Source organism: Pseudomonas sp. IT-P44 (assembly GCF_949768225.1).
In the GTDB taxonomy this organism is placed as follows: domain Bacteria; phylum Pseudomonadota; class Gammaproteobacteria; order Pseudomonadales; family Pseudomonadaceae; genus Aquipseudomonas; species Aquipseudomonas migulae.
Map to the genome: position 1 here is coordinate 111,684 of NZ_CATKQM010000090.1, position 57,671 is coordinate 169,354.

The 57,671-nt window shown below is 59.3% G+C and carries 46 protein-coding genes (1 of these 46 only partly in view); 29 read left to right on the forward strand and 17 right to left on the reverse strand.

Features of this window, described 5'->3' with window-relative positions; all coding sequences use genetic code 11:
- Positions 1 to 50 precede the first annotated feature (50 nt).
- From gatC to ACM6IO_RS28525, 6 genes are all read left to right on the forward strand, one after another.
- Positions 51 to 338, forward strand: a complete 288-nt coding sequence (gene gatC / locus ACM6IO_RS28500) for an Asp-tRNA(Asn)/Glu-tRNA(Gln) amidotransferase subunit GatC (RefSeq protein WP_008026876.1) — start codon at positions 51 to 53, stop codon at positions 336 to 338.
- Positions 339 to 354: 16 nt separating this feature from the next.
- Complete coding sequence (gatA, locus tag ACM6IO_RS28505; protein ID WP_008026874.1) at positions 355 to 1,806, forward strand: Asp-tRNA(Asn)/Glu-tRNA(Gln) amidotransferase subunit GatA; 1,452 nt, start codon at positions 355 to 357, stop codon at positions 1,804 to 1,806.
- Between the two features lie 10 nt (positions 1,807 to 1,816).
- Positions 1,817 to 3,262, forward strand: a complete 1,446-nt coding sequence (gatB, locus tag ACM6IO_RS28510) for an Asp-tRNA(Asn)/Glu-tRNA(Gln) amidotransferase subunit GatB (protein ID WP_008026871.1) — start codon at positions 1,817 to 1,819, stop codon at positions 3,260 to 3,262.
- Between the two features lie 149 nt (positions 3,263 to 3,411).
- Positions 3,412 to 3,783: a septal ring lytic transglycosylase RlpA family protein gene (locus tag ACM6IO_RS28515; RefSeq protein ID WP_008037420.1), complete on the forward strand. Its 372-nt coding sequence runs from the start codon at positions 3,412 to 3,414 to the stop codon at positions 3,781 to 3,783.
- A gap of 101 nt (positions 3,784 to 3,884) precedes the next feature.
- Positions 3,885 to 4,895 carry a calcium/sodium antiporter gene (locus ACM6IO_RS28520; RefSeq protein WP_414912647.1) on the forward strand — a complete coding sequence of 337 codons (1,011 nt, stop codon included), beginning with the start codon at positions 3,885 to 3,887 and terminating at the stop codon, positions 4,893 to 4,895.
- Entirely contained in the window at positions 4,892 to 5,272 is a 381-nt protein-coding gene (locus ACM6IO_RS28525) for a carboxymuconolactone decarboxylase family protein (protein ID WP_008037429.1), read from the forward strand. The genes ACM6IO_RS28520 and ACM6IO_RS28525 overlap by 4 nt, the downstream gene beginning before the upstream one ends.
- Before the next feature lie 108 nt (positions 5,273 to 5,380).
- On the opposite strand, the gene ACM6IO_RS28530 is transcribed toward ACM6IO_RS28525, so the two are convergent.
- The 5 genes from ACM6IO_RS28530 to kdgD all read right to left on the reverse strand — a co-directional run bounded on the left by ACM6IO_RS28530 (position 5,381) and on the right by kdgD (position 11,995).
- A complete protein-coding gene (locus ACM6IO_RS28530) occupies positions 5,381 to 6,322 on the reverse strand; it encodes an AEC family transporter (protein WP_192227725.1) in 942 nt (313 codons plus the stop codon).
- A 174-nt stretch (positions 6,323 to 6,496) separates the two neighbouring features.
- Positions 6,497 to 8,050, reverse strand: a complete 1,554-nt coding sequence (gene garD / locus ACM6IO_RS28535) for a galactarate dehydratase (protein ID WP_008037432.1) — start codon at positions 8,048 to 8,050, stop codon at positions 6,497 to 6,499.
- A gap of 11 nt (positions 8,051 to 8,061) precedes the next feature.
- On the reverse strand, positions 8,062 to 9,429 hold the full coding sequence (locus ACM6IO_RS28540) for an MFS transporter (protein WP_008026859.1): 1,368 nt from the start codon (positions 9,427 to 9,429) through the stop codon (positions 8,062 to 8,064).
- 149 nt (positions 9,430 to 9,578) lie between these two features.
- Entirely contained in the window at positions 9,579 to 11,024 is a 1,446-nt protein-coding gene (locus tag ACM6IO_RS28545) for an aldehyde dehydrogenase family protein (RefSeq protein ID WP_008026857.1), read from the reverse strand.
- Positions 11,025 to 11,083: 59 nt separating this feature from the next.
- On the reverse strand, positions 11,084 to 11,995 hold the full coding sequence (gene kdgD / locus ACM6IO_RS28550) for a 5-dehydro-4-deoxyglucarate dehydratase (RefSeq protein WP_008026855.1): 912 nt from the start codon (positions 11,993 to 11,995) through the stop codon (positions 11,084 to 11,086).
- Positions 11,996 to 12,240: 245 nt separating this feature from the next.
- Between kdgD and ACM6IO_RS28555 the strand changes: the two genes are divergently transcribed.
- Both ACM6IO_RS28555 and ACM6IO_RS28560 read left to right on the forward strand, forming a co-directional pair.
- Entirely contained in the window at positions 12,241 to 13,545 is a 1,305-nt protein-coding gene (locus tag ACM6IO_RS28555) for a phospholipase (protein ID WP_414912648.1), read from the forward strand.
- A gap of 14 nt (positions 13,546 to 13,559) precedes the next feature.
- On the forward strand, positions 13,560 to 13,751 hold the full coding sequence (locus ACM6IO_RS28560) for a hypothetical protein (protein WP_414912649.1): 192 nt from the start codon (positions 13,560 to 13,562) through the stop codon (positions 13,749 to 13,751).
- A gap of 154 nt (positions 13,752 to 13,905) precedes the next feature.
- On the opposite strand, the gene ACM6IO_RS28565 is transcribed toward ACM6IO_RS28560, so the two are convergent.
- From ACM6IO_RS28565 to ACM6IO_RS28580, 4 genes are all read right to left on the reverse strand, one after another.
- Positions 13,906 to 14,655: a FadR/GntR family transcriptional regulator gene (locus tag ACM6IO_RS28565; RefSeq protein ID WP_031318393.1), complete on the reverse strand. Its 750-nt coding sequence runs from the start codon at positions 14,653 to 14,655 to the stop codon at positions 13,906 to 13,908.
- Between the two features lie 210 nt (positions 14,656 to 14,865).
- The gene (locus ACM6IO_RS28570) at positions 14,866 to 16,593 is read right to left on the reverse strand and encodes an ABC transporter ATP-binding protein/permease (RefSeq protein ID WP_008037437.1); all 1,728 of its coding nucleotides are present in this window, start codon (positions 16,591 to 16,593) and stop codon (positions 14,866 to 14,868) included.
- 97 nt (positions 16,594 to 16,690) lie between these two features.
- Positions 16,691 to 17,251: a response regulator transcription factor gene (locus ACM6IO_RS28575; protein ID WP_008026845.1), complete on the reverse strand. Its 561-nt coding sequence runs from the start codon at positions 17,249 to 17,251 to the stop codon at positions 16,691 to 16,693.
- Positions 17,244 to 18,506, reverse strand: a complete 1,263-nt coding sequence (locus ACM6IO_RS28580; RefSeq protein ID WP_008037438.1) for an ATP-binding protein — start codon at positions 18,504 to 18,506, stop codon at positions 17,244 to 17,246. The genes ACM6IO_RS28575 and ACM6IO_RS28580 overlap by 8 nt, the downstream gene beginning before the upstream one ends.
- Before the next feature lie 341 nt (positions 18,507 to 18,847).
- Here ACM6IO_RS28580 and ACM6IO_RS28585 point away from each other — a divergent pair, with 341 nt between their 5' ends.
- The 10 genes from ACM6IO_RS28585 to ACM6IO_RS28630 all read left to right on the forward strand — a co-directional run bounded on the left by ACM6IO_RS28585 (position 18,848) and on the right by ACM6IO_RS28630 (position 33,313).
- Positions 18,848 to 19,564, forward strand: coding sequence for an SIMPL domain-containing protein (locus tag ACM6IO_RS28585; RefSeq protein WP_008037440.1), 717 nt, complete (start codon positions 18,848 to 18,850; stop codon positions 19,562 to 19,564).
- 1,111 nt (positions 19,565 to 20,675) lie between these two features.
- Positions 20,676 to 22,277: an ABC transporter substrate-binding protein gene (locus tag ACM6IO_RS28590; RefSeq protein ID WP_223434788.1), complete on the forward strand. Its 1,602-nt coding sequence runs from the start codon at positions 20,676 to 20,678 to the stop codon at positions 22,275 to 22,277.
- Positions 22,278 to 22,535: 258 nt separating this feature from the next.
- Positions 22,536 to 24,161: an ABC transporter substrate-binding protein gene (locus ACM6IO_RS28595; RefSeq protein WP_008036270.1), complete on the forward strand. Its 1,626-nt coding sequence runs from the start codon at positions 22,536 to 22,538 to the stop codon at positions 24,159 to 24,161.
- A 308-nt stretch (positions 24,162 to 24,469) separates the two neighbouring features.
- Positions 24,470 to 26,071, forward strand: a complete 1,602-nt coding sequence (locus ACM6IO_RS28600; RefSeq protein WP_414912650.1) for an ABC transporter substrate-binding protein — start codon at positions 24,470 to 24,472, stop codon at positions 26,069 to 26,071.
- A gap of 172 nt (positions 26,072 to 26,243) precedes the next feature.
- Positions 26,244 to 27,662, forward strand: coding sequence for an OprD family porin (locus ACM6IO_RS28605; RefSeq protein WP_008036267.1), 1,419 nt, complete (start codon positions 26,244 to 26,246; stop codon positions 27,660 to 27,662).
- 77 nt (positions 27,663 to 27,739) lie between these two features.
- Positions 27,740 to 29,335, forward strand: coding sequence for an ABC transporter substrate-binding protein (locus ACM6IO_RS28610; RefSeq protein ID WP_414912651.1), 1,596 nt, complete (start codon positions 27,740 to 27,742; stop codon positions 29,333 to 29,335).
- Between the two features lie 74 nt (positions 29,336 to 29,409).
- On the forward strand, positions 29,410 to 30,420 hold the full coding sequence (locus ACM6IO_RS28615) for an ABC transporter permease subunit (protein WP_008024401.1): 1,011 nt from the start codon (positions 29,410 to 29,412) through the stop codon (positions 30,418 to 30,420).
- A 10-nt stretch (positions 30,421 to 30,430) separates the two neighbouring features.
- Complete coding sequence (locus tag ACM6IO_RS28620) at positions 30,431 to 31,354, forward strand: ABC transporter permease subunit (protein WP_192227718.1); 924 nt, start codon at positions 30,431 to 30,433, stop codon at positions 31,352 to 31,354.
- A 10-nt stretch (positions 31,355 to 31,364) separates the two neighbouring features.
- The gene (locus ACM6IO_RS28625) at positions 31,365 to 32,333 is read left to right on the forward strand and encodes an ABC transporter ATP-binding protein (RefSeq protein WP_223481018.1); all 969 of its coding nucleotides are present in this window, start codon (positions 31,365 to 31,367) and stop codon (positions 32,331 to 32,333) included.
- On the forward strand, positions 32,333 to 33,313 hold the full coding sequence (locus ACM6IO_RS28630; RefSeq protein ID WP_008024408.1) for a peptide ABC transporter ATP-binding protein: 981 nt from the start codon (positions 32,333 to 32,335) through the stop codon (positions 33,311 to 33,313). The genes ACM6IO_RS28625 and ACM6IO_RS28630 overlap by 1 nt, the downstream gene beginning before the upstream one ends.
- A 183-nt stretch (positions 33,314 to 33,496) precedes the next feature.
- Here ACM6IO_RS28630 and ACM6IO_RS28635 read toward each other — a convergent pair whose 3' ends face one another.
- Positions 33,497 to 33,742 (reverse strand): hypothetical protein, encoded by a 246-nt coding sequence (locus tag ACM6IO_RS28635; protein ID WP_414912652.1) that lies wholly within the window; start codon positions 33,740 to 33,742, stop codon positions 33,497 to 33,499.
- Between the two features lie 352 nt (positions 33,743 to 34,094).
- Positions 34,095 to 35,678: a peptide chain release factor 3 gene (locus tag ACM6IO_RS28640; protein ID WP_008024413.1), complete on the reverse strand. Its 1,584-nt coding sequence runs from the start codon at positions 35,676 to 35,678 to the stop codon at positions 34,095 to 34,097.
- Positions 35,679 to 36,144: 466 nt separating this feature from the next.
- Here ACM6IO_RS28640 and ACM6IO_RS28645 point away from each other — a divergent pair, with 466 nt between their 5' ends.
- The 5 genes from ACM6IO_RS28645 (at position 36,145) to ACM6IO_RS28665 (ending at position 41,669) form a co-directional block, all read left to right on the forward strand.
- A complete protein-coding gene (locus ACM6IO_RS28645; protein WP_192227715.1) occupies positions 36,145 to 36,861 on the forward strand; it encodes an ABC transporter permease in 717 nt (238 codons plus the stop codon).
- Positions 36,862 to 36,881: 20 nt separating this feature from the next.
- Positions 36,882 to 37,775: a glycine betaine ABC transporter substrate-binding protein gene (locus ACM6IO_RS28650; protein ID WP_192227714.1), complete on the forward strand. Its 894-nt coding sequence runs from the start codon at positions 36,882 to 36,884 to the stop codon at positions 37,773 to 37,775.
- A 12-nt stretch (positions 37,776 to 37,787) separates the two neighbouring features.
- Positions 37,788 to 38,441: an ABC transporter permease gene (locus ACM6IO_RS28655; RefSeq protein ID WP_192417401.1), complete on the forward strand. Its 654-nt coding sequence runs from the start codon at positions 37,788 to 37,790 to the stop codon at positions 38,439 to 38,441.
- A complete protein-coding gene (locus tag ACM6IO_RS28660; protein WP_008036261.1) occupies positions 38,438 to 39,592 on the forward strand; it encodes a betaine/proline/choline family ABC transporter ATP-binding protein in 1,155 nt (384 codons plus the stop codon). Before ACM6IO_RS28655 ends, ACM6IO_RS28660 begins: the two co-directional genes overlap by 4 nt.
- 913 nt (positions 39,593 to 40,505) lie before the next feature.
- Positions 40,506 to 41,669: a type III PLP-dependent enzyme gene (locus tag ACM6IO_RS28665; RefSeq protein ID WP_008024420.1), complete on the forward strand. Its 1,164-nt coding sequence runs from the start codon at positions 40,506 to 40,508 to the stop codon at positions 41,667 to 41,669.
- Between the two features lie 50 nt (positions 41,670 to 41,719).
- On the opposite strand, the gene ACM6IO_RS28670 is transcribed toward ACM6IO_RS28665, so the two are convergent.
- The 4 genes from ACM6IO_RS28670 to ACM6IO_RS28685 form a co-directional block, all read right to left on the reverse strand.
- Positions 41,720 to 42,619, reverse strand: a complete 900-nt coding sequence (locus tag ACM6IO_RS28670; RefSeq protein ID WP_414912653.1) for a hypothetical protein — start codon at positions 42,617 to 42,619, stop codon at positions 41,720 to 41,722.
- A gap of 116 nt (positions 42,620 to 42,735) precedes the next feature.
- A complete protein-coding gene (locus ACM6IO_RS28675) occupies positions 42,736 to 44,994 on the reverse strand; it encodes an alpha-xenorhabdolysin family binary toxin subunit A (RefSeq protein ID WP_414912654.1) in 2,259 nt (752 codons plus the stop codon).
- A 204-nt stretch (positions 44,995 to 45,198) separates the two neighbouring features.
- Positions 45,199 to 45,957: a tetratricopeptide repeat protein gene (locus ACM6IO_RS28680; protein WP_414912655.1), complete on the reverse strand. Its 759-nt coding sequence runs from the start codon at positions 45,955 to 45,957 to the stop codon at positions 45,199 to 45,201.
- Positions 45,954 to 46,634, reverse strand: a complete 681-nt coding sequence (locus ACM6IO_RS28685) for a Fe2+-dependent dioxygenase (protein ID WP_008036255.1) — start codon at positions 46,632 to 46,634, stop codon at positions 45,954 to 45,956. Before ACM6IO_RS28685 ends, ACM6IO_RS28680 begins: the two co-directional genes overlap by 4 nt.
- A gap of 205 nt (positions 46,635 to 46,839) precedes the next feature.
- Between ACM6IO_RS28685 and ACM6IO_RS28690 the strand changes: the two genes are divergently transcribed.
- Together ACM6IO_RS28690 and ACM6IO_RS28695 are read left to right on the forward strand one after the other, a co-directional pair.
- On the forward strand, positions 46,840 to 49,098 hold the full coding sequence (locus ACM6IO_RS28690; protein WP_414912656.1) for a TonB-dependent receptor: 2,259 nt from the start codon (positions 46,840 to 46,842) through the stop codon (positions 49,096 to 49,098).
- A gap of 250 nt (positions 49,099 to 49,348) precedes the next feature.
- Positions 49,349 to 51,874 carry a PepSY domain-containing protein gene (locus tag ACM6IO_RS28695; protein WP_414912657.1) on the forward strand — a complete coding sequence of 842 codons (2,526 nt, stop codon included), beginning with the start codon at positions 49,349 to 49,351 and terminating at the stop codon, positions 51,872 to 51,874.
- Between the two features lie 130 nt (positions 51,875 to 52,004).
- Here ACM6IO_RS28695 and ACM6IO_RS28700 read toward each other — a convergent pair whose 3' ends face one another.
- Complete coding sequence (locus ACM6IO_RS28700; RefSeq protein WP_414912658.1) at positions 52,005 to 53,546, reverse strand: alkaline phosphatase D family protein; 1,542 nt, start codon at positions 53,544 to 53,546, stop codon at positions 52,005 to 52,007.
- A gap of 514 nt (positions 53,547 to 54,060) precedes the next feature.
- Here ACM6IO_RS28700 and ACM6IO_RS28705 point away from each other — a divergent pair.
- The 4 genes from ACM6IO_RS28705 to ACM6IO_RS28720 all read left to right on the forward strand — a co-directional run bounded on the left by ACM6IO_RS28705 (position 54,061) and on the right by ACM6IO_RS28720 (position 56,517).
- Entirely contained in the window at positions 54,061 to 54,360 is a 300-nt protein-coding gene (locus ACM6IO_RS28705) for a hypothetical protein (protein ID WP_192227707.1), read from the forward strand.
- Positions 54,361 to 54,647: 287 nt separating this feature from the next.
- Positions 54,648 to 55,982, forward strand: a complete 1,335-nt coding sequence (locus ACM6IO_RS28710; RefSeq protein ID WP_414912659.1) for an S-type pyocin domain-containing protein — start codon at positions 54,648 to 54,650, stop codon at positions 55,980 to 55,982.
- The gene (locus ACM6IO_RS28715; RefSeq protein ID WP_414912660.1) at positions 55,979 to 56,230 is read left to right on the forward strand and encodes a bacteriocin immunity protein; all 252 of its coding nucleotides are present in this window, start codon (positions 55,979 to 55,981) and stop codon (positions 56,228 to 56,230) included. The genes ACM6IO_RS28710 and ACM6IO_RS28715 overlap by 4 nt, the downstream gene beginning before the upstream one ends.
- On the forward strand, positions 56,227 to 56,517 hold the full coding sequence (locus ACM6IO_RS28720; RefSeq protein ID WP_414912661.1) for a bacteriocin immunity protein: 291 nt from the start codon (positions 56,227 to 56,229) through the stop codon (positions 56,515 to 56,517). Before ACM6IO_RS28715 ends, ACM6IO_RS28720 begins: the two co-directional genes overlap by 4 nt.
- Positions 56,518 to 56,747: 230 nt before the next feature.
- Here ACM6IO_RS28720 and ACM6IO_RS28725 read toward each other — a convergent pair whose 3' ends face one another.
- Positions 56,748 to 57,671 carry the 3' portion of a PTS fructose-like transporter subunit IIB gene (locus tag ACM6IO_RS28725; RefSeq protein WP_414912662.1) on the reverse strand. Its footprint extends 816 nt past the window's final position, so 924 of the gene's 1,740 nt are visible here — the last part of the coding sequence; its start codon lies beyond the right edge, outside the window — the gene reads right to left on this strand; it ends in the stop codon at positions 56,748 to 56,750.

Sequence of the window (57,671 nt, forward strand, 5' to 3'; positions counted from 1 at the left end):
TCTAACACACGGATAGCATCCGTTCTGTTTTCCTTCCACTGGAGAATCCCATGACGCTTGAACGCTCCGACGTGGAAAAAATCGCTCATTTGGCCTGTCTGGGCCTCAATGATGCCGATCTTCCACACATCACTTCGGCCCTGAACAGCATTCTGGGACTGGTCGACGAAATGCAGGCGGTCAATACCGACGGTATCGAACCGCTCGCCCACCCACTGGAAGCCAGCCAGCGCCTGCGTGCAGACGTCGTGACCGAGACCAATCATCGCGAGGCCTATCAGTCCATCGCACCAGCGGTCGAAAACGGCCTGTACCTGGTTCCGAAAGTCATCGACTAAAGGGAAAGAGCCTGCAATGCATCAATTGACTCTGGCCGAGATCGCCCGCGGACTCGCCGATAAAAAGTTTTCTTCCGAAGAGCTGACCAAAGTCCTGCTGGCGCGCATCGCCCAGCTCGATCCACAGCTCAACAGCTTCATCAGCCTCACCGAAGACCTGGCGCTCCAGCAGGCGAAAGCCGCTGACGCACGCCGTGCCAATGGTGAGAGCGGCGCCCTGCTCGGCGCGCCGATCGCCCATAAAGACCTGTTCTGCACCCAGGGCGTGCGCACCAGCTGCGGCTCGAAGATGCTCGACAACTTCAAGGCACCGTACGACGCCACCGTCGTCGCCAAACTGGCAGCCGCCGGCGCGGTGACCCTGGGCAAGACCAACATGGACGAATTCGCCATGGGTTCGGCCAACGAGTCGAGCTACTACGGCGCGGTGAAAAACCCGTGGAACCTGGAACACGTGCCGGGCGGTTCGTCCGGTGGTTCGGCGGCGGCCGTTGCCGCTCGTCTGTTGCCAGCCGCGACCGCCACCGACACCGGCGGCTCGATCCGCCAGCCGGCCGCGTTCACCAACCTCACCGGCCTGAAACCGACCTACGGTCGCGTTTCGCGCTGGGGCATGATCGCTTACGCGTCCAGCCTCGATCAGGGCGGCCCGCTGGCGCGCACTGCCGAAGACTGCGCGATCCTGCTGCAAGGCATGGCCGGTTTCGACAGCAATGACTCCACCAGCATCGACGAGCCCGTGCCGGATTACAGCGCCAGCCTCAACGATTCGCTGAAAGGCCTGCGCATCGGTGTGCCGAAGGAATACTTCAGCGCCGGTCTCGACCCGCGTATCGCCGAGTTGATCCAGAACAGCATCAAGGAGCTGGAAAAGCTCGGTGCCGTGATCAAGGAAATCAGCCTGCCGAACATGCAGCACGCGATTCCTGCGTACTACGTGATCGCCCCGGCAGAAGCGTCTTCCAACCTGTCGCGTTTCGACGGCGTGCGTTTCGGCTATCGCTGCGAAGACCCGAAAAACCTGGAAGACCTGTACAAGCGTTCCCGTGGTGAAGGTTTCGGTGCAGAAGTGCAGCGCCGGATCATGGTCGGCGCCTACGCGCTGTCCGCCGGCTACTACGACGCCTACTACCTGAAGGCGCAGAAGATTCGTCGTTTGGTGAAAAACGACTTCATGGCGGCTTTCAATGAAGTCGACATCATCCTCGGCCCAACCACGCCGAACCCGGCCTGGAAGCTTGGCGCCAAGAGCAGCGACCCGGTCGCTGCCTATCTGGAAGACGTCTACACCATCACCGCCAACCTCGCCGGCCTGCCGGGCTTGTCCATGCCCGCCGGTTTCGTCGATGGCCTGCCGGTCGGCGTGCAACTGCTCGCCCCGTATTTCCAGGAAGGTCGCCTGTTGAACGTTGCCCATCAGTATCAGTTGAACACTGACTGGCACACCCGCACCCCAACCGGCTTCTGAGGAGAAACACATGCAATGGGAAGTCGTGATCGGGCTGGAGATTCATACCCAGCTCACCACCCGGTCGAAAATCTTTTCCGGTAGCTCCACCACTTTCGGTTCCGAGCCGAACACCCAGGCCAGCCTGGTTGACCTCGGCATGCCTGGCGTCTTGCCAGTGCTGAACCAGGAAGCGGTGCGCATGGCCGTGATGTTCGGCCTCGCTATCGATGCCGAGATCGGCCAGCACAACGTGTTCGCCCGTAAAAACTATTTCTACCCGGACCTGCCCAAGGGCTACCAGATCAGCCAGATGGAATTGCCGATTGTCGGCAAGGGCCACCTGGACATCGCCCTTGAAGACGGTACGGTCAAACGCGTTGGCATCACCCGCGCGCACCTGGAAGAAGACGCCGGTAAAAGCCTGCACGAAGAGTTCAACGGTGCCACCGGCATCGACCTGAACCGCGCCGGCACGCCGCTGCTGGAAATCGTTTCCGAGCCGGACATGCGCAGCGCCAAGGAAGCCGTGGCTTACGTCAAGGCTGTCCACGCGCTGGTGCGCTACCTGGGCATCTGCGACGGCAACATGGCCGAAGGTTCGCTGCGTTGCGACTGCAACGTGTCGATCCGTCCGAAAGGCCAGGCTGAGTTCGGCACGCGTTGCGAGATCAAGAACGTCAACTCGTTCCGCTTCATCGAGAAGGCGATCAACACCGAAGTGCAGCGTCAGATCGAACTGATCGAAGACGGCGGCAAGGTGATCCAGCAGACTCGCCTGTACGACCCGAACAAGGACGAAACCCGTCCGATGCGCAGCAAAGAGGAAGCCAACGACTACCGTTACTTCCCCGATCCGGACCTGCTGCCGGTGGTCATCGAGAACTCGTTCCTCGACGACGTGCGCGCCACCCTGCCGGAATTGCCACCGCAGAAACGCGAGCGCTTCCAGGAGCAGTTCGGTCTGTCGGTCTACGACGCCAGCGTCCTGGCCACCAGCCGCGAGCAAGCCGATTACTTCGAGAAAGTCGCGAGCATTGGCGGCGACGCCAAACTGGCGGCCAACTGGGTCATGGTTGAACTGGGCAGCCTGTTGAACAAACAAGGCCTGGACATCGATCAGTCGCCGGTTTCGGCCGAGCAACTGGGCGGCATGCTGTTGCGCATCAAGGACAACACCATCTCCGGCAAGATCGCTAAAGTGGTGTTTGAAGCGATGGCCAACGGCGAAGGCAGCGCAGACGAGATCATCGACAAGCGCGGCTTGAAGCAAGTGACCGACACCGGCGCGATCTCGGCGGTGCTGGACGAAATGCTCGCGGCCAACGCCGAGCAGGTCGAACAATACCGCGCGGCAGACGAAGCCAAACGCGGCAAGATGTTCGGCTTCTTCGTCGGCCAGGCCATGAAAGCCTCCAAAGGCAAGGCCAACCCGCAACAGGTCAACGAACTGCTGAAAAGCAAGCTCGAAGGCTGATGAGCATGGAGCCAGTATTCAAGCCTGGCTCTACCCCCTGTGGGAGCGGGCTTGCTCGCGAAAGCGGTAAAACAGTCAACATCGATGTTGAATGTGATACCGCTTTCGCGAGCAAGCCCGCTCCCACATTTGTATGTGGATACCTTTGAATGAAACGTCTACTGGGGGCCTGCGCCCTGTTGTCTTTACTGGCCGGTTGCGCCAGCACCGATGTCGTCGATCCTCACGGTTACGACCAGACAGGCGTGGCGTCCTACTACGGCGCCAAACACCAGGGCAAACGCACCGCCAGCGGTGAACGTTTCGACAAAAATTCCATGACCGCTGCCCACCGCCAACTACCCTTTGGTACGCGGGTGAAGGTCACCAATCTGAAAAACGACAAATCCTGCGTGGTCCGCATCAATGATCGCGGGCCGCACACTCGCGGGCGCCTGATCGACTTGTCTCACGAAGCCGCCGAGCAACTGGGCATGATCAAAAGCGGCACCGCACGGGTTCGCGTGCAAGCCCTCGACTGACTCACGGAGCCCCGACCATTTTCGGACTTGCCGACTTACCCCTGCTCAGCGTAATTGAACTGCTCAGCGGCCTGGTTCTACTGATCGCCGGTGCCGAACTGATGGTGCGCGCCGCCGTGCGCGTGGCTGCGCGACTGCACGTTCGACCGCTGATCATCGGCCTGACCATCGTCGCCCTCGGCAGCAGCGCACCGCAGATGGCCGTCAGCCTGCAAGCCACGCTGGCGCAGAACGCCGATATCGCCGTCGGCAGCGTGATCGGCAGCAGCATCTTCAACATCCTCGTCACCCTCGGGCTTTCGGCGCTGATCATCCCGCTGCGGGTCTCGCGGCAACTGGTGCGCCTGGATATTCCACTGATGATCGGCGCCAGCCTGCTGGTGTTCGTCCTGGCATGGAATGAAGAACTGACCCGGGTCGACGGCGTCCTGCTATTGGCGGCGCTGATGGTGTATCTGGGCCTGCTGCTGCGCCAGTCGCGGCATTCGGCGCGCCCACAAACGAGCCCGCATGAAGGCCCTGAAGTTCCGTGGTTCAGCAGCCTGCTGATGATCGTCGCGGGCCTGGCGATGCTGATCTACGCCGGGCATTTGCTGCTGGGCGCCGCGGTGTCGGTCGCCACGGACCTGGGGCTGTCGGAACGGATCATCGGCCTGACCATCGTCGCCGTCAGCACCTCCCTGCCGGAGCTCGCCACCTCGTTGATCGCGGCATTGCGTGGCCAGCGCGACATCGCCGTAGGCAACGTGATCGGCAGCAACCTGTTCAACCTGTTGGGCGTGCTGGGCGTTACCGCACTGATCGCGCCGTCGCCGCTGTCGGTCTCGCCCAACGCGCTGGATTTCGATTTGCCGGTGATGCTCGGCGTCGCGGCGCTGTGCCTGCCGGTGTTCTATTCCGGCTACCGGGTGACCCGCGCCGAAGGCCTGCTGTTTTTGGGTTTGTACCTGGCTTACGGCCTGCACGTGGTGTCGTTCACCACCGGTATGCCGCTGGCCGGCAAGCTTGAACACCTGATGCTGTTTTTCGTCCTGCCGGCGCTGTTGGCGTTTTTGCTGTTCACGTCGCTGCGCGCCTGGCGTCGCCAACACCACAAGAAGGAATTGCCATGACCGACAATAAAAAAACCGGCGTTGAAGTCCGCCGCCAAGTGATGGGTGACGCGTTCGTCGATCGCGCATTGGGCAATGCCACCGAGTTCACCCAGCCGTTGCAGGATTTCGTCAATGAACACGCCTGGGGCAGCGTGTGGAGTCGCGAAGGGTTGCCACTGAAAACCCGCAGCCTGATCACCCTCGCCGCGCTGACCGCGTTGAAGTGCCCACAGGAATTGAAAGGCCACGTGCGCGGCGCGCTGAACAACGGTTGCACCGTGGAAGAGATTCGCGAGGCACTGCTGCATTGCGCGGTGTATGCCGGTGTGCCGGCGGCGATCGATGCGTTTCGGGCGGCGCAGGAAGTGATCGATACCTACCAGAAGCCGGAGTAAGCAGGTCCGCCGCTTTCGCGGGCAAGCCTCGCTCCTACACGTTCGATGACCTTCTGTAGGAGCGAGGCTCGCCCGCGAATGGATCTAAAGCGCACAGAGAATCTGAAGCTAGATCCACCCACCCCACTGCAACAAAAAGATCCCGATATTGGTGGTCACCGCCGCCATCAGCGTGGTGATCACAATGATCGCCGCCGCCAGTTCATGATTGCCATCGGCCTGACGCGCCATGACAAAACTGGCCGCCGCGGTCGGGCTGCCGAAGTACAGGAACAGAATCCCCAACTCCGCCCCGCGAAACCCCCAGAGCCATGCCCCCAGCGTCGCCAGCACCGGCAGGCCGATCATCTTCACCAGGCTGGAGCTGAGCGCCATGTGGCCGCTTTTGCGCATCGCCGCCAGCGACAGCGTGCCGCCGATGCAGATCAACGCCAAGGGCAACGTGGTTTGCGCCAGGTACTGCCCGGACTTCTCCAGCCAGCCCGGCAAGGCAATATTGAAATACGCAAACGGCGCCGCCGCAAACACGCTGATGATCAACGGGTTGTTCATCACGCTTTTGCAGATACTCCACGGGTCGGACTTGATCACCGGGCTGTACACCGCCAGCACAATGGTCGACAGCGTGTTGTAAAACAGGATCACCAGTGCCGCGAGAATCGCGCCGAGGGAAATTCCGTAATCGCCGTACATGCTCGCTGCCAGCGCGAGGCCGATAACGCCGTTGTTGCCGCGAAACGCACCCTGGGTGTAAATCCCGCGGTCTTCACGCGGGCACTTCCAGATCGCCCAGCCCCAGGCGATGGCGAAGCTGACCAGCGTGGCAATCGAAAAATAGATCAGCAGCGACGGTTGCAGCGCGGCGTGCAAGTCGGCATGCAGGATGCCCAGAAACAGCAACGCCGGCATGGTGACGTTGAACACCAGAGCCGACGCAGTATGGATGAAATTGTCGTTGATCCAGTTGATACGCTTTAGCAGCACGCCCAGAAACAGCATGGCAAACACCGGCGCGGTGATGTTCAGGGTTTCGAGGAAGATAGCCAGCATGCCGGGAGTCACCTTGGGTGGGCGTCGTTAGGGGGCTAATGATAAGCCACCCAGGGCGTTGGCGTCTGGTGGAAAGCCTTCGCGGGCAAGCCTCGCTCCTACAGGTTCGGTGATCTTCTGTAGGAGCGAGCGGTGCGGCGACCCGACTTGCCCGCGAAGAACGATGACGCGGTCTTACGTGATCGGCGCCGGGTTGAACAGGGTAATGTCGTTATGCAGCTTGTGCCGCTCCGACCACGTCTGCTTCTTCCCGCTGGCCACGTCCAGGTAGTAGTGAAACAACTCCCACCCGAGATCCTCTATCGACGCTCGTCCAGTCGCAATCCGCCCGGCATCGATGTCGATCAGGTCCGGCCAGCGCTGCGCCAGTTCGGTCCGGGTCGATACCTTCACCACCGGCGCCATCGCCAGACCATACGGCGTGCCACGTCCGGTGGTGAACACGTGCAGGTTCATCCCGGCCGCCAGTTGCAACGTCCCGCAGACAAAATCGCTGGCCGGGGTCGCACAGAAAATCAGGCCTTTGCGCTTGAAGCGCTCGCCAGGGCCCAGCACGCCGTTGATCGCGCTGCTGCCGGATTTGACGATCGACCCAAGGGATTTCTCGACAATGTTCGACAACCCGCCCTTCTTGTTGCCAGGCGTGGTGTTGGCGCTGCGATCCGCTTCGCCCTTGGCCAGGTAACGGTCGTACCAGTCCATTTCCCGCACCAGTTCCTGAGCGACCTCCTCGGTTTCGGCGCGGGACGTCAGCAGGTAAATCGCGTCGCGCACTTCGGTGACTTCGGAAAACATCACCGTCGCACCGGCACGCAGCAACAGGTCAGAGGCGTAACCCAGCGCCGGGTTGGCGGTGATGCCGGAGAACGCATCGCTGCCACCACACTGCATGCCGAGAATCAGCTCGGACGCCGGCACGGTTTCCCGGCGACGTTGATCGAGCTTCTTCAAACGGGTCTCGGCCAGGGCCATGATCTGCTCGATCATTTCGGTGAAACCGTGACTCGAATCCTGCAAGCGATACAGCCACGGATCGCTCAAATCCACCGAACTGTCGTTCTCGTGCATCACCTGCCCAGCCTGCAATTTCTCGCAGCCCAGACTGATCACCAGCGCTTCGCCGCCCAGGTTCGGATTGCGCGCCAGGTTACGCACGGTGCGGATCGGGATGTACGCGTCGGTGGCGGTAATTGCCACGCCGCAGCCGTAGCTGTGAGTCAACGCGACCACGTCATCGACGTTCGGGTACTTGGGCAGCAACTCGTCCTTGATGCGCTTGACCGCATGATCCAGAACGCCGGTGACACACTGCACCGTGGTGGTAATCCCGAGAATGTTGCGCGTGCCGACGGTGCCGTCGGCGTTGCGATAACCCTCGAACGTAAAGCCTTCCAGCGGTGCCTGCGCCGCCGGCACCTCGGTGGACAGCGGCAAGCTGTCCAGCGGTGGCGCGGTGGGCATGCGCAGTTGATCTTCCTTGACCCAACTGCCGCGCGGAATCGGCTGCAACGCGTAGCCAATGGTCTGGCCGTAACGAATCACCTGGCCGCCCTCGGGAATGTCCTCGAGGGTGACCTTGTGGCTCTGCGGCACGAAGTCCACGGTGACCAGGCCATCGGGAAACTCGGTGCCCGCCGGCACGCCCTGATCGTTGACCACGATCACGACGTTGTCTCGCTCGTGCAGACGGATGTAGCGCGGCGAGTCGGAATGTTCAATCAACTGCATGACGCCGCTCCTCAGGAATGCGCTTGTGACAATTTGTTGTTTGTTTCAGGGCCGCTGACCGGTGGCTCTTTGAGCACCACACGTTTGATCGGGCCAACGATCACCAGGTAGCTGAACACTGCAACCAGTGCGTTGCAACCGACAAACACCAGCGCCCACTTGAACGAACCGGTGGAGCTGATGATGTAGCCGATGACGATCGGCGTGGTGATCGACGCGATGTTGCCGAAGGTGTTGAACAGGCCACCGCTGAGACCGGCGATCTGTTTTGGCGAGGTGTCGGACACGACCGCCCAACCCAACGCACCCACACCTTTGCCGAAGAAAGCCAAGGCCATGAAGCCGACGACCATCCATTCAACATCGACATAGTTGCAAGCCACGATGCTGCTGGAGACCAGCAGGCCCGCGATGATCGGCGCCTTGCGAGCGAAGGTCAGTGAATGGCCCTTGCGCAGCAGGTAGTCGGAAATCACCCCGCCGAGCACACCACCGATGAAGCCGCAGATCGCCGGCAACGAGGCGATGAAACCAGCCTTGAGGATGGTCATGCCGCGTTCTTGCACCAGGTATACCGGGAACCAGGTCAGGAAGAAGTAGGTGATGCCGTTGATGCAGTATTGGCCCAGGTACACGCCGAGCATCATGCGGTTGGTCAGCAACTGGCGGATGTAATCCCACTTCGGACCGTCGCTTTTTTTGCCTTTGCCTTTGTCCTGGTCCATATCGACCATGCCGCCGTTGTCGGCGATGTGTTTGAACTCGGCGTCGTTGATCATCGGGTGCTGGCGCGGGCTGTAGATCACCTTCAGCCAGATGCCCGAGAAGATGATGCCGATCACGCCCATCACGATGAACACGTGCTGCCAGCCGAAGCTGTAGACGATCCAGCCCATCAGCGGCGCGAACAACACGGTGGCAAAGTACTGCGCCGAGTTGAAGATCGCCGAGGCGGTGCCGCGTTCAGCGGTCGGGAACCAGGCGGCCACGATGCGTGCGTTACCGGGGAAGGATGGCGCTTCGGCCAGGCCCACCAGGAAGCGCAGCATGAACAGCGCAACCACTGCCGTGGACATGCCGAACTCGCCGACATAGCCCTGCAGCACGGTGAACAATGACCAGGTGAAAATGCTCAGCGCGTAGATTTTTTTCGAGCCGAAACGGTCCAGCAGCCAGCCACCGGGAATTTGCCCGGCCACGTAGGCCCAACCGAATGCGGAGAAGATGTAACCGAGGGTGACCGCGTCGATGCCGAGGTCTTTTTGCAGGCTGGAGCCGGCGATTGCGATGGTTGCCCGGTCGGCGTAGTTGATCGTGGTCACCAGAAAAAGCATGAGCAAAATCAAATAGCGGACGTGGGTCGGCTTGGTCGCTTGCATGTAGATGTACTCCCACTGATTATTTTTATGCGGGTAATAACGATGTTCTGTAGGAGCCGGCTTGCTGGCGATGCAGGCACCTCGGTGTGTCATTTACACCGTGGTGATGCGATCGCCAGCAAGCCGGCTCCTACAGGTTATTGCGTGAATCAGGAACCGATGTAGGAGGTCTTCACAACCGTGTAGAACTCTTGCGCGTAGCGACCTTGCTCGCGGGAACCATAGGATGAACCTTTACGCCCACCGAATGGAACGTGGTAATCCACGCCCGCCGTCGGCAGGTTGACCATCACCATCCCGGCCTGGGAGTGGCGTTTGAAGTGGTTGGCGTACTTCAGCGACGTGGTGGCGATGCCCGCCGACAGACCGAATTCGGTGTCGTTGGCCATGGCCAGTGCAGCGTCGTAATCCGCCACGCGAACGATGTTGGCCACCGGGCCGAAGATCTCTTCGCGGCTGATGCGCATCGCCGCTTCGCTGTCGGCAAACAGCGTAGGCGCGAGGTAGTAGCCTTCGGTGTCGCAGGTCACCAGACCGCCGCCGCTGACCAGACGTGCACCTTCGGACTGGCCGATGTCGATGTACTTCATGTCCTGTTCAAGTTGAGCTTGCGAGACCACCGGACCGATGTCGGTGCCGGTTTTCAGCGCGTGGCCGACCTTGATCGACTTCATGCGCTCGGCCATCGCTTCAACGAACTTGTCGTGGATGCCGGCAGTGACGATGAAGCGGCTGGAAGCGGTGCAACGCTGGCCGGTGGAGTAGAACGCGCTCTGTACCGACAGTTCGACCGCTTGCTTGAGGTCGGCGTCGTCGAGAATGATCTGCGGGTTCTTGCCGCCCATTTCCAGCTGAACCTTGGCCTGGCGCGACACGCAGCTGACGGCGATCTGACGACCGACACCAACGGAACCGGTGAAGCTGATGCCATCGACTTTCGGGCTCTGAACCATTGCATCGCCAACCACGCGACCGCTGCCCATCACCAGGTTGAACACGCCGGCCGGGAAGCCTGCGCGGGAGATGATTTCAGCCAGCGCCCAGGCGCAACCCGGCACCAGATCCGCCGGTTTCAGCACGACGCAGTTGCCGTAGGCCAGGGCCGGGGCGATTTTCCACGCAGGGATGGCGATCGGGAAGTTCCACGGGGTGATCAGGCCAACCACGCCCAAGGCTTCGCGAGTGACTTCGACATTGACGCCCGGACGTACCGACGGCAAGTAGTCGCCGGACAGACGCAGGGTTTCACCGGCGAAGAACTTGAAGATGTTACCGGCGCGGGTCACTTCGCCGATGGCTTCAGGCAGGGTCTTGCCCTCTTCCCGAGCCAGCAAGGTGCCGAGCTCTTCGCGGCGAGCGAGGATTTCAGTACCGACTTTATCCAGCGAGTCGTGGCGGGCCTGAATGCCCGAGGTCGACCAGGCCGGGAACGCAGCGCGAGCGGCGTCGATGGCGGCGTGGACCTGGGCCAGATCAGCCTTGGCGTATTCACCGATGGTGTCGGTCAGTTCGGACGGGTTGATGTTGGCGCAGTATTCACTGCCGGCAACCCATTCACCGTTGATGTAGTTATCGAAACGCTTTGTATCAGCCACAACAATCTCCTCACGCAAAAGGCCGCTGATTGCTCAGCGGCCTTGTTTAATCGGGTGTGTTACTGCGCACCTTGCTTGTCGATCAGCGCGGCGAGCATTTCGTACTCTTCGCCGGTCAGATCGGTCAGCGGCGCACGCACAGGACCTGCGTCATAGCCGGCAATTTTCGCACCCGCCTTGACGATGCTCACTGCGTAACCGGATTTGCGGTTACGGATGTCCAGGTACGGCAGGAAGAAGTCGTCGATGATCTTGCCAACGGTGGCGTGATCTTCGCGAGCGATGGCGTGGTAGAAATCCATCGCGGTTTTCGGGATGAAGTTGAACACCGCCGAGGAGTAAACCGGTACGCCCAAGGCCTTGTAGGCAGCGGCGTAGACTTCGGCGGTCGGCAAACCACCCAGGTAGCTGAAGCGATCGCCGAGGCGACGACGGATCGACACCATCAACTCGATATCGCCCAGGCCATCCTTGTAGCCGATCAGGTTCGGGCAGCGCTCGGCCAGGCGTTCCAGCAGCGGCGCGGTCAGGCGGCAGACGTTACGGTTGTAAACCACCACGCCGATCTTCACCGATTTGCACACGGCTTCAACGTGGGCGGCAACGCCGTCCTGGCTGGCTTCGGTCAGGTAGTGCGGCAGCAGCAACAGGCCTTTGGCGCCCAGACGTTCGGCTTCCTGTGCGTATTCGATGGCTTGACGGGTCGAACCGCCAACGCCGGCCAGAATCGGCACGCTGGTTTCGCAGGTGTCGACGGCAGTCTTGATGATTTCCGAATATTCGCTGGCCGCCAGGGAGAAGAACTCACCGGTGCCGCCTGCGGCGAACAAAGCCGAGGCGCCGTATGGGGCCAGCCATTCGAGACGCTTGATGTAGCCCGCGCGATTGAAGTCGCCCTGAGCATTGAAATCGGTAACCGGGAAAGACAGCAGACCGGAAGAGAGGATGGACTTCAGTTCTTGTGGATTCATTATTCGAACACCCTGGATAGCAACGTTTGTTTGTGTGTGTGAGAAAACCGTTCAGCCTGCGCCGAAGTTGTAGGTCATCGTACAACTTAAAAAACAACCGTCAACTGCATTTCATCGCCGCACCCAAAATTTATGCGTCGGAAAAGTATTTTCTTGACGTAGGAAAGATCTCCTCTATGCTCTGAACAACTGTATATGCATACAGTTATCTTGAAACATACCGACGACATATCAAGGAGATAGAAATGTCAGGTCTACACACAAAAACTCAGGAAAAACCAAAACAGGTCATTGCCGGGCTGGATGATCTGTTCACCGAGAAGGGCATCGCCATTACGGGTAATGACCATCTGGTCCTGCGCCTCGACGAGCACCGGACCGACCCCCATCAGCCGTCCGCCCCTGCATCCGGCAACGCCTTGAAAGGCAAGCCACAGCTGAGGTTCGAGGGTGGTGAACACACCGCCATCGGCGACAACACGCTGCTGCGTTTCGCCAAGGATGCACCGGCGATAACGGCCTCGCAGGTCGAGTTGCATCTGCCTAACGGCCTGGCCCTGACGTATGGGCAGGTTGTTGCACTGGGCGGTGATTTCTATGGAATCCCGGACAAACCGGTCAGCGAAGGCGCAACCGCTGCCGACCGGATCCAGCGCTTTACCGAGGCCTTCAATTCCCTGGCGGTGCTGCCGGCGTCAAATGCCGAAGCGAAGCTGATCCTCGGAGTCATGCAGAAGGAAATCGCCGCGGTTAAACAGGCGATAAAGGACGGCAAACAGCCCCACGAGGCGTATGACGCATTGGGTGATACGTTGTCGGAAGAGTGGAACAAGATCACCGGCGGCGGCAGTTTCGTCTCGGCCCTGTATCCATTGGGCCGCTACCTGAAACTGGCCGCCAACAACGCTGACCACTTCGCCGAGTGGGCACTGTTGGCCTACATCGCCGGGCATACGGCGGCATTGCAACAAGCGGTGGTCGCCCACAACAGTGGCGATGACGCGTCGCTGGAACTGGCTTACGCGATGAACGCTTTCGCCGATCACTACCTGACCGACCTGTTTTCCGCCGGCCACCTGCGGGTGCCGCGCAAACAGTTGGCAGCGGTGGTCACGCCGAGTGACCTGGGCTCGTTGATTACCCGCTTCATGCACGACGAAGACAGCAAGTTCGGCCTCAATGTGCGCAACGGTGACGGCGTTCAATGGCACGCTTATGGCGACAAGCGCTACTTCGATGCAATCGACAGCGCCAATCGCGTCCAGGTCAATCTAGCGGTCCAGGTGTCGGCGGATGAAATTTTCGCGACGTACCTCAGCGGCATCGCCCCGTCGCCCGGCAGTTTCGCGGCATTGAAAAAACTGCCTGACCTGCAAGCGGTACTGAACCCGACGGGCAATTTCTCGCCGCTGTTCAAGGTCGAGGGCAACAAGGTGTTGCGGCGCAAGGACGTCAATAACCTGAATGACACCGCCACCGTCGATGACTGGTGGGGCTGGAGCACTTACCTGCTGCTCAAGGACTACAACCCGACTGGCAACGTGGCCTGATAAGGAGATCGATGATGACTATCAAACTGAAACTGGAATTGGCTTCGGGCGATTCGCTGAAAGGTGCGCCGCTGGAATTGCTGGCTGATGGCAAGGCCATCGCCAAAGCGGTGGTGGGCAAGCATGGGGATGTGGTGTTCGATGCCAAGCCCGGTGCAAGTCGGTTGGCGGTGAGGGTGGATCGTTCGATTCTTCGTGCTGGCTGACGCTGTGGTGTAACGGCCGCAGGACTCATCGCCAGCAAGCCGGCTCCTACAGGATTGTCGTCGTACACAAAATTTGCGTACGACACAGTTCCTGTAGGAGCCGGCTTGCCGGCGATGGCGGTCTGTCAGGCGACAGATCAACCCAATTGGAAACCTACCCCCGCTGCGCCTCAGCCTCTTCATGCGCATGACGCAACCGCTCGCGGCTGTTCGTCAGATGCAAGCGCATCGCCGCCCGCGCCGCATCGGAATCCTGACGTGCAATCGCATCGTAAATCTCTTCGTGCTCACGGCTCAGGCGACTCATGTAATGCTGTTGGTCGTCATGGGCCAGGCGTGCCGAGTTCAGGCGCGTACGCGGAATGATGCTGGTGCCCAGGTGGGTCATGATGTCGGTGAAGTAGCGGTTGCCGGTCGACAGCGCGATTTGCAGGTGGAACTGGAAGTCCGAGGCCACCGCATCGCTGGCGTGGGCCGCGCTTTCGTTCAAGGCGTCCAGAGCGGCGCGCATCAACGCCAACTGCTCAGGGCTGCGACGTTGCGCAGCAAGCCCCGCGGATTCCACTTCGAGGCTGATACGCAGCTCCAGAATCGCCAGCACATCACGCAGCGTCACCACCGTCGCCGGGTCGATACGGAAACCGCTCGGGCTCGGTGTATCGAGCACGAAGGTGCCGATGCCGTGGCGGGTTTCCACCTGCCCGGCCGCCTGCAAACGGGAAATCGCCTCGCGCACCACGGTGCGGCTGACGCCATGGGCATCCATGATCGCCGACTCGGTGGGCAATTTGTCGCCGCGCTTGAGGTGACCATCGCGGATCTGCTCGGACAGCACCGTCACCAATTCCTGTGCGAGGCTGCGGCGCTTGCGAGGGAGGCGTGGTGCGTCGATCGGGTTTTCCATGGTGAACGTCTGTCTCGAAAAATTCGGCTGAAACCGCATCATAGCTCAACGCGGTTGTACGATCACCATCACCCCTTTGTAGGAGCGAGCGGTGCGGCGATCCGACTTGCCCGCGAAGGCCGTTACGCGGATTGTAATTAAGACCGCGTCATCGTTCTTCGCGGGCAAGTCGGATCGCCGCACCGCTCGCTCCTACAGGGATTGTGGTGGTTATGCGGTTACGGTCTGATCCACCAGATGGCCGTTGTCGATGCGCACATGCCGTGGATGGAAGCGTTTCAGGCTGCTGCGATGCCCGACGCTGACGATGCTGAGCCCCGGAATCTCATCGATCAACGCCTGATACAGCGAAGCTTCATCCTCTTCATCCATCGCCGAAGTCGCTTCGTCCATGTACAGCCATTGCGGCGCATAAAGCAGCGCACGGGCAAAGGCCAGACGTTGCTGTTCGCCCGGCGAAAGCATGCGTTGCCAGTGATTCGCTTCATCCAGGCGCGAAACCAGGTGTGGCAAACGACAGGTTTCCAGCACGTGAACGTAGCGTTCCTGCGGATAGGTCTCGCCAGGCTGTGGATAACTCAACACCTCGCGCAGCGTGCCAATCGGCAGATAAGGCTTTTGCGGCAGGAACAAATAGCGCGCCGCCGGCAGACGAATGCTGCCATGGCCTGTTGGCCACAAATGCCCCATCGCTCGCAGCAACGTGGACTTGCCACTGCCGGAACGGCCGCTGAGCATCACGCGCTCGCCCTCCTCCACGGTCATGTCGGCATTGGTCAGCAGATGCCGACCGTCCGCCAGATCGAGGCCCAGGTTGTGAATCTTCAACCCATTACCCTGATTCTGTACGTCGATGGCTGGCGCGCGCTCTTCGTTGTCGGTCATGGCCTGACGGAAACTCAGCAGACGATCACAAGTGGCACGCCATGAGGCGAGGTTCTGGTACGCACTGATAAACCAGCTGAAACTCTCCTGCACATTGCCGAACGCCGAACTGATTTGCATCAGATCACCGAGTTCGATCTTGCCAGCGAAATAACGTGGGGCAGCGACCATGAACGGAAAGATGATGGCGGCCTGTTGGTAACCTGCGGTAAAGAACGTCAGACGCTTGGACACCTTCATGATGTCCCAGAAGTTGTGCCAGACCAGCCCGAAGCGGTGGCTCAAGCGACGATTCTCATTGGGTTCGCCGTTGTACAGCGCAATGGTCTCGGCATTTTCGCGAACCCGTACCATGGAGAAACGCAGGTCGGCTTCAAAGCGTTGTTGTTGGTTGTTCAGGCCGATCAGGCGACGACCGATCAGATGCGTCAGCCAGCTACCGATCACGGCATACACCAGCACACACCAGAACATGTAGCCGGGGATGGTGAAACCGAACACTTCGATACTGCCCGACACGCCCCACAGAATGATCGAGAACGACACCAGGCTGACAATGTTGCGCAGCAAACCGATGCCCAGCTCCAGGGTATTGGAGGTGAAGTTGTTGAGGTCTTCGGAAATCCGCTGGTCCGGGTTATCGGTGTAACCGCCCTGCTCCAGCTGGTAGTAATTCTTGTTGCCGAGCCAACGGGCGAAATGCTTTTCCGTGAGCCAGGCACGCCAGCGAATGGTCAGCATCTGCGTCAGATAGAGCCGGTACACGGCACCGATGATCGCCACCGCCGCAATCCCGCAGAAATACAGAATCAGCTGCCAGAACGCGGCTTCGTCCTTCTTCTGCAGAGCGTTGTAGAAGTCCTTGTACCAGGTGTTGAACCACACCGAGAGCCCCACGCTGATCAACGACAACGCGATCACCGCGATCAGTAGTGTCCAGGCCTTGACCTTCTCTTCGCTTTGCCAATAAGGCGTGATCATCGCCCAGACTTTGCGAAAAAACTGCCCGCGCACGGCATCGTTGACCGCGGAATATTCAGCGTTCTGATTCATGGAAAAGGCTCGATAAAGAAAAGAACACGCACGAACCGATCATAGATGATCGGCTCGGTTTGTCGCGAGGCGCGGCCGGCATTTGTTCAGCGCAGGTTCAGCGACGAACGGGACGCTTTTGCAGTTTGCGCTGCAGCGTACGGCGGTGCATGCCCAAGGCGCGGGCAGTGGCGGAGATGTTGCCTTCGTGTTCGGTCAACACGCGCTGGATGTGTTCCCACTGCAAACGGTCCACCGACATCGGGTTTTCCGGCACCAGGCTGTCGAGATCGGCGTGTTCAGACAACAACGCGGCCAGCACGTCATCGGCATCCGCCGGTTTGCACAGGTAGTTGCAGGCACCGCGCTTGATCGCTTCGACAGCGGTGGCAATGCTCGAGTAACCGGTGAGGATCACCACGCGCATCTCCGGGTCGAGTTCGAGCAGTTTTGGCAGCAACACCAGGCCGGAATCGCCGTCCATTTTCAGGTCCAGCGCGGCGTAATCCGGGATATCGGCCTGGGCGATGGTCAGGCCTTCTTCGGCGGAGCCGGCGGTGCTGACGCGAAAACCACGGCGAGCCATGGCGCGCGCCATCACGCGGGTGAACGTGGCGTCGTCATCTACCAGCAGCAAATGCGGCAGTTCTTCGCCTTCGACTTGGATCTCTTCACTCATGTTCGTCTCCTCGGGCGACACGGGGCAGGCGCAGCTCGGTGAGCGTACCGCCTTCCTCATGACTGTAGAGTTTCACTGAGCCGCCGGCGCGTGTCACGCTGGCCTTGCTCAAAAACAGGCCCAGGCCGAAACCTTTGCCCTTGGTGGTAAAAAACGGTTTGCCGATCTGTTCGGCAATGGCCAGCGGCACACCGGCGCCGTGGTCGCGAATGCTGATGGTCAAGTCCTCGGCATTCCAGTCCAGCGTCACTTGCAGCCCTTCGGGGCATGCGTCAGCGGCGTTGTTCAACAAATTCAGCAGCGCCTGGGTCAGGTCCGGCGGCGGCGCCATGCGTGGCACGGTGCCTTGGCCCAGGCGCTGGAAGCGGTAACTGGCTTCCGGGCGCATCAAGTGCCAGCGGTTCAGCGCTTCGTCGAGCCAATCAGTGACGTCCTGCATCTCCACCGCCAAGCGGCGATTGGCCTCGGCGGCGCGCACCAGTTGCTGCAAGGTTTCTTTGCAGAGTTTGACCTGATCCTGCAGCACGCTGAGGTCGTCCTGCAACATCGGATCGTGATGGTCCCGGCGCATTTCCTTGAGCAACACGCTCATGGTCGCCAGCGGCGTGCCCAGTTCATGGGCGGCACCGGCGGCTTCGGTCGCGACGGCCAGCAATTGCTGATCACGCAGGCCTTCTTCGCGACGGATGGCGCGCAGCTCTTCCTGCCGGCGCAGCTCTTCGGCCATGCGCGCGGCGAAGAAGGTAATCACCGCAGCAGCCAGGGCGAAGCTCAGCCACATCCCGTAGACCTGCAGGTTTTCCCGGGCAATCGGGAAGGTTTGCAACGGATAGAAACCCGCCAGCAACAAGGTGTACATCGCCAGGGCGATGCCCGACAGAATCACCGAGTAACGCCATGGCAACGTCACGGCGGCGATGGTCAGCGGCACCAGGTAATAAGAGACGAAGGGGTTGGTCGAGCCGCCGGAGAAATACAGCAAGGCGCTGTGGATAAACAGGTCGCAGGCCAGTTGCACGGCGTATTCGAGCTCGGTAACCGGCCAGGAGGTACGCAGCCGAATCGCCGTGAACGCGCACAGCAACATCGAGCAACCGAGGGTCGCTGCCAATTGGAACCAAGGCAGCGGCAGCAAGTCGAGCCAGTAGGCCAGGCCCACGGAACCGGCCTGAGCGGCCAACACCAATGTGCGGATGAACGTCAGCCGCCAGAGATTCTGACGAGTTGCGGAAGTGATTTGAACGGGGGCGAGCATGAGCTCTCCTGATGAGCGCTCCAGGCAGATCGCACGGAGTATAACCAAGCACGGGGGCTGACAGGCAAAAGTGCGGCAAACGGCCACATGGCAGGAATATCAGCTGCGTCTATAAGGCCGCCTTCGCGGGCAAGCCTCGCTCCTACAAGTCCAAAGGTTGCCGCGCACTACCCAGAGCTGTAGGAGCGAGCGGGCGGCGATCCGACTTGCCCGCGAAGGCCGCGACGCGGTCAACCATCTGTATAGAAGTTGTAACTGTGCGAACCGGATCATTAAAGCTAGAGTCTGATGGTTTCACGCAGGCTCGGACCTAACCCCTGCGCACCGTCCAAGGAGTTTTCATGCACACTTTCCGCCGCAGCGCCGCCCTTCTCGCCCTCAGCGTTGGCACCGTCGCCAGCCTCCCGGCCATGGCCGCCGACGAGCTGCATTACAACCAGATTTCCCTGCGCGCCGAAGTCAGTCAGGAAGTTGCCCGCGACCTGATGATCGTGACCCTCTACACCGAAGAACAAAATACCGACCCGGCCAAACTCGCGGCCGATGTCAGCACCACCATGAACAAAGCGCTGGCCCAGGCCAAGCAAGTCAAAGACATCACCCTGCGCCAGGGTAGCCGCAACAGCTACCCGATCTACGACACCAAGGGCCAGAAAATCACTGGCTGGCGCGAACGCGCCGAACTGCGCCTGGAAAGCTCCGACTTCGCCGCCCTGTCTAAACTGACCGGCGAACTGCTCACCGACCTGAAAATGGGCGGCATGGACTTCGCCATCGCCACGCCAACCCGCAAGGCCAGCGAAGACGCCCTGCTCAAAGACGCCGTGACCGCCTTCAAGGCCCGAGCACAACTGGCCACCGACGCGCTGGGCGGCAAGGGTTACAAAATCGTCAACCTCAACCTGAACAGCAACGGTTATCCACAACCGTACATGCGTGGGCCGATGATGATGAAAGCGGCCAGCATGGATGCCGCGCCGGTTACGCCGGAAGTTGAAGCCGGCACCAGCCAGGTCAGCATGACGGCGGATGGGTCGATTGAAGTATTGATGCCTTGATTCGATAGCCAGTACAAAAAACGGCGACCACCAAAGTGATCGCCGTTTTTTTATGGTCCGGCAAAATCGACGCCCCCCGATCCTGTAGGAGCCGGCTTGCTGGCGAAAAATTCCGGATTTTGCGGCGCTGTTTCGGACGCCATCGCCAGCAAGCCGGCTCCTACAAAGGGCGTATTACATCCGCGAAATCAGGTCGTCTGACAGGCCGCCATCGCCGGCAAGCCGGCTCCTACAAAGGTTCGGGTACATCCGCGAAATCAGGTCGTCTGGCAGGCCGCCATCGCCGGCAAGCCGGCTCCTACAAAGGTTCGGGTACATCCGCGAAATCAGGTCGTCTGGCAGGCCGCCATCGCCAGCAAGCCGGCTCCTACAAAAGTTCGGGTACATCCGCGAAATCGGGTCGGCTGGAAGGCCGCCATCGCCGGCAAGCCGGCTCCTACAAAGGGCGTATTACATACGCGAAATCGGGTCGGCTGGAAGGCCGCCATCGCCGGCAAGCCGGCTCCTACAAAGGGCGTATTACATCCGCGAAATCGGGTCGGCTGGAAGGCCGCCATCGCCGGCAAGCCGGCTCCTACAAAAGCAGGTCGACGCCCACCCGCTTCTCACCACTCATCAGGCCGAGCGTTAGCTCGCCTGCAGCTTTTGATTTTGATCTGCCCGCCCCTTCGGGAGGCCGAGTGGAGGTTCTGCGCAGTGGGCAGCCCGGCATGGATGCCGGGCTAGCCGCCCCCGGCCATGGATGGCCGATGGCGGCGGGCCCACGGAGCAGGACCGGAGCGAGGGAACGCCGAGCCTTAGCGAAGGGCCGGACGCCGGGGCGAGACCTTTTGGTTCCTTTTGGGGCGTTTGCCAAAAGGGACTCGCCGTAAGGGCGAAACCGTAAGTGGCCGTTACCGCAGGAATGGATATGTACACCTGGAAGAAAATGGTCGGCTACCAGGCCGCCATCGCCAGCAAGCCGGCTCCTACATGTCGATGTGCACACATCCGGAAAACAGCCTGAATATACCGAGATAGAGGGGTCCCCCTCACAAACGGATATTTCCGCCCACCCCGTCTACGACGCTACCCTGAGGAAAACACAGCGACCCAAACCCCCGGGGACTCCATGGAAAGAACCACCGTCAAACCACTCCTGCTCGCCCTAGCCCTCGCAACAACCGCCCCATTCGCACAAGCCGCCACCACCCTGGTCTACTGCTCCGAAGCCAGCCCCGCCGGCTTCGACCCCAGCCAATACACCAGCGGCACCGACTTCGACGCCTCCGCCGAAACCGTCTTCAACCGCCTCACCCAATTCAAACGCGGCGGCACCGAAGTCGAACCCGGGCTGGCGACAAACTGGGACGTGTCAAAAGACGGCCTCACCTACACCTTCCACCTGCGCGACGGCGTGAAATTCCACACCACCGACTATTTCACCCCGACCCGCGACTTCAACGCCGACGACGTGCTGTTCACCTTCCAGCGCCTGCTCGACCCGGAGAACGCGTTCCGCAAAGCCTATCCCGCCGAGTCCCCGTACTTCACCGACATGGACCTGAACAAAACGATCAAGAGCGTCGACAAAATCGACGAGCACACCGTGCGTTTCAGCCTGAACAACATCGACGCAGCCTTCATCCAGAACCTGGCGATGAGTTTCGCTTCGGTGCAATCCGCCGAGTACGGCGCACAATTGTTAAAGGAAGGCAAAGCAGCCGACATCAACCAGAAACCCGTCGGCACCGGCCCGTTCGTGTTCAAGCGTTATCAAAAGGACTCGCAGATCCGCTACGTCGCCAACAAGGCGTACTGGAAACCCGAGGATGTGAAAATTGACAACCTGGTGTTCTCGATCACCCCGGACGCCGCCGTGCGCTTGCAGAAACTCAAGGCCGGCGAGTGCCAGGTCAGCGGTTACCCACGCCCGGCCGACATCGAGGTGATGGAGAAAGACCCGAACCTGCGCGTGCTCAAGCAGGCCGGGTTCAACCTCGGCTTCCTGGCCTACAACGTGACACACCCGCCGCTGGACCAGCTCAAGGTGCGTCAGGCCCTGGACATGGCGATCGACAAACCGGCGATCATCAAGGCTGTCTACCAGAGTGCCGGGCAACTGGCGCAAAACGCCTTGCCTCCCGCGCAATGGTCTTACGACCCGAGCATCAAGGACGCTTCCTACGACCCGACAAAAGCCCGGGCGCTACTGAAAGAAGCAGGGGTTGCACCCGGTACCACCATTAATTTGTGGGCCATGACCGTGCAACGTGCCTCCAACCCCAATGCGCGGATGTCGGCACAGATGATCCAGCAGGATTGGGAGAAGGTCGGCATCAAGGCCAACATCGTCAGCTATGAATGGGGCGAGTACATCAAGCGCGCCAAGAACGGCGAACACGACGCGATGATCTACGGCTGGACCGGCGACAACGGCGACCCCGACAACTGGCTCGGCGTGCTCTACAGCTGCGCGGCCGTGAAGGGCAGCAACTACGCCAAGTGGTGCGACCCGGCCTACGACAAACTCGTCCAGCAAGCCAAGGTGTCCACGGACAAACAGCAGCGGGTGAAACTGTATCAACAGGCCCAACAAATCCTCAAGCAACAGGTCCCTATCACGCCGATCGCCAACTCGACGGTGTTCCAGCCGCTGCGCAAGGAAGTCACCGACTTCAAGATCAGCCCGTTCGGCCTCACACCCTTCTATGGTGTGGGTATAAATAAGTAACACCGCGCGCCAACCGGGTGCGCCCAGCGCCCCGGTTGCCCTTCGTCAGTGCGTGGTTTGCACCGAAAAAAATACACGCAAACGGTCAAATGCGCGTCAATTTATACATATGCGACATTAAGGTACGTTCGTGCCACTGTTTAAGGCTTGTGGCCATTCAACATCTTGCATTGGGTATGGCCCCTGCATAAGTATCCGCAGGCACGACTCACGAGGTCGTCCTCAAATTCAAAAATGACAACAAATCATGAGGCCACCATGCTTAAACACGCGGTCATTCCGTTTTTAGTCGGCGCCAGCTTGTTAGCTGCCGCACCTTTCGCCCAAGCGGCGACTAACCTGGTGTTCTGCTCCGAAGGGAGCCCGGCCGGTTTTGATCCTGGTCAGTACACCACCGGAACCGACTTCGACGCCTCTGCCGAAACCATGTTCAACCGTCTGACTCAGTTCGAGCGCGGCGGCACCGCCGTTATTCCTGGTCTGGCGACCAAGTGGGACATCTCCGATGATGGCCTGACTTACACCTTCCACCTGCGTGAAGGCGTCAAGTTCCACACTACCCCGTACTTCAAGCCGACTCGCGAGTTCAACGCCGACGACGTGCTGTTCACCTTTAATCGCATGATTAACAAGGATGATCCGTTCCGTAAGGCGTACCCGACCGAATTCCCGTACTTCACCGACATGGGGATGGACACCAACATCACCAAGATCGATAAAGTCGACGACCACACCGTCAAGTTCACCCTCAAAGAAGTAGATGCCGCGTTCATCCAGAACATGGCCATGAGCTTCGCCTCGGTGCAGTCCGCCGAGTACGCAGCCCAGCTGCTCAAGGAAGGCAAAGCCGCCGACATCAACCAGAAGCCGGTCGGCACTGGTCCGTTCGTGTTCAAGAGCTACCAGAAAGACTCCAACATCCGCTACACCGGGAACAAGGACTACTGGAAGCCTGACGACGTCAAGATCGACAACCTGATCTTCGCCATCACCACCGACCCGTCGGTGCGTATCCAGAAGCTGAAAAAGGGCGAGTGCCAGATCACTCTGTTCCCGCGTCCGGCCGACCTGAAGGCGCTGAAAGAAGACAAAACCCTGAAAGTGCCTGACCAGGCCGGTTTCAACCTGGGTTACATCGCCTACAACGTGATGGACAAGATCAAGGGTGACGACAAGCCGAACCCGATGGCCCAACTGAAAGTGCGTCAGGCACTGGACATGGCCGTCAACAAACAACAGATCATCGACTCGGTTTACCAGGGTGCAGGTCAAAAGGCCGTCAACGCCATGCCGCCGACCCAGTGGTCTTACGACACCACCATCGTGGATGCTCCGTACAACCCTGAGAAAGCCAAGGAGCTGCTCAAGGAAGCCGGTGTGAAGGAAGGCACCGAAATCGTTCTATGGGCAATGCCGGTGCAGCGTCCGTACAACCCGAACGCCAAGCTGATGGCAGAAATGCTGCAGTCCGACTGGGCGAAGATCGGTATCAAGGCCAAAATCCAGAGCTACGAATGGGGCGAGTACATCAAGCGCTCCAAAGGCGGCGAAAACGGCGCGATGCTGATTGGCTGGAGCGGCGACAACGGTGACCCGGACAACTGGCTGAACGTGCTGTTCGGCTGCGACTCGCTGCAAGGCAACAACTTCTCCAAGTGGTGCGACAAGAAGTTCGACGGCATCGTCAAAGAAGCCAAGCGCACGACCGACCAGGGCAAGCGCACCGAACTGTACAAGCAGGCGCAACACGTCCTCAAAGACGCTGTTCCGATGACACCTATCGCTCACTCGACGGTGTTCCAACCCATGCGCAACGAAGTGCAGGATTTCAAGATCAGCCCATTCGGCTTGAACTCCTTCTACGGCGTTAGCGTCAGCAAATAAGATTTGGCAACGGCGACGTTTTTGACGTCGCCGTTGCTTTTTCTACCGAGAAAGCAGGAAACAACCTACATCCTATTCCGCTGAGCATTACAGCTGCGGCGTCGGACGCGTTGCCCTTTCCTACGAGTCTTTAGGACTCTACGCATTTACTGCCAGACTCGCGGCTCTTACCGTCGGGTTCTGACCAGTGCACGCGTGGGCTCTCGGTTTTTGCTGCACCTCATGGCTTGAGATCAGTGACGCCTCCACGTCCCCGGACGGGACAGCGGCGCATTGAAAACACTTAGCGAAAGAGAAAAGGGAGCGTCATGCGCCATACCTTGGTTTTATCCGCATTGCTGGGCACCGGCCTGCTGGCCGCCACTTCCATCAGCCAGGCCGCCAACAACAGCCTGGTGTTCTGCTCCGAAGGCAGCCCGGCTGGCTTCGACACCGCGCAGTACACGACCGCGACCGATAACGACGCCGCCGAGCCGTTGTACAACCGATTGGCAGAATTCGAAAAAGGCGCCACCAACGTCGTACCAGGCCTGGCAAAGAGCTGGGATATTTCCGAAGACGGCCTCAAGTACACCTTTCACCTGCGCGAAGGGGTGAAATTTCATACGACCAAGTACTTCACGCCGAGCCGTGATTTCAACGCCGATGACGTGCTGTTCACGTTTAATCGCATGCTCGATCCGCAGCAACCTTTCCGTAAGGCTTATCCAACCGAGTTCCCGTATTTCAACGGGATGAGCCTGAACAAGAACATCGCCAAGGTCGAAAAGACCGGGCCGCTGACCGTGGTCATGACGCTCAACAGCGTGGACGCCGCGTTCATCCAGAACATCGCCATGAGCTTTGCTGCCATCCTGTCCGCCGAATACGCCGACAAGCTGCTGGCCGAAGGCAAGCCGAGCGACATCAACCAGAAGCCGATCGGCACCGGGCCGTTCGTGTTCAAGAGCTACCAGAAAGACTCCAACATCCGTTACAGCGGCAACAAGCAGTACTGGGACCCGAGCCGGGTCAAGCTCGACAACCTGATTTTCGCCATCAACACCGACGCCTCGGTGCGGGTGCAGAAACTCAAGGCCAACGAGTGCCAGATCACCCTGCACCCACGTCCCGCCGATGTCGAAGCGCTGAAGAACGACGCGAATCTCAAGCTCATCGAAAAGCCTGGCTTCAACCTCGGCTACATCGCCTACAACGTGCGCCACAAGCCATTCGACCAGCTCGAAGTGCGCCAGGCGCTGGACATGGCGGTGAACAAACAAAGCATTCTCAACGCCGTTTACCAAGGCGCCGGTCAACTGGCGCAAAACGCCATGCCGCCGACCCAATGGTCCTACGACGAGACCATTAAAGACGCCACCTACAACCCGGAAAAAGCCAAGGAACTGCTCAAGGCTGCCGGCGTGAAAGAAGGCACCGAAATTACCCTGTGGGCGATGCCGGTTCAGCGTCCCTACAACCCCAACGCCAAGTTGATGGCCGAGATGCTCCAGGCTGACTGGGCGAAGATCGGTCTCAAAGTGAAGATCGTCAGCTACGAATGGGGCGAGTACATCAAGCGCACCAAGAATGGCGAGCACGACGTCAGCCTGATTGGCTGGACCGGTGACAATGGGGACCCGGACAACTGGCTTGGCACGCTTTACAGCTGCGACGCCATTGGCGGCAACAACTACTCCCAATGGTGTGATCCGGCTTACGACAAGCTGATCAAGCAGGCCAAGGTCGTCACCGACCGTGACCAGCGCACTGTGCTTTACAAACAGGCTCAGCAGTTGCTCAAGCAGCAAGTGCCGATCACGCCTGTCGCTCACTCGACGGTCAACCAGCCGTTAAGCGCCAAAGTCGAAGGATTCAAGGTGAGTCCTTTTGGCCGCAACGTGTTCTCGGGCGTCAGTATCGACAAATAACCGATTAGCCAAAAAACGCTGGGGGCGGATTCCGCCCTCACGCAAGCGTATTGCCGTTATTTGCCGATCAGGCCGACAGCAAACGTTTGCGAAGCCTTGTATGAGTTCCAAAACCAATAGCCGGATCACAAAAAAAGACCGGTATAAAAAAAGAAAGAAAGGAGCTTCACCCATGAAACTGAGCAGCACCGCGTTATTGGCCCTGGCCATCAGCAGCGTTACCGCCACGGCCTACGCTGAGTCCCAGAGTCAGGCTTTCACACCGGTCACCGTCAAGGAAAAGAGCGCCCAAAGCGAAGCCACCGGCTTTGTCGAAGGGCAATCGGTCACCGGTTCCACGCGTAACTGGTATGCGAATGAGTCGTTCAAGCGGGGCGCGACGCTCAACTATCGTAAAAATGGTGAGACTCACACGACTGACCGCCGCATCAACTGGGTGCAAGGCACGATCATCAAGTACAACTCGGGCTTCACCGAAGGCACCGTAGGCTTCAGCACCGAAATCGCGGCCTACAACGCAATCGCCCTGGACCGTGATCGTAAAGACCTCGCGTCCGGCAACGGCGGTGCGCCTGAGCCAGGTCGCTCCGGCCGTGGTAACAACCGTACGCTGACTGAAAATGGCGGTGACGCTGTTGATCAGTGGAGCAAACTGGGCCTGGCCAACGTCAAGGCACGCGTCTCCAACACCACACTGACGGCTGGTCGCCAGAATTTCAGCAGCCCGCAAGTGGATGTCATCGGTAACCGTCCCCTGCCTTCGAGCTTCGAAGGTGTGACCCTGCACAGCGAAGAGCTGGAAAACCTCTCCTTCGACCTCGGCACCTTCGACCGTAACTCGCCGCGTACCGAACAGAGCCAGCGCAAGTTCCGCTCCGAATACGGCGACGGTACTGCCGAAGCGGATCACGTCAACACCGCCGGTATCACCTATCAGCCGTTCGCCAGCCTGACCACCAGTCTGTGGGGCACCCAGGCTGAAGACCTGTGGAACCAGTACTACTTCGGCGCCAGCCATGTGTTGGGCGACAGCTCGATCCTGAGCCTGACCACCGGCCTGAACTACTACAAAACCGTCGACGAAGGTAAAGCCAAGCTCGGCCAGATCGACAACGACACCTACTCCCTGTCGTTCGGCCTGACCCACCAGGCTCACAGCCTGACCTTCTCGTACCAGGAAGTGAACGGTAACGAGTACTTCGACTACCTGCACGAAACCAACGGCATCTACCTGGCCAACTCCCTGTTGTCGGACTTCAACGGCCCGAACGAGAAATCCTTCCAGGTCGCCTACGGCCTGAACATGGCTGAATACGGCGTTCCAGGCCTGAAGTTCAACATCTACCAAGCGCGCGGCTGGGGCATCGACGGTACTCACTACAACAGCACCGGCTACGGCGACGTGAAAGGAATGGACGGCGAGCACCATTACGAATACGGCATCGGTGCTTCGTACGCCGTGCAGAGTGGCCCGCTCAAGGCGACCGCGATCCGCGCGACCTACACCGCTCACCGCGCCAGCGAAAACCAGGCGGATGGCAGCCTCAACGAGTTCCGTCTCGTGACCACCATCCCGTTCAACGTTCTGTAATGCACCCGCCGAACGGCTGATTCAGTGACGAATCTACCGTTCGGCTTTTGTCCTTAACTGATTGCAGAGGGCTCTTGATGAAAATGCTTCCCCTACGTGCGGCCATCGCTGCCGCGTTGCTGAGTGTTGCCGTTGGCGTCTCGGCCAAACCCTTGGTGGTTTGCACCGAAGCCAGTCCGGAAGGCTTCGACATGGTTCAATACACGACTGCAGTCACAGCCGATGCGGTGGCCGAAACCATCTTCAACCGCCTGGCGGACTTCAAGCCCGGTACCACCGAAGTGATTCCGGCACTGGCCGAGTCCTGGGACATCAGCGAAGACGGCCTGACCTACACGTTCCACCTGCGCAAAGGCGTCAAGTTTCACACCACCGAATACTTCAAGCCGACCCGCGACATGAACGCCGACGACGTGGTCTGGAGCTTCCAGCGTCAACTGGACCCGAATCACCCGTGGCACAAACTGTCGAGCGTGGGCTTCCCGTACTTTGAAAGCATGGGCTTCAAGGAACTGCTGAAAAGCGTCGAGAAAGTTGACGACAACACGGTCAAATTCACCCTGACCCGCCGCGAAGCGCCGTTCCTGGCCGACATCGCCATGGCCTTCTCCTCGATTTACCCTGCCGAGTACGCCGACCAGCTGCTCAAGGCGAACAAGACCGGCGACCTCAACAACAAACCGGTCGGCACCGGCCCGTTCGTTTTCCAGCGTTACGCCAAGGACGCCCAGGTTCGCTTCAAGGCCAACCCGGACTACTTCCGTGGCAAGCCGCCGGCTGACTCGTTGATCCTGGCCATCGCCACCGATAACAACGTGCGCCTGCAAAAGCTCAAGGCCAACGAGTGCCAGGTTGCGCTGTATCCGAAGCCGGATGACATCCCGAGCATCAAGAAAGACGCCAAACTGAGCGTCGATGAACTGAACGCGATGACCGTTTCGTACATCGCCATGAACACCACGCACAAATACATGAGCGACGTGCGGGTGCGCAAAGCCATCGACATCGCCTTCGATAAAGAGGCTTATGTCAACGCGCTGTTTGGTAAAGGCAATGCGACAGTGGCGGTCAACCCGTTCCCGGACACGCTGCTGGGCTACAACCACAGCCTGAAAAACCCGGCCCGTGATCTGGACAGGGCTCGCGCCCTGCTCAAGGAAGCCGGCGTACCGGAAGGCACCACCTTCACCCTGTTCACCCGCAACGGTGGTGGCCCGACCAACCCGAATCCGATGCTCGGCGCGCAGATGATGCAGGCTGACCTGGCCAAGGTCGGGATCAAGATCGACATTCGCGTGATGGAATGGGGCGAAATGCTCAAACGCGCGAAAAACGGCGAGCACGACATGGTTTCCGCCGGATGGGCGGGTGATAACGGCGACCCGGATAACTTCCTGACGCCTATGCTCAGTTGCGAAGCCGCGAAGAACGGCGAAAACTATGCACGCTGGTGCAATGACAAGTTCCAGGCGCTGATCGACCAGGCTCGCGAAAAAACCGATCCGGCCGAGCGGGCAGCGCTGTACGAGCAGGCCCAGGTTATTTTTAACCAGGACCAGCCATGGATCAGCATGGCGCACACTAGAATGTTCACCGCTATGCGCAACAACGTAGAGGGCTATCACATTAGCCCCCTCACCACTAATAACTTCGCCACCACCCAGGTGAAGTAGATAAGAAAACTCCCGGTGTCCCTGACTCCAGGGACACCAGGCACGCCTAACCGGCTGATGAGGTACACCAGAAGATGTTTAGTTTTATTGCCCGCCGATTGGGGTTATTGATCCCCACGTTCTTCGGCATCACCTTGCTGACTTTCGCGTTGATTCGCATGATTCCAGGCGACCCCGTGGAAGTAATGATGGGCGAACGACGAGTCGACCCCGAAATGCATGCTCAGGCAATGGAACGCCTAGGTCTGAACAAACCGCTGTATGCCCAATACCTGGACTACATCGGCAAACTGGCTCACGGCGATCTCGGCGAATCCCTGCGTACCCGTGAAAGCGTGTGGAGCGAGTTCAGCTCTCTATTCCCCGCGACCCTGGAACTGTCCATGGCCGCCCTGTTGTTCGCCGGCATCCTGGGCCTTCTGGCCGGGGTGATCGCGGCACTCAAGCGAGGATCCCTGTTCGACCACGGGGTGATGGGCATCTCCCTGGCGGGATATTCGATGCCGATCTTCTGGTGGGGCCTGATCCTGATCATGTTCTTCTCGGTGTCCCTGGGCTGGACCCCGGTGTCCGGGCGGATCGACCTGCTCTATGACATCGAGCCGCGCACCGGCTTCATGCTCATCGACACGCTGCTGGCCGATGACGTCGGTGCGTTCCTCGATGCCCTGCATCACCTGATCCTGCCGGCCATCGTGCTCGGCACCATCCCGCTGGCGGTGATTGCGCGGATGACCCGTTCTTCGATGCTCGAAGTGCTGCGCGAAGACTACATCCGGACCGCCAAGGCCAAAGGCCTGTCGCCGTCGCGCGTAGTGTTCGTGCACGGCCTGCGCAACGCGCTGATTCCGGTACTGACCGTGGTCGGCCTGCAAGTCGGCACATTGCTGGCCGGTGCGGTCCTGACCGAAACCATCTTCTCGTGGCCCGGCATCGGCAAATGGCTGATCGAAGCCATTGGCGCACGGGATTATCCCGTGGTGCAAAACGGCATCCTGTTAATCGCCTGCCTGGTGATTCTGGTGAACTTCATCGTGGACATCCTCTACGGCTTCGCCAACCCACGCATCCGTCACCAGCGCTGAGATCATGACCATGACCACTCCAGCTTCAACTGCAAATCAAGCGGTAACAGTCGATCAAAGCCTGCTGTACCCGTCCCCGTACAAAGAATTCTGGCAAGCGTTCTCCAAGAACAAAGGCGCCGTCGCCGGCCTGATGTTCATGTTGCTGGTGATCTTCTGCGCGATCTTCGCGCCGTGGGTCTCGCCACATAACCCAAGCGAGCAATACCGTGACTTCCTGCTGACCCCGCCGTCCTGGCTGGAAGGCGGGCAAATCCAGTTCCTGCTCGGCACCGATGAACTGGGCCGCGACCTGCTGTCGCGCCTGATCAACGGTTCGCGCCTGTCCCTGCTGATCGGCTTGTCGTCGGTGGTGATGTCGCTGATCCCGGGCATCCTGCTCGGTCTGTTCGCCGGCTTCTTCCCGCGCATCCTTGGCCCGACCATCATGCGTCTGATGGACATCATGCTGGCCCTGCCCTCGCTGCTGCTGGCTGTGGCGATTGTCGCCATCCTCGGCCCTGGCCTGATCAACACCATCATTGCCATCGCCGTGGTTTCGTTGCCGTCCTATGTTCGTCTGACCCGCGCTGCGGTGATGGGCGAGCTGAACCGCGACTACGTGACCGCCGCGCGCCTGGCCGGTGCCGGTCTGCCACGCCTGATGTTCGTCACCGTGCTGCCCAACTGCATGGCGCCGCTGATCGTTCAGGCCACCCTGAGTTTCTCCTCGGCGATTCTCGATGCCGCAGCCCTTGGCTTCCTGGGCCTTGGCGTACAACCGCCAACCCCTGAGTGGGGCACCATGCTGGCTTCGGCTCGCGACTACATCGAACGCGCCTGGTGGGTAGTAAGCCTGCCTGGTTTGACCATTTTGCTCAGCGTGCTGGCAATCAACTTGATGGGCGACGGCCTGCGCGATGCGCTGGACCCGAAACTCAAGAACGCCGCCTGAGGAGATTCAAATGTCACTGTTAGAAATCAAGAATCTCAACGTTCGCTTCGGCGACAAGAACGCCGTTCCGGTGGTCGACGGGCTCGACATTTCCGTGGACAAAGGCGAAGTGCTGGCCATCGTTGGCGAGTCGGGTTCGGGTAAATCCGTGACCATGATGGCGCTGATGGGCCTGATCGAGCATCCGGGGATCGTCACCGCCGACGCCCTGAATTTCGACGGCAAGAACATGCTCAAGCTCAGCAACCGTCAGCGTCGGCAAATCGTCGGCAAAGACCTGGCCATGGTCTTCCAGGACCCGATGACCGCGCTGAACCCGAGCTACACCGTCGGTTTCCAGATCGAAGAAGTGCTGCGCCTGCACCTGAAAATGTCCGGCAAGCAAGCGCGCAAACGCGCCATCGAACTGTTGGAAAAAGTGGAAATCCCGGGCGCCGCCAGCCGTATGGAGGCCTACCCGCATCAACTGTCGGGCGGTATGAGCCAGCGTGTTGCGATCGCCATGGCGATTGCCGGCGAGCCGAAACTGCTGATCGCCGACGAACCGACCACCGCTTTGGACGTGACGATTCAGGCGCAGATCATGGACCTGCTGCTGGCGTTGCAGAAAGAGCAGAACATGGGCCTGGTGCTGATCACTCACGACCTCGCGGTCGTGGCCGAAACCGCCCAGCGTGTGTGCGTGATGTACGCCGGCCAGGCCGTAGAAGTCGGTCATGTGCCACAACTGTTCGACATTCCGGCGCACCCGTACAGCGAAGCGCTGCTCAAGGCGATTCCGGAACACAGCCTCGGCGCCTCACGCCTGTCGACACTGCCGGGCATCGTTCCCGGTCGTTACGACCGTCCGCAAGGCTGCCTGCTGTCGCCGCGCTGCCCGTATGTGCAGGACAGCTGCCGTGCGCAGCGTCCGGCCCTTGACCCGAAAAGCAACAGCCTCGCCCGCTGCTTCTACCCGCTGAACCAGGAGGTGGCGTAATGGCCGTCGTACTTACCGCCCGCGACCTCACCCGTCACTACGAAGTGTCCCGCGGCCTGTTCAAGGGCCATGCGACCGTACGCGCCCTGAACGGTGTGTCGTTCGAACTGGAAGCCGGCAAGACCCTCGCTGTCGTGGGCGAATCCGGTTGCGGCAAATCCACCCTGGCCCGCGCCCTGACGCTGATCGAAGAGCCGTCTTCCGGCTCCTTGAAAATCGCCGGGCAGGAAGTCGCCGGGGCTGACAAGGCTCAACGCAAACAACTGCGCAAAGACGTGCAGATGGTGTTCCAGAGCCCGTACGCCTCGTTGAACCCTCGGCAGAAAGTCGGCGATCAACTCGCCGAACCTCTGCTGATCAACACCAGCCTCAGCGCAGCCGAGCGTCGCGAGAAAGTGCAGGCGATGATGAAGCAGGTGGGGTTGCGCCCTGAGCATTACCAGCGCTATCCGCACATGTTCTCCGGCGGTCAGCGCCAGCGGATCGCCCTCGCCCGCGCCATGATGCTGCAGCCTAAAGTGCTGGTCGCGGACGAACCGACCTCGGCGCTGGACGTGTCGATCCAGGCGCAGGTGCTGAACCTGTTCATGGACCTGCAGCAAGAGTTCAACACCGCCTACGTGTTCATCTCGCACAACCTGGCCGTGGTGCAACACGTTGCCGATGACGTGATGGTGATGTACCTCGGTCGCCCGGTGGAAATGGGCCCGAAAAACGACATCTACGAGCGTCCGCTGCACCCGTACACCCAGGCGTTGCTGTCGGCCACACCGACCATTCACCCGGACCCGAACAAGCCGAAGATCAAGATCGTCGGCGAGTTGCCCAACCCGCTGAACCCGCCGTCGGGCTGCGCTTTCCACAAGCGCTGCCCGTACGCAACCGACCGTTGCAAAACCGAAGAGCCAGCCCTGCGCCCTCTCGATAATCGCCAGGTGGCTTGCCACTACGCCGAGCAGTTCCTCGACGGCGCGGCATAACAGCGGGCTGAAAAAACCTGTAGGAGCGAGCCTGCTCGCGATGGAGTGTCAGCCAACACGGCTGTTACTGATACTCCATCGCGAGCAGGCTCGCTCCTACAAGGGATAGGTGTTCTGTTCAAAAACCTCTTCTGCTTCGATTGCGCGTCAATCGGGTCGAAGGGGTTTTATTTTGCCTGCTATTCAGGCCCCTTCTTCCTCATCACTGTCCGGTTCGTCAGTGGTCGTATCATCATCGTCCGCACTGCCGCCCTGCCCCTGATCACCGGGCTCTGATTCGGACTTGGCGATCATCATGCCGGGGTGCGTCACCTGCCCGCTCGATGCCTGGCTTTCGTGATCCTCACACTCGGCCCAGACCGCCGAACTACCGAGGGCCAGCATCAGCAAAACCTTCAACAGCAGCACAACGCGTAGCAACCTGTTCATAGTCGATTCCATCCTTTTGCAGGTGAAACATCTGTACCTGTCTGGCGCTCTTTGAAATCTAGTTCCGATCAGCCGGGTTCTCCAGATAGGACGCTAACGAAGAGACGGAATGCGCTGGCTTTAGAGATTGGTTGTGAATATGGCCTATAACCAAACCCGCTAACACGATGCTTTTCTGTAGGAGCCAGCTTGCTGGCGATGGTCGTTAACGATAACGCGCGCTGTCAGGATTAACGCGGCGTTCTCTGGTCCATCGCCAGCAAGCTGGCTCCTACAGGGGGGGGATTTATGCCGGGCATTAAAAAACCCCGGTGCTTTCGCGACCGGGGCTTTTGGTTTTGCAGCTCAGCGCTTAGTGGTGCTCACGCGTCGCACGGAATTTCACGTCCGGCCAGCGCTCTTCCATCAGCGCCAGGTTAACGCGGGTCGGCGCCAGGTAGGTCAGGTGACCACCGCCATCGACCGCGAGGTTTTCCACGGCCTTGACCCGGAACTCCTCGAACTTCTTCTTATCGTCGCAATCGATCCAGCGCGCGGAGTACACGGTGATCGGCTCGTAGGAGCACTCAACCTTGTATTCCTCTTTCAAGCGGCTGGCGACCACGTCGAACTGCAGCACACCGACGGCGCCGAGGATGATGTCGTTGCTGCGCTCAGGGAAGAACACCTGGGTCGCGCCTTCTTCCGCCAACTGCTGCAAGCCTTGGCGCAGTTGCTTGGATTTCAGCGGATCACGCAGACGCACGCGACGGAACAGTTCCGGGGCGAAGTGCGGGATACCGGTGAAGCCCAGGACTTCGCCCTCGGTGAAGGTGTCGCCGATCTGGATGGTGCCGTGGTTGTGCAGGCCGATGATGTCGCCGGCAAACGCTTCTTCCAGTTGCTCACGCTCGGAGGAGAAGAACGTCAGGGCATCGCCGATCCGCACGTCCTTGCCGGTGCGCACGTGGCGCATCTTCATGCCTTTTTCGTACTTGCCGGAGCAAATGCGCATAAAGGCGATACGGTCGCGGTGTTTCGGGTCCATGTTCGCCTGGATCTTGAACACGAAGCCGCTGAATTTCTCTTCGACCGGCTCCACGGTGCGCTCGTTGGCGACACGGGCCAGCGGTTTCGGCGCCCAGTTGACCACGGCGTCGAGCACGTGATCGACACCGAAGTTGCCCAGTGCGGTACCGAAGAACACCGGAGTCAGTTGGCCGTCGAGGAATTCCTGCTGGTTGAATTCGTGGCAGGCGCCCTGCACCAGTTCCAGTTGATCAACGAAGCGATCGTACTCGTCGCCCAAGTGCGCGCGGGCTTCATCGGAGTCGAGCTTTTCGATGATTTTCACATCGGTGCGCTCGTGGCCGTGACCGGCGGTGTACACGATGATGTAGTCGTCGGCGAGGTGATAAACGCCTTTGAAATCGCGGTAGCAACCGATCGGCCAGGTGATCGGCGCGGCCTTGATTTTCAGGACCGCTTCGATTTCGTCGAGCAGTTCGATCGGGTCGCGGATGTCACGGTCGAGTTTGTTGATGAAGCTGACGATCGGCGTGTCACGCAGACGGCAAACGTCCATCAGCGCGATGGTCCGTGGCTCTACACCCTTACCGCCGTCGAGGACCATCAATGCCGAGTCCACTGCCGTCAGGGTGCGGTAGGTATCTTCGGAGAAGTCTTCGTGGCCCGGGGTGTCGAGCAGGTTGATCATGTGATCGCGATACGGGAACTGCATGACCGACGTGGTAATCGAGATACCCCGCTGCTTTTCCATTTCCATCCAGTCGGAGGTGGCATGGCGGTCGGACTTGCGAGACTTCACCGTGCCGGCAACCGCAATCGCCTTGCCCATCAGCAAGAGCTTCTCGGTGATGGTGGTTTTACCGGCATCGGGGTGGGAAATAATGGCGAAAGTGCGGCGTTTCGCGACTTCGGCGGCCTGTTTGGTCATGGGAAATCGCCTGGCGGTGATTCAAAAAAGGGCGGCGAGTATAGCGCAAACCGACCGTCACGGACCACCGCCCGCCCGGACGCATAGATCTTTGTAGGAGCCGGCTTGCTGGCGATCGCATCACCTCGGTGCACCTGACAAACCGAGGTGATTCCATCGCCAGCAAGCCGGCTCCTACAGGTGGGTGTTATGGCATCGGGCAGGTACGCGTCGGCATCAAGGGTGGCTATCTGCTGCTAATTATGGAACCTTTTAAAAGGTGGAGGCGTCCACTCCCCTGTTACGGCACTCGTCCCAGGGGCTGAAAAATCAGCAAGTTAGCCTGACGAGGCTGCGCTTATGGCTCGATTCATGTCCCTTCGCGGACATAGAACGCGCTGCTTCTCGCGAACGCTTACTTCGGCAGCCAGGACTGGCATTGCCACACGAAGCTGCGTTCGCCGACAAAGAAAAAAGGAGTCCGCCTGTGGCTATTCGCTATGGCAAAGGGCTGACAGGAGGTGCGGTTGTCGTCGCCCTTCTGGCCCTGCTGGTCCACTGGATTGGCATCAACACGATCGAACAGTACCGCGACGATTTGTTGTTTTACCTGCAAGCTCATCTGATTCTCGTCCTCGCCTCCATGCTGGCCGCCCTTGTTGTGGGCATACCCGCCGGTATCTTCCTCAGCCGTCCGACCATGGTGGGACGCGCCGAACGCTTCATGCAGATCTTCAACATCGGCAACACCGTGCCGCCTCTCGCCGTACTGGCCATTGCCCTGGGGATTCTGGGCATCGGCAGCGGCCCCGCGATCTTCGCCCTGTTCCTCGCCTCGCTGTTGCCGATCGTGCGCAACACCTATGAAGGCCTGAAAAATGTTCAGGGTTCCCTCAAGGAAGCGGCCGTCGGCATCGGCATGACGCCGACTCAAGTGCTGTGGCAGGTCGAACTGCCGAACGCCGTGCCGATCATCATCGGCGGTGTGCGTGTGGCGCTGGCGATCAACGTCGGTACCGCACCGCTGGCGTTCCTGATTGGCGCCAACAGCCTGGGCAGCCTGATTTTCCCCGGCATCGCCCTGAACAATCAGCCGCAACTGCTGCTCGGCGCGGCCTGCACCGCCCTGCTGGCCTTGCTGCTCGACGGCCTGGTGACACTCGCCAGCCGCCTCTGGCTCGAACGCGGCTTGCGCCCGTCTTAAGCCTCGGCAAAGGAATAATCATGAAGACATCAAGCTTTTTACTAGGCTGCGTTCTGCTGTTCTCGGGAATCGCCCAAGCCGCTGAAAAACCGGTGATCCGCATCGGCGCCCGGGTGTTCACCGAACAAACCCTGCTCGCGGAAATCACCTCCCAGTACCTGCGCGCCAAGGGTTATGACACCCAGGTGACTGGCGGTCTGGGCAGCAACCTCGCTCGCAGCGCCCACGAAAGTGGCCAACTGGATCTGATGTGGGAATACACCGGCGTCTCACTGGTGGCCTACAACCATGTCACCGAAAAACTCGACAGCGCTCAGTCCTACGCCAAGGTGAAAGAACTCGACGCGAAAAAAGGCCTCGTATGGCTGACCCCGTCGAAGTTCAGCAACACCTACGCCCTGGCCCTGCCGGAAAAAACCGCGAAGGCCTACCCGCAGATCAACACCATCAGCGAACTGAACACGGTGATGCAGGCTGAGGCGAAGACTAATCACCTGGTCGCGCTGGACACCGAGTTCGCCAACCGCTCCGACGGTCTGGACGGCATGGTCGACCTCTACAGCATGAACCTGACGCGCAAAAACATCCGCCAGATGGATGCAGGCCTGGTCTACACCGCCCTGCGCAACGGCCAGGTGTTCGCCGGCCTGGTCTACACCACCGACGGTCGCTTGAACGCCTTCAAGTTGAAACTGCTTGAAGACGACAAGCACTACTTCCCGGACTACACCGCCGCGCCGGTGGTGCGTCAGGTTTACCTCGATGCCCACCCGAAACTGGCGCAAGAGATCAAGCCGCTGGCCGAGCTGTTCGATGACGAAACCATGCGCCAGCTCAACGCGCGGGTCGATGTCGATCACGAAAGCCCTTCATCCGTTGCCGCCGATTTCCTGCGCCAGCACCCCATCAACTAAGGAGGAAAAGTCATGGAATTTCTCAACGCCTTTTCCCATCTCGACTGGCCGCAGGTGCTGCATCTGACCTGGCAGCACATCACCCTGGTCGGCATCGCCGTGACCCTGGCGATTCTGGTCGGCGTGCCACTGGGCATTCTGATGACGCGTTTCCCGACGCTCGCCGGCCCCTTGCAAGCCAGCGCCACGGTGCTGCTGACCGTGCCGTCGATTGCACTGTTCGGTCTGCTGCTGCCGTTCTACTCCAAATTCGGCCAGGGCCTGGGGCCGATGCCGGCGATCACGGCAGTGTTTCTGTACTCGCTGCTGCCGATCATGCGTAACACCTACCTCGCCCTGACCAACGTCGAACCGGGCATTCGCGAAGCCGCACGCGGCATCGGCATGACCTTCGGCCAGCGCCTGCGCATGGTCGAACTGCCCATCGCCGTGCCGGTGATCCTCGCCGGCGTGCGCACCGCCGTGGTCATGAACATCGGTGTAATGACCATCGCCGCGACCATCGGCGCCGGTGGCCTCGGTGTCCTCATTCTCGCTTCCATCAGCCGCAGCGACATGTCGATGCTGATCGTCGGCGCCGTGCTGGTCAGCCTGCTGGCCATCTTCGCCGACCTGCTTCTGCAATGGCTGCAACGCACGCTGACTCCAAAAGGACTGCTCAAATGATCGAACTTCAAAACCTCAGCAAGACTTTCCAAAGCAACGGCAAAGATGTGAAAGCCGTGGACTCGGTCAGCCTGACCGTCAATGAAGGCGAAATCTGTGTGTTCCTCGGGCCATCGGGCTGCGGCAAAAGCACCACGCTGAAGATGATCAACCGCCTGATCAAGCCGACCTCGGGCAAGATCCTGATCAACGGCGAAGACACCACCGACCTCGACGAAGTGACCCTGCGTCGCAACATCGGTTACGTGATCCAGCAGATCGGTCTGTTCCCGAACATGACCATCGAGGAAAACATCACCATCGTTCCGCGCCTGCTGGGCTGGGACAAACAGAAGTGCCACGACCGCGCCCGCGAGTTGATGAGCATGATCAAGCTTGAGCCCAAGCAGTATTTGAATCGTTATCCGCGCGAATTGTCCGGTGGTCAGCAGCAACGGATCGGCGTGATTCGCGCACTGGCGGCGGATGCGCCGTTGCTGCTGATGGATGAACCGTTCGGCGCGGTCGACCCGATCAACCGCGAGATGATCCAGAACGAGTTCTTCGAGATGCAACGGGCACTGAACAAGACCGTGATCATGGTCAGCCACGACATCGACGAAGCGATCAAGCTGGGCGACAAGATTGCAATCTTCCGCGCCGGCAAGCTGTTGCAGATCGATCACCCGGACACGCTGCTGGCGCACCCGGCGGACGACTTTGTCAGCAACTTCGTCGGCCAGGACAGCACGCTCAAGCGTCTGCTGCTGGTGAAGGCCGAAGACGCGGCGGACAACGCACCGTCCGTCAGCCCGGAGACGCCGGTGGCTGAAGCGCTGGAGTTGATGGATGAACATGACCGTCGTTATGTCGTGGTCACGGACGGTGAGAACAAGGCGCTCGGTTATGTACGACGTCGCGACCTGCACCGTCAGACCGGGGCTTGCGCGCAGTACCTGCGTGAGTTCAATGCCACGGCAGCGTACGACGAGCATTTGCGTATCCTGCTGTCGCGGATGTACGAGTTCAATCGTTCGTGGTTGCCGGTGATGGATGCCGAGCGGGTGTTTTTGGGGGAGGTGACGCAGGAGTCGATTGCGGCCTATCTGAGCTCAGGACGTTCACGAGGCATGAAAACCAATATCGTGTCGCCGGCCGAGGCAGTCGCCTGACAGCCTGAATCGCTGGGTAAAAATGCAAAACCTGTGGGAGCGAGCCTGCTCGCGATAGCGCATGGTCAGCCAACGACGATGTTGAATTTGAAATTGCCATCGCGAGCAGGCTCGCTCCCACAAAAACCGCACAGCCTGTGACCGGAAAAAAATATCAACACCTGCCTCGGCAAGCGGCCTCTAAAAAGGTCCGCCGAAACAGTCAAAAAATCGCTCAGCCGACCTTTTCGCAGCTATCGTCGCCGATGTTGACGCCATCGCAGTTATCTTTGAGTTGGCAGACATAAGCGTCGAACGTGCAGGTATTTTTAACACTTCAGATTTCCTCGGGAACATCGGCCTGTCATCTGTGTCGAGTACAAGGAGAGCTGGCGGCAACGTGCGTCAGACAAGTGCAAAAACGCGACATTTTTTGTTGATCTCAAGCCCCTCACGCCCTAAAGTTCGCGCCGAACGTCCATGCTGGAAACGATCCATCCGGCTCAAGTACTGACGACGAGACAGCAAGGCCAAGGGAAAGCACCGCTTCCCATGGCCTTTTTGCTTTCGGCGACATGCCTTGGGAAGTAGGCGAACCAAAGTGGGGATACGGAGGACGTTCAGGAGGGTGTGTCATCAATGAAATCACGAGTGCGCCGGAGCCTGCTTTTGCGCAGGGCAAGGCGCGAGGCCCGCGGTTTGGTTGTTCCAAATAAGGGACGAGCAACGCAGCCCTGCGCAAAAGCAGGCCCGGCCCTTCGGGTTGTGCCTGAGCGCGCGCCATGCTGCGTTGCAGGCCTTGCGAAGGGAATGACCATTAGCGGCGGCCTGCGCCTTGCCTGGCACGCGCTCAGGCGCAACGCACTCGCGATTTCATTGATGACACACCCTCGCACCCATTGATTAATCTAGTTTGCCAGTAGGAGTTCCCAGCATGTCGATCAACGTCGAAGACTATTTCGCGCGCGATACCTTTCAGAAAATGAAGGCATTCGCCGACAAACAAGAAACCCCGTTCGTGGTTATCGACACCGCGATGATCAGCCAGGCCTATGACGACCTGCGCGCCGGTTTCGAATTCGCCAAGGTCTACTACGCCGTCAAGGCCAACCCGGCCGTCGAAATCATCGACCTGCTCAAAGAGAAAGGCTCGAATTTCGACATCGCCTCGATCTACGAGCTCGATAAAGTGATGAACCAGGGCGTTGGCCCGGATCGCATCAGCTACGGCAACACCATCAAGAAATCCAAGGACATCCGCTACTTCTACGAGAAGGGCGTGCGTCTGTATGCCACCGACTCCGAAGCCGACCTGCGCAACATCGCCAAGGCTGCACCTGGCTCGAAAGTCTACGTGCGCATCCTCACCGAAGGCTCGACCACCGCAGACTGGCCTTTGTCGCGCAAATTCGGCTGCCAGACCGACATGGCCATGGACCTGCTGATCCTCGCTCGCGACCTGGGCCTGGTGCCTTACGGCATCTCGTTCCACGTCGGCTCGCAACAGCGCGACATCAGCGTCTGGGACGCAGCGATCGCCAAGGTCAAAGTGATCTTCGAGCGTCTGAAAGAAGAAGACGGCATCCACCTGAAGCTGATCAACATGGGCGGCGGCTTCCCGGCCAACTACATCACCCGCACCAACAGCCTGGAAACCTACGCTGAAGAAATCATCCGTTTCCTCAAGGAAGACTTCGGCGACGATCTGCCGGAAATCATCCTGGAACCGGGCCGTTCGCTGATCGCCAACGCCGGCATCCTGGTCAGTGAAGTGGTGTTGGTTGCACGCAAATCCCGCACCGCCGTCGAGCGCTGGGTGTACACGGATGTGGGCAAGTTCTCCGGCCTGATCGAAACCATGGACGAAGCCATCAAGTTCCCGATCTGGACCGAAAAGAAAGGCGAAGTGGAAGAAGTGGTTATCGCCGGCCCGACCTGCGACAGCGCCGACATCATGTACGAAAACTACAAGTACGGTTTGCCGCTGAACCTGGCGATCGGTGATCGTTTGTACTGGCTGTCGACCGGTGCGTACACCACCAGCTACAGCGCCGTCGAGTTCAATGGCTTCCCGCCGCTGAAGTCGTTCTACGTGTAATACCGCTTGCTGTAACAACAGAAGGTCCATGACATGTCATGGACCTTTTTTTATGCCCGGGACCAGTACCGCATTTGTTCAGCCATCGACTTGACCTCTCTCAGCACATGCTCGACCTGCGCCAGAGCGCAGTTCAATTGCGAGAGTTTAATAGTCGGCCTGACGTTACGTAATTCAAGCTCAGCTACCGTCAGAAAGTGCTGCATTGCATAGAGGAAGTCGCTCAGATTGTGAATCGCCGAGCAGGCCTCTGTCTTGATCGCGAACAGTTCACGCAGATGCTCGTTCGCCCGCGCCTGACGCGCCTGTGCAGAATCGCCTGGACTGGCAGCGCCACTCAGCCCGGGCAGGCCTGATCCGCCATCCACGTACCAGGCTTCAAGTCGGGAATAGCGCGAGTGGCACTCACAGGATTTCAACGTCAACGACCGGAAAAACCGCTCGAACACGTTCTGGATATCATTGTGCAATTCCTGCGGCACAGCCTTGAAGTCCAACAGTGCAGACTTGGTACGACCCAGGCGCAGAGAAAGCTCGAAAGCCAGGCCGTCGACATCACTGGGAGGAAACCAGATCCACCACTGCGATCGGGACAGGCTGAATAATTTGTAGTTCACGGAGCTGATACTGAAAGAGCGGCCTTGCTTGTGCGACAGTTTGGCCAGTATTCGGCACTCCACGGTAAACACCCCGATGTGGTGCAAGCTCTCGTCACACACCTTACCCAGCGCCGAAATATCAGCGTCAAGCCGTTCCAGATAACCGGTGCTGAATGAAGCCAGCACTTTAAGACGCTCAGCGTCAGGCCCTGGCGTCGGCACATGCCCCTGACGCTGCAAGTTGTCTGAATGGCTTTTCAGTTGATCCAGCGTGGCGGGAAGTGCGCGGAGGAAATCGAAGTATTTTTTCAACGCAACGAAATGCGTCTTCGCAAGCAAAAATTCATACATGGCAAATAACCTGATGACACTGACGAAGGCCAGCGTGGGAAACCGTCGCTGATCAATATCCGGCAGGGGTAGCGATGCTCGATGAAAGCCACCCCTGCCATCAGTGAATGCTGGCGTTACGGCAGTGAAACCGGCGTCAGAAAGCCAATGAACTGGTTCGCTTCTTTTATGGCCCTGGCACTGCGCGTCGCGACATCACCCGCCGTGTTGCCCTCCATGACCGTCAGGAATTGATTGAATGCAGCAACAGCCGGCTTGTACTCGCCCACATAACGCTGACGTTGGTCCTCCAGCGCATGAATCAAGTGGATAAACTCGATCTTGCCCACCGACTGATCGATATCCCGGTCTTTGAGCGCAATCTTTCGACCAAGCTCATTGACCTTGTCCTGCAGTTTGTTGCTTTCATGGATCATGTTGACGAACGTGATGCCTGCATTGATATCGTCCATGGCTTTCTTCAGCTCATCGATCACAAACATCACGATCTGAGCTTGCGGCGGCGCCATGCCCAGCTCTTTGAGCTTATCGATGGTCAAGGCAATGTCTTTGCCAATTTTCTCGATACCGGCTTTTTCGATTGCGCTGATTGCCTCGGACAAAACCTTGAGCTCACGTTGAAGCTTGACCTGAGTCTCGCCCAACGCTTGTTTGGACTCCCTGGCGTCGAGTTGGTCCTTTTCCAGACCCGCGATGTAGCCCAATGTGGTACGTCTGTCATACCCGTCGCTGATGTTGGCCAGGCGAATACTCACTTTGCTCGCCTCGCTGCGCGTGATGGCGAGCATTTTTTTCAATGCCGCAATGAGATCCTCTTCAATCTCGTCGAACTCCTCGGAACCCTCAACGGCACCGGTCAGTTCCTTTTCAAGCGCCACTAACTTACGAACCTTGGACTCCAGGTCCATCTTGCTGTTGAGGCTCGATTCACGCAGATCCCGGGCTGCGGCACCGACATCGCCGAGCAACCTTTGAAAGCGATCGAATACACCCGGCAAGTAATTGAGCCGGATAAAAAGGGCTTCGGCCGCGACAGCATCGTCACGCATCGCGTGATGGCTGTCCTTCAGAACCTGAAGATTGGGCTCCGGATAGTTCTGTTTGATGGAAAAAGTTGTCATTTTGGGTACCGCCCTTCCTTGGTCCTGGTTGTATTCCTGATCCGCTTCCTTGAACACTTCGATCAAGAGGTCCGCATCATTGTGGATTTGCACCCAAGGGCCGACGACCTCTCGGAATGACGACATGAAGCGCCTCAAACTCAGCGCATCGGTGATGCCCAACATGGCGTTCGACGACTCATCGACGTACCGATGCATGACATTCCAGACGTGTATGAGATTCTGCGTGGCCAGATCAGCATCAATGGCGATGACGGTCAGGTTTTGCAGATCCTGTTCGACACGCTTTAACGAACCGAGGGTCTGGTTCATGTTTCTCAGGACTTCAATGTCTTTGTCCTGCGCCGCGTTCAGTTCCTTGCGTTTGGCTCGTACTGCCTCCGCTTCGACACCGTAGTAAATAGCCATTCCCAAGCCGAAAAGATTCAAACCGGCTGCCGAACCCAGCGCCTTGTCGACCAACGCCTGGTATTGGGTATTCTTTTCCAGAATCTCTTCGGCACGACGGGCGATGACTTCATCGAGTTTCTTGACTTCCGCTGGATAGGAATTGGTTTGAATCAATGCCACTCGCAACTTGATACCTGGAAGCACTTTTTCACGCAGGTCATAACCAAACTTGTCCAAATCGGTTTTTATACCCCGGACACTCACCAGATTGGATGCAACCCTGTCGAATATTTTACCCAGGTAAAACCTCATGTCCGGAACCGTATCCGCATCAAGTTCTATACCGGGAAACTTATCGCCCAGTTCAAGTTGCAACTTTTTCAGTTGCTCCAGTGTTTTGACATTATATTGTTCAAGCAATGGACCGGACTTCAGATCGAGGTAGACCTCTTCCATGTCTTCGCCGTAGCGCTGCATGCTTGCGCCAAACAGCTTCAGTTCGGTCCCGGTGATCATGATGCGTTCGCGTAGCGGTGACCAGCGCCTGGCGTGATCACGAGTCTCGGCAAACGTCTTCAGGAAGTCGGCGGCCCTGAGTCCGTCACCGCCATCCTGGCCCGCACCGAAGCGCAGATAGTCGGTGACATCCTTCAATGTATAAGGAAGGGCCAAGCCTGCAGCTTCGTACCTGCGCAGATCAATGATCTGTTTTTTGGTCAGTAACAAACCGGCTTCACGCGTCACATTGTCCGCCTCCGCGTTGGACGCATCGGACAGGATCTTTGGAACTTCGGTTGCAAACTCGGTTATTTTCTCGTAGTTCGCTCCCTGTAAAGAGTGCTCCCACAACGTATCATTGCTCATAACTACTCCATTAACTATAGGCATGAATATATTTAAATAACTTAAAGCAGATCGTAACGGCGCGCTGTCAAATCCAATTTAACTGCGCCGAACAAAAGACTAATCCACTTATAAAAGTGCTGTCAAAGAAACCCTGAGGGGCATATATAAGAAAAGAATACAAACCTGCAAAACAACCCACTTCATGTTTATATGAAGCGTCTTTCAGGCTCGACCGAACAGTGTTTGTTCGTGATGGGCATACTCCTCAGCCAAACACTTGAGCGCAGGGTCGGACGCTTCACGCAAGCGTTGGACACTGACCCGCAGGAACCGCTGATTGCCGTTGACCATCGCCTGGCGCAACCAGGCCATTCCTTCGTCAAGCCTGCCCTGCTCCACCAAAACCGCGCCATGACTGAACTGCCCACGAAAATCCCCGGCATCGGCCGAGCGTCGATACCACTCGCGTGCGCCTTGCAGATCCGCGGGGCAAATCCGTCCTTCCTCCAGGTAACGCCCAAGCAGGTTCATCGACTTCGCATGGCCCAGCTCCGCAGCGCGGCGATAAAAACTCAGCGCTTGCGGCTGATCTTCGGTCACCCCGCGCCCGGTCGCCAGCAGGTTGGCGTAGTTGTACATCGCCCAATCCAGTCCGGCTTCAGCGCCGATGCGATAATGCTGCGCTGCAACTGAAGCATCTGCCGCACAACCCCAGCCATGTTCGTGACAGCGACCGAGCATGTTGCGCGCCATCAGGTGCCCGCGCTGAGCGGCTATCTCGAACCAGCGCAGCGCCAGCGGTTGATCCAGCGCGATGCCCTGTCCGTCCAGCAGAATCTGGCCGAGCAAGGCTTGCGCATCGAGCACGCCTTCGCGGGCAGCGATCAGGATTGCCTGAGCAGCACGCGCAGGACTTTCCTCAAGCATGGCTTTGAGGTGATCGCCGTCGAGCACTTCCTCGCGGCGCAGTTGAAAACTCATACCTCGACCCAGCGACGCAACAGGTTGTGATACGTGCCGGTCAGGCGGATCAGTGAAGGGTGGTCGGGCATGTCCTGCGTCAGTTGCTGGATCGCACCGTCCATCTCGAACAGCAAGGCGCGCTGGCTGTCTTCGCGGACCAGGCTTTGGGTCCAGAAGAATGAGGCGAACCGTGTACCACGGGTGACGGCATTGACCTTGTGCAGGCTGGTGCCGGGGTACAAGACCATGTCGCCGGCCGGCAACTTCACGCGCTGGGTGCCGTAGGTGTCCTGGATTTCCAGTTCGCCGCCGTCGTAGTCCTCCGGCTCACTGAAGAACAGGGTCGACGACAAATCCGTGCGCACGCGCTCGATGCTGCCTTTGGGCTGGCGTACGGCGTTGTCGATATGAAAATCGAAACTGCCGCCCGCTGTGTAACAGTTCAGCAACGGAGGAAAGACCTTGTGCGGTAACGCCGCCGACATGAACTGCGGATTTTTCCACAACCGTTCCAGCATCGCCGCGCCGACTTCCTTGGCCAGTGGATGACCTTCCGGCAGTTGCAGGTTGTGTTTGGCCTTGGCCGACTGGTAGCCGGCGGTGATCTTGCCGTCGGCCCAATCTGCCTGTTCCAGAGCCTCGCGGATGCGCTGCACTTCTTCTTTAGTGAACAAGCCGGGAATGTGCAGCAGCATGAGGACCACCTGAAGACAAAGGGGCGTCAATGGTATTGATTCTTATTGACACTGTAAAACCCCCATGACGAATGAAACAGCAAAAACCGTAAGGGTAAATTGTAAAGAATGTAAATTCAGTGCGAATAGAAACGTTTCGCAATTGATACATAGACGCGTCTACCCTATATTCCGCGGCCTCAAATCCTTGGGGAGGGGAATTCACATGTCACGCCAACAACCACAATTACCTGTCAATTCACCGCGTTTGCTCGCTTCTGCGATTGGCGTGGCAATCACCGCCGGCTCTGCGGGGCATATGGTTTTCGCGGCCGAAAAGACCGAAAAAGCGCCGAACAATGCGATTTCCCTGGACGCCACTGCCATCACCGGCGAAACACAGGACGATACCTCCTACAAGACCGATACCTCGGCCAACAAGAAATACACCGCACCGCTGCGTGAAACGCCGAAAAGTGTCACCGTGATTCCGCAGCAGGTGATCCGCGACACAGGCGCTACCAGCCTGGTCGACGCCTTGCGCACGACACCCGGCATCACCTTCGGTGCTGGCGAAGGCGGTAACCCGGCGGGCGACCGTCCGATCATTCGTGGCTTCAGCGCTGAAAGCGATACGTTCGTCGACGGCATGCGCGACCCGGCGTCCCAGAGCCGCGAAATCTTCAACGTAGAATCGATCGAAGTCAGCAAAGGCCCGGGGTCGGCCTACACCGGCGCCGGCTCCACCGGTGGCAGCCTGAACCTGGTGAGCAAGACCGCCAAACTGGGCAGTTTCTACAATGGCGGCTTCACCTGGGGCTCGGATCAGACCAAGCGCACCACACTCGACCTGAACCAGCAGATGACCGACACCTCGGCCTTCCGCCTGAACCTGATGAAACACGAAGCCAATGTCGCCGGCCGTGACACCGTGGACGTCAGCCGCTGGGGTGTCGCGCCGACGTTCGCCTTCGGCCTGGGCACCGATACCCGCATGACCCTCGGTTACTACCACGTTGAAACCGACGACATGCCGGACTACGGCATTCCGCTGACCCTGAACCCGGCCCGCAGCAAGTACAACGTCGACAAACCAGTGCATGTCGACCGCGACAACTTCTACGGCGTCACCAGCCGCGACTTCCGCGAGACCACCAATGACAGCGGCACCTTCAAGATCGAGCACGATCTGAATGAAGACCTGACCGTGTCCAACAGCTTCCGCATGTCCCGTTCGACGCTGGACTACATCGTCACCAACCCGGACGACAGCAAGGGCAACGTCGCCAAGGGCAGTGTGTACCGTGGCGCCAAGAGCCGTAATTCGACGTCCAGCGGCTGGATCAACCAGACCGACCTGAGCGCCAAGTTCGACACTGGCACCATCGCACACAGCCTGGTCACCGGTATTGAGTTCTCTTATCAAGACACCCATAACCGCCCTTACATCCTGACTTCGGCCGCCAGCGGCACGACGTGCAACACTGCACTCTTCCGCTCCGGCGACTGCACCAGCCTGTACAACCCGACGCCTGGGGATACCTGGAACGGCAAGATCACCGACAGCGCCGCGTTCACCGACACCGACACCAAAACCGCTGCGGCCTACGTGTTCGACACGCTGAAGTTCAACGATCAATGGTCCCTGAACCTGGGCCTGCGTTATGACAACTACCAGGTCGAATCCAGCGGCCATGCCAACGCCAGCAGCACAGCGCCGGCGAACGACTTCTCCCGCGAGAACACCAGCGACCTGCTCAACTACCAGATCGGCGTGGTCTACAACCCGTTGCCTAACGGCAGCATCTACGCGGCCTACTCCACCTCCAGCAACCCGTCCGGTGAAACCAGCGGCAACGGTGGCCTGGATCTGGCGGCGAACAACACCGATCTGGACCCGGAAAAGAACCGCAACTACGAGATCGGCACCAAGTGGGACTTCTTCGGTGACGACCTGTCGCTGACCGCTGCACTGTTCCGCACCGAGAAAACCAACGCACGCATGAACGATCCGGATGGTGCCACCTCGCAAGTGCTGGATGGCGAGCAAACCGTCAACGGCCTCGAGCTGACGTACACCGGTAAGCTGACCCGCAACTGGAGAGTCTTCGGCGGCTACACCTACATGGAAAGCGAAGTGGTCAAAACCACCCTCGCCGCCGATGAAGGCAACCACATGCCGAGCACCCCGCGGAACAACTTCACCCTGTGGTCGACTTACGACGTGGTGCCGGACAAGCTTACCGTTGGTGCGGGTGCCACTTTTGTTGACTCGCAGTTCGGCAACATCGCCAACTCGGTGGAGATCCCGTCCTACTGGCGTTACGACGCGATGGCCAGCTACCGCCTGACCAAAAACGTCGACCTGCAACTCAACGTGCAGAACCTGACCGACAAGCGTTACTTCGACCAGATACTGCAGACCCACTACGCCCACGTAGCGGCCGGCCGTACCGCCCTGCTGAGCGCCAACTTCCACTTTTGACCACACCACAACCCTGTAGGAGCAAAGCTTGCTCGCGAAGACGTCGGCATAGACAGCATTTATGTTGCCTGACACACCGTCATCGCCAGCAAGCTGTGCCCCTACAGGTGTGCAGATGAAGGCTGGAATCAGGGAAAGGCCCCGTTCACGCAATTGAACGGGGCTTTTGTGTGTAAAAAAGAATGCTTCTCGACAGCCCACGGCATAATGCGCGCCGTGATGACAATTTCGAACGAACAAGGCGAGTGACGTGTTGAAGAAAACCCTGTTCCAGTTGCACTGGTTTTTCGGTATCAGTGCCGGGCTGGTCCTGGCCCTCATGGGCATCACCGGGGCGATAGTGTCGTTTGAGGATGAAATCCTGCGCGCACTCAACCCGTCGGTGTTGCAGGTCGAGAAACAGGTCGCCGGCGTGCTGCCGCCCGCTGAGCTGGTGGAAAAAATCGAGGGTGCATCGGGCAAGAAAGTCTCGATGCTCTGGGTCGACACCGACAGCGGTAACGCCGCACGGGTGAACTTCACCCCGCCACCGGGTGAGCGTCGCGGGGAGATGCGCTACTTCGACCCGTACACCGCCGAGTTCATGGGCGACGCCACCGGCCAGGGTTTCTTCGACCTGATGCTGAAACTGCACCGCTTCCTCGCCATGGGCGATACCGGTCGGCAGATCACCGGCGCGTGCACACTGATTCTGCTGTTCTTCTGCCTGTCCGGCCTGTACCTGCGCTGGCCGCGTCAATGGAAAAGCTGGCGCGCCTGGCTGACCCTCGACTGGAAGAAAACAGGCCGCAGCTTCAACTGGGATTTGCACTCGGTGGCCGGCACCTGGTGCCTGGTGTTTTATCTGTTGGCAGCGCTGACCGGGTTGTCCTGGTCCTATGAGTGGTACAACAAGGGCCTGACCCGATTGCTGTCCGATGCGCCGCAGAATGAACGCGTTCGCAATCGTGGCCCGGCACCGGAAGGCCCGGCACCGACGGCCGATTACGCATCGATGTGGAGCAGCATTTACAGCGCTGCCGGCCCGGCATTGAGCGCATACAACATTCGTATGCCGCCCGTGGCCGGGCAACCCGCGACGGTGTTCTACCTGTTGACCACCTCGCCTCACGACCGCGCGCTGAACCAGATCTCCCTCGATCCGGCCACCGGCGTCGTCAAACGCCACGACCGCTACAGCGATAAAAGCTTCAAGGCGCAACTGCTGACGAGCATCTACGCGCTGCACGTCGGCAGTTACTTCGGGATTGTCGGGCGGATCGTCCTGACGCTCAGCGCACTGACCATGCCGCTGTTTTTCGTCACGGGCTGGTTGCTGTACCTCGATCGTCGACGAAAGAAAAAGCAGATCAAGGACGCCCGCAAAGGCCTCGAACAACCGGACAGCGATGCTCCGGCGTGGCTGATCGGTTTCGCCAGCCAAAGCGGGTTTGCCGAACAACTGGCGTGGCAGACCGCCGGCCAACTGCAGGCAGCAGGCCTGCCGGTAAAGGTTCAGCCACTGGCCAGCGTCAGCGAGCAAGACCTGCGGAACTCCGGCAACGCGCTGTTCGTGGTCAGCACCTTCGGCGACGGAGAAGCGCCGGACAGCGCCCGTGGTTTCGAACGCAAAGTGCTGGGCCGGGCATTGAGCCTGGAGAGCCTGAATTATGCGGTGCTTGGATTGGGTGACCGGCAGTATCAACACTTCTGCGGTTTCGCCCGACGCTTGCATGCCTGGCTCGGCGAGCACGGCGGCAAGCATTTGTTCGCGCCGGTGGAAGTCGACTGCGGCGACCCTTACGCCTTGCGTCACTGGCAGCAGCAACTTGGTCTGCTGACCGGACAAGCGCCCGTGGACTCCTGGCAAGCGCCGAGCTACGACAACTGGACGCTGAGCCGCCGCGACGTGATGAACCCGGACAGCAGCGGCTCGCCGGTGTATCTGCTGGGCCTCAGCGCGCCGACCACCAGCAGTTGGCTAGCCGGTGATCTGGTGGAAGTGTTGCCGCGTAACTGCCCATGGGCAATCGAGCATTTCCTCGATGGCCTCGGGATCGACGGTCGCGCCTCGGTGATACTCGATGGCCTGTCGCAAGCGCTGGAACAAGCACTCGCGACTCGACAATTGCCCGAGAACCGTACGCACCTTGTCGGCTTGCACGCGCAAGCACTGGTGGATGCTTTGGTGCCGCTGGCCATGCGCGAATACTCCATCGCCTCGATTGCCGCCGACGGTGTGCTGGAACTGATCGTGCGCCAGGAACTGCACCCCGACGGCAGCCTGGGTATCGGCTCCGGATGGCTGACCGAACACGCCCCGGTGGGCAGCACCATCAGCCTACGGGTGCGCCGCAACAGCGGTTTCCATCTGCCGGTCGAACCACTGCCGATGATCCTGCTGGGCAACGGCACCGGCCTGGCCGGGCTGCGCAGTTTGCTCAAGGCGCGGATCGCCGATGGGCAGCAACGTCATTGGCTGTTGTTTGGCGAACGCAATCGCGAGCACGACTACCTGTGCCGCGACGAACTTGAAGAGTGGTTGATTTCAGGGGATATCGAACGGCTGGACCTGGCGTTTTCGCGAGATCAGGCCGAGAAGATCTACGTGCAGGATCGCCTGCGTGAATCCGCCGGTTTGCTCAAGCAATGGCTGGATGACGGAGCCGTCATTTACATCTGCGGCAGCTTGCAGGGAATGGCTTCAGGGGTGGATCAAGTGCTCAACGAAGTGCTCGGGGCTGAAGCAGTCGAGCGCTTGATCGAGCAAGGCCGCTACCGCCGCGACGTCTACTGACCCTACACGATTCAATGTGGGAGCGGGCTTGCTCGCGAAGACTGACTAACATTCAACATCTGTGTTGCCTGTTATACCGCTTTCGCGAGCAAGCCCGCTCCCACATTGATCTAGGCCGGTCGGCTACGTCTCACACCGGCTGCAACTTCTGCTCAAACACACTGACCCCATCCAGATCCCGCAACACCACACTCATCTCCCCCGTCGCCCCCTCAATATTCACCTCGCCAAAAAACTGAAACCCGGCAAACGGCGACATGTTCTGCGCCGGCGGTGCTTTCTCGAACACCACTTCAGGCCCGAAGGTTTTATCCAGCGGATTAGGCCCGAAGCTCCCCGCGTTCAACGGTCCGGCAACAAACTCCCAGAACGGTTCGAAATCCTGGAACGCGGCACGATCCGGATGGTAGTGATGCGCCGCGCAGTAATGCACATCCGCCGTCAGGAACACGAAATTGCGCACCTGTTGCGCCCGCAGAAAACCAAGCAGTTCGGCAATTTCCAGCTCACGCCCCTGGGCCGCGCCCGGATCACCGTTGGCCACCGCTTCCCAGCGCGCCACGCCGGGGCTGACTTCACCGTCCGGTACGCCGAGGCCGATCGGCATGTCGGCGGCAATGACTTTCCACTGGGCGCTGGAGGCTTTCAATTCACGCTTGAGCCAGTCCAGCTGTTCACGCCCGAGAAAGGGTTTGGCTGCACCGAGGTTGTCATCATTGGCCTCGCGATAGCTGCGCATGTCGAGCACAAACACATCCAGCATCGGCCCATAACCGAGCTTGCGATAGATCCGCCCGCCGTTATCCGCGCTCTGCAACCGCATAGGCGCATATTCCAGCCACGCCTGACGTGCGCGGCCTACCAGGCTGTGGATATCCTTGCTCTGGTAACGCTCATCCAGTTGCTTGCCCGGCGACCAGTTGTTGACCACTTCGTGGTCGTCCCACTGCCAGATCTGCGGCACTTCGGCGTTGAAGCGACGGACGTTTTCGTCCATCAGGTTGTAGCGGTAATTGCCGCGATACTCGTCGAGGGTTTCGGCGACTTTGCTCTTGGCGTCGCTGGTGATGTTGCGCCACACGCGGCCACTTTCAGTCACAAGCTGTGCCGGCACCGGGCCGTCGGCGTAGATGGTGTCGCCACTGTGGATAAAGAAGTCCGGCAAGCGCAAACGCATGGCTTCGTAGATGCGCATGCCACCGATGTCCGGGTTGATGCCGTAGCCCTGGCCAACGGTATCGCCGCTCCAGACGAAACGGATGTCGCGCCGGGTTTGCGGCACGCTGCGCAAGTGGCCAAACCAGGGTTCGCTGGTGACACCGCTCTGGGCGTCTTCGAAATGCACGCGATAGAAAATCGCCTGGTCGGCGGGCAGACCGGTGAGCTCGACCCGCGCGGTGAAATCGCTGCGGGCATCAGCCAGTGGCGAGACAAAACGCCGAGGGTTGGTGAACAGGCTACGGGTGTCCCATTCCACCACCATCCGCGCCGCACGATCGCTGCGACTCCAGACCATCGCCCGGTCGCCCAGCACGTCGCCGGACTGCACGCCATCGGTGAGTTGCGGCCGATCCTTGACCGAGGCAATCACCGCCGGCGCAAGACCGGGAAGCAGAATCCCGGCGCCGACTGCTTGCATGACACGACGGCGACCGAGGTTGAATTCGCTCATGGTGTTCTCCCTGAAAAAGGAAAACTAAAGCATGGCCGTGTGACCCGGGCATGACACAAAATCCACCAACACCACAAATCCCTGTAGGAGCCGAGCTTGCTCGCGAAGACGGTTTAACATTCACCAACGATGCCAACAGTTACACCGCCTTCGCGAGCAAGCTCTGCTCCTACAGGATCTGCGTCGCTCTCCCACACAGGTGGAAATGATCACCGTGAGGCACACAACTTTTCAAGACGTTTCCTACAACGTATCTTGTTGCCGCGTTTCGGTATCGACTCCATAGTTCGTGCTCGCGGAAAACACCCGCGAACGACCTTGGCCGGTCGACCACACCAAACGCATCAGCGTCATTGTTTAGGCATTTTCATGTCTGGATGTCGTGTTATGGCAGCTGTGCGCGGGACACCTTAGGGTGTGCCGGGGTTGGGTGTGCCGGTCGGCCAACCCGCACACAGCTGCCACCTTTTTCGCTTGGCCGCGAACGGTGGTAGCTCTATTTGGAGTTACACCTATGTTCCAAGTCATGCCGCGCTACCTCCCCATCGATACCTACGACGCCGAAACACCGGTGCTCTTCGTCAACACCCACAAAGAACTCAGTGAACTCACCGCCTGCGCCATGCATCGCTTCACCGTGGTTCGCGATTTGGCAGACACGCTGACCAGCCTGAATCTGAAAAACATTTCCGACTGTGATCTGACGCGGGTCACCCGCGCCGTGCATCTGCTGATGCGTGAAGGCTGTGCGGTGCTGGATGTGGTTCAGGCGCGGGCATCGCAGCGGGAGAATGAGTACAAAGCCACGATTTAGCGGTGTTGCCGCCGGCCCCATCGCGGGCAAGCCCGCTCCCACAGTGTTCGATGCCGTACACAAGATTTGTGTTCAACGCCAAACCCTGTGGGAGCGTGGCTGGCCCGCGAAGAACGATAACGCGGACTTACTGACTCACCACCACAGCACCCGGCAACACCATGAAATAGGAAATTTCAGCACCGCTTTTAGGAAACGTCCTAACGCCTACGCCTGAGCGTCCCGGATAGGGTTGAGGCAAACCCGGCTACACGCAGGGATTGTCCAAGGACGAAAAAGAAGCGCTGATGAAAAAGCTCGGTTTCCCGGAATCCCCGGACTATCTGCCCGCCCCAAGACAACTCCCCACGACGGAGGAAGTGCAAGCCTTCCAGGATGCTGGCGCAGCGGTATCCGCCAAGAACGAACGGCATGAACTGGACGCCAATGCCCGTTGGGAGGCCCGTCGAAAAACACGACAAAACGCTCTCGACACAACGTCCGATTCGCACTTCAAAGGTTGCGTGTTCGCCAAAAGCTGCAACCTCCCGGACGGTGTCATCAATCACAACAACCACGCCGGTTATGTCCCCGTCGAGAAACTGGCTGACTACGGGTTGTGGGCTGTACTGGGCACCGGCGCGGCGATTACCGCCGAAGGCACACCGCTTGAATGGGTGGCCGGCTCGTCGACGGGCAACGCCTTGGCCCAACGTCTCGGTGGTTCGCTCGCCCTATCGCTGACGGGTTCAGTGGTGGCGACCGGGGCCGCCGTCGGGACAGTGGCGCTGCTAATGCCCAACACCCGCCTTTCGCCCGACAGCGCTTTCTACAAAAACGAACAGTACGCGGCACTGGAGGCGGGACGCACCCGTGTGCGCGTCAATGTAAAAACCTTGCCGGATGGCGCGGTCAACGCCTATGGCTTCTACACCGGCGGGAAAAAAGACTGGGAGTTTGTCCCCGTCATCAAGGCCCGAAAGGACGGCCAGCAGTTCATCGCAGACCTCGGCAACGGCATCGGTCTGACCTGGACACCCGCGGCCAATCCTGACGACGCCCCAACTGTCCCCGCCCTGGAAGGTGCCCCGCCACTACCGACGATATGGGTGTACCCGCCCACGGAGCAGGCCGACAAAATACTGGAGAACCCGGAGCATCCTCCCGAGTACCAGGATGCAATTATCTGGTTTCCGGCGGATGCCGGGCTTGAACCGATCTACATTGTGCTCAATGCACGGTATGAGCCGGGCGGTGTCACGGGGGTGGGTGAAGATGTTGCGGGGGTTTGGCTGGCAGGGGCTGGTGCGGGACTAGGAGCTCCAATTCCAACGCGGATTGCGGATGTGCTTCGGGGGCAAAAATTCAGAGACTTTGATGCATTCAGGAAGGCGTTTTGGACTGCTGTGGGAAATGATGCCGAGCTACTTGGCCAGTTCAAGGCCAGCAATCAAAGTTTCGTTCTGGGTGGCAACTCCCCGTTTGCCCCCAAGACCGGGCGTAACGGCGGAAACGCTCGTTATGAATTGCATCACATTGAACATATCCAGCATGGAGGTGCTGTTTTCGATATTGATAACCTTCGCGTAATGACACCCAAACAACACGCAGTAACCCACAAGGAAGACCGGCAGAAACCATGAAAAACAAAATCGGTGAATACACAGAGAGCGAGTTCGTGGCTTTGCTTCAGAGCATCATCAGCCACGATGGAACGGAAAGAGAGATTGACACGTTGGTGTTCCACTTTGAAAAAATCAGTGAACACCCATTAGGGTCAGATCTGATTTTTTACCCGGAAGACGGCGCTGACGACTCGGCAGAAGGTATTACTCGCACACTCAAGGAATGGCGTGCCACTCAAGGTTTGCCGGGGTTCAAAGTCGAGTGACTTTTGCCATCGAGCCACAATTGACCGCCCTTGAAAAAAAATTTGCTGATTTCACCGAAGCAGAGTTTATTCAGCTCATGCAGGAAATCCGGGCCGCGAACCAGACTGCACCGGACGAGATTCTCGATCCTTTGCCGAAACAGTTTTGCGAGATTACAGAGCATCCTGACGGAACCGATCTCATTTACTACCCTGAAGCTGGTGCGGACAACTCAAATGAAGGCATCACGCAGACTGTGAAGCAGTGGCGTGCAGCCCAAGGCCTGCCCGGATTCAAGGAGAAATGAGGCATGGGCATCCTGACTCCGAAAACAAACCAGCCCCACTGTGGGAGCGAGAGCGGTTTAGCACTCAGGAACTATGTTGGCTGGGAAGCCGCTATCGCGAGCAAGCTTGCTCCTACAGGTCCGTGTCGTTCATGCATTTTGTGATCGACTCACACCTGTAGGAGCCGGCTTGCTGGCGATGGCGATTTCAAGACCGATATCGCCAGCAAGCTGGCTCCTACAAAGGTGGATTATGCGTTGACGGGTTCTATTGCCAACTCGACAACCTCAGGCCGCTTGACCACCGCATAAACCACCGCCGTCAGCAGACTCCCGGCCACAATCGCCAGCAAATACAACAACGCATGGTTGATCGCATTCGGGATCGCCAACACAAACAATCCACCGTGCGGCGCCATCAGTTTGCAGCCGAAGTACATCGACAGCGCACCGGTCAGCGCGCCACCGGCAATGCTTGCCGGAATCACCCGCAGCGGGTCCTTGGCGGCAAACGGAATCGCGCCTTCGGAGATGAAGCACAGCCCCAGCACCAACGCCGCTTTACCCGCCTCGCGTTCAGTCTGGGCAAACTTGCGCCGGGCAATGAACGTGGCAATGCCCAGGCCAATCGGCGGCACCATCCCGGCGGCCATGGTCGCGGCCATCGGCGCGTAACTCTGGGACGCCAATAGCCCCACCGAGAAGGCATAAGCGGCTTTGTTGATCGGCCCGCCCAAGTCGACGCACATCATCCCGCCCAACAACACGCCGAGCAGGATCGCGTTGGTGGTGCCCATGCTGTCGAGGAAATGCGTGAGCCCGGTGAGCATCCCGGCCACCGGTTTACCGACCACGTAGATCATCACCAACCCGGTGAACAGACTCGCCAGCAACGGGATGATCAGGATCGGTTTCAACGCTTCAAGGCTTTGCGGCAATCGCGCGTAACGGTTGATCGCTTGCGCCGCGTAACCGGCGATGAAACCGGCAATGATCCCGCCGATGAAACCGGCACCCAACGTGCTCGCCAGCAAGCCGCCAATCATCCCCGGCGCCAGGCCCGGACGGTCGGCAATCGAGTAGGCGATGTAGCCCGCCAGCAGCGGCACCATCAGCTTGAACGCGGTCTCGCCGCCGATCTGCATCAGCGCAGCGGCGAGTGTGCCTTCTTCCTT

Bases quoted from the DNA above. Each gene is read 5' to 3' on its own strand.
- gatC (WP_008026876.1), top strand. From the start codon at position 51: ATGACGCTTGAACGCTCCGACGTGGAAAAAATCGCTCATTTGGCCTGT.
- gatA (WP_008026874.1), top strand. From the start codon at position 355: ATGCATCAATTGACTCTGGCCGAGATCGCCCGCGGACTCGCCGATAAA.
- gatB (WP_008026871.1), top strand. From the start codon at position 1,817: ATGCAATGGGAAGTCGTGATCGGGCTGGAGATTCATACCCAGCTCACC.
- ACM6IO_RS28515 (WP_008037420.1), top strand. From the start codon at position 3,412: ATGAAACGTCTACTGGGGGCCTGCGCCCTGTTGTCTTTACTGGCCGGT.
- ACM6IO_RS28520 (WP_414912647.1), top strand. From the start codon at position 3,885: ATGGTGCGCGCCGCCGTGCGCGTGGCTGCGCGACTGCACGTTCGACCG.
- ACM6IO_RS28525 (WP_008037429.1), top strand. From the start codon at position 4,892: ATGACCGACAATAAAAAAACCGGCGTTGAAGTCCGCCGCCAAGTGATG.
- ACM6IO_RS28530 (WP_192227725.1), bottom strand. From the start codon at position 6,322: ATGCTGGCTATCTTCCTCGAAACCCTGAACATCACCGCGCCGGTGTTT.
- garD (WP_008037432.1), bottom strand. From the start codon at position 8,050: ATGCAGTTGATTGAACATTCCGACTCGCCGCGCTACATCCGTCTGCAC.
- ACM6IO_RS28540 (WP_008026859.1), bottom strand. From the start codon at position 9,429: ATGCAAGCGACCAAGCCGACCCACGTCCGCTATTTGATTTTGCTCATG.
- kdgD (WP_008026855.1), bottom strand. From the start codon at position 11,995: ATGAATCCACAAGAACTGAAGTCCATCCTCTCTTCCGGTCTGCTGTCT.
- ACM6IO_RS28555 (WP_414912648.1), top strand. From the start codon at position 12,241: ATGTCAGGTCTACACACAAAAACTCAGGAAAAACCAAAACAGGTCATT.
- ACM6IO_RS28560 (WP_414912649.1), top strand. From the start codon at position 13,560: ATGACTATCAAACTGAAACTGGAATTGGCTTCGGGCGATTCGCTGAAA.
- ACM6IO_RS28565 (WP_031318393.1), bottom strand. From the start codon at position 14,655: ATGGAAAACCCGATCGACGCACCACGCCTCCCTCGCAAGCGCCGCAGC.
- ACM6IO_RS28570 (WP_008037437.1), bottom strand. From the start codon at position 16,593: ATGAATCAGAACGCTGAATATTCCGCGGTCAACGATGCCGTGCGCGGG.
- ACM6IO_RS28575 (WP_008026845.1), bottom strand. From the start codon at position 17,251: ATGAGTGAAGAGATCCAAGTCGAAGGCGAAGAACTGCCGCATTTGCTG.
- ACM6IO_RS28580 (WP_008037438.1), bottom strand. From the start codon at position 18,506: ATGCTCGCCCCCGTTCAAATCACTTCCGCAACTCGTCAGAATCTCTGG.
- ACM6IO_RS28585 (WP_008037440.1), top strand. From the start codon at position 18,848: ATGCACACTTTCCGCCGCAGCGCCGCCCTTCTCGCCCTCAGCGTTGGC.
- ACM6IO_RS28590 (WP_223434788.1), top strand. From the start codon at position 20,676: ATGGAAAGAACCACCGTCAAACCACTCCTGCTCGCCCTAGCCCTCGCA.
- ACM6IO_RS28595 (WP_008036270.1), top strand. From the start codon at position 22,536: ATGCTTAAACACGCGGTCATTCCGTTTTTAGTCGGCGCCAGCTTGTTA.
- ACM6IO_RS28600 (WP_414912650.1), top strand. From the start codon at position 24,470: ATGCGCCATACCTTGGTTTTATCCGCATTGCTGGGCACCGGCCTGCTG.
- ACM6IO_RS28605 (WP_008036267.1), top strand. From the start codon at position 26,244: ATGAAACTGAGCAGCACCGCGTTATTGGCCCTGGCCATCAGCAGCGTT.
- ACM6IO_RS28610 (WP_414912651.1), top strand. From the start codon at position 27,740: ATGAAAATGCTTCCCCTACGTGCGGCCATCGCTGCCGCGTTGCTGAGT.
- ACM6IO_RS28615 (WP_008024401.1), top strand. From the start codon at position 29,410: ATGTTTAGTTTTATTGCCCGCCGATTGGGGTTATTGATCCCCACGTTC.
- ACM6IO_RS28620 (WP_192227718.1), top strand. From the start codon at position 30,431: ATGACCACTCCAGCTTCAACTGCAAATCAAGCGGTAACAGTCGATCAA.
- ACM6IO_RS28625 (WP_223481018.1), top strand. From the start codon at position 31,365: ATGTCACTGTTAGAAATCAAGAATCTCAACGTTCGCTTCGGCGACAAG.
- ACM6IO_RS28630 (WP_008024408.1), top strand. From the start codon at position 32,333: ATGGCCGTCGTACTTACCGCCCGCGACCTCACCCGTCACTACGAAGTG.
- ACM6IO_RS28635 (WP_414912652.1), bottom strand. From the start codon at position 33,742: ATGAACAGGTTGCTACGCGTTGTGCTGCTGTTGAAGGTTTTGCTGATG.
- ACM6IO_RS28640 (WP_008024413.1), bottom strand. From the start codon at position 35,678: ATGACCAAACAGGCCGCCGAAGTCGCGAAACGCCGCACTTTCGCCATT.
- ACM6IO_RS28650 (WP_192227714.1), top strand. From the start codon at position 36,882: ATGAAGACATCAAGCTTTTTACTAGGCTGCGTTCTGCTGTTCTCGGGA.
- ACM6IO_RS28655 (WP_192417401.1), top strand. From the start codon at position 37,788: ATGGAATTTCTCAACGCCTTTTCCCATCTCGACTGGCCGCAGGTGCTG.
- ACM6IO_RS28660 (WP_008036261.1), top strand. From the start codon at position 38,438: ATGATCGAACTTCAAAACCTCAGCAAGACTTTCCAAAGCAACGGCAAA.
- ACM6IO_RS28665 (WP_008024420.1), top strand. From the start codon at position 40,506: ATGTCGATCAACGTCGAAGACTATTTCGCGCGCGATACCTTTCAGAAA.
- ACM6IO_RS28670 (WP_414912653.1), bottom strand. From the start codon at position 42,619: ATGTATGAATTTTTGCTTGCGAAGACGCATTTCGTTGCGTTGAAAAAA.
- ACM6IO_RS28675 (WP_414912654.1), bottom strand. From the start codon at position 44,994: ATGAGCAATGATACGTTGTGGGAGCACTCTTTACAGGGAGCGAACTAC.
- ACM6IO_RS28680 (WP_414912655.1), bottom strand. From the start codon at position 45,957: ATGAGTTTTCAACTGCGCCGCGAGGAAGTGCTCGACGGCGATCACCTC.
- ACM6IO_RS28685 (WP_008036255.1), bottom strand. From the start codon at position 46,634: ATGCTGCTGCACATTCCCGGCTTGTTCACTAAAGAAGAAGTGCAGCGC.
- ACM6IO_RS28690 (WP_414912656.1), top strand. From the start codon at position 46,840: ATGTCACGCCAACAACCACAATTACCTGTCAATTCACCGCGTTTGCTC.
- ACM6IO_RS28700 (WP_414912658.1), bottom strand. From the start codon at position 53,546: ATGAGCGAATTCAACCTCGGTCGCCGTCGTGTCATGCAAGCAGTCGGC.
- ACM6IO_RS28705 (WP_192227707.1), top strand. From the start codon at position 54,061: ATGTTCCAAGTCATGCCGCGCTACCTCCCCATCGATACCTACGACGCC.
- ACM6IO_RS28710 (WP_414912659.1), top strand. From the start codon at position 54,648: ATGAAAAAGCTCGGTTTCCCGGAATCCCCGGACTATCTGCCCGCCCCA.
- ACM6IO_RS28715 (WP_414912660.1), top strand. From the start codon at position 55,979: ATGAAAAACAAAATCGGTGAATACACAGAGAGCGAGTTCGTGGCTTTG.